This window comes from Jeotgalicoccus sp. S0W5, assembly GCF_011634875.1.
GTDB lineage: Bacteria > Bacillota > Bacilli > Staphylococcales > Salinicoccaceae > Jeotgalicoccus > Jeotgalicoccus marinus.
In genome coordinates this window covers 1-57,671 of sequence record NZ_SIRQ01000002.1, presented here as the reverse complement: position 1 = coordinate 57,671, position 57,671 = coordinate 1, and the positions used below count along the sequence as shown (strand labels likewise).

The 57,671-nt window shown below is 37.4% G+C and carries 60 protein-coding genes and 1 riboswitch (1 of these 61 running past the window's edge); of the genes, 39 read left to right on the top strand and 21 right to left on the bottom strand.

Annotated elements, in window-relative coordinates; translation table 11 throughout:
* Positions 1–251: the 3' end of a DUF368 domain-containing protein gene (locus EYB29_RS01085; protein WP_235678841.1), read on the top strand. It extends 601 nt beyond the left edge of the window; only the last 251 of its 852 coding nucleotides appear in the window; the start codon falls outside the window, past its left edge; it ends in the stop codon at positions 249–251.
* 135 nt (positions 252–386) lie between these two features.
* Positions 387–1,271, top strand: coding sequence for a cation diffusion facilitator family transporter (locus EYB29_RS01080; protein WP_035855289.1), 885 nt, complete (start codon positions 387–389; stop codon positions 1,269–1,271).
* A gap of 15 nt (positions 1,272–1,286) precedes the next feature.
* Here the strand turns inward: EYB29_RS01080 and EYB29_RS01075 are convergent, their stop codons facing one another.
* The gene (locus EYB29_RS01075) at positions 1,287–1,559 is read right to left on the bottom strand and encodes a GNAT family N-acetyltransferase (RefSeq protein ID WP_035855288.1); all 273 of its coding nucleotides are present in this window, start codon (positions 1,557–1,559) and stop codon (positions 1,287–1,289) included.
* A gap of 59 nt (positions 1,560–1,618) precedes the next feature.
* Entirely contained in the window at positions 1,619–2,533 is a 915-nt protein-coding gene (locus tag EYB29_RS01070) for a LysR family transcriptional regulator (protein ID WP_026865891.1), read from the bottom strand.
* Positions 2,534–2,652: 119 nt separating this feature from the next.
* Here EYB29_RS01070 and EYB29_RS01065 point away from each other — a divergent pair, with 119 nt between their 5' ends.
* The 3 genes from EYB29_RS01065 to EYB29_RS01055 all read left to right on the top strand — a co-directional run bounded on the left by EYB29_RS01065 (position 2,653) and on the right by EYB29_RS01055 (position 6,432).
* Positions 2,653–3,744, top strand: coding sequence for a 5-methyltetrahydropteroyltriglutamate--homocysteine S-methyltransferase (locus tag EYB29_RS01065; RefSeq protein WP_166626312.1), 1,092 nt, complete (start codon positions 2,653–2,655; stop codon positions 3,742–3,744).
* Between the two features lie 15 nt (positions 3,745–3,759).
* Positions 3,760–5,115, top strand: coding sequence for an MFS transporter (locus EYB29_RS01060; RefSeq protein ID WP_166626311.1), 1,356 nt, complete (start codon positions 3,760–3,762; stop codon positions 5,113–5,115).
* A gap of 174 nt (positions 5,116–5,289) precedes the next feature.
* Positions 5,290–6,432, top strand: a complete 1,143-nt coding sequence (locus tag EYB29_RS01055; RefSeq protein ID WP_166626310.1) for a globin domain-containing protein — start codon at positions 5,290–5,292, stop codon at positions 6,430–6,432.
* 64 nt (positions 6,433–6,496) lie between these two features.
* Here EYB29_RS01055 and EYB29_RS01050 read toward each other — a convergent pair whose 3' ends face one another.
* Positions 6,497–6,958 (bottom strand): hypothetical protein, encoded by a 462-nt coding sequence (locus EYB29_RS01050; protein ID WP_166626309.1) that lies wholly within the window; start codon positions 6,956–6,958, stop codon positions 6,497–6,499.
* 10 nt (positions 6,959–6,968) lie between these two features.
* Positions 6,969–8,309 (bottom strand): PepSY-associated TM helix domain-containing protein, encoded by a 1,341-nt coding sequence (locus EYB29_RS01045; RefSeq protein ID WP_240921804.1) that lies wholly within the window; start codon positions 8,307–8,309, stop codon positions 6,969–6,971.
* A 128-nt stretch (positions 8,310–8,437) separates the two neighbouring features.
* On the opposite strand from EYB29_RS01045, the gene EYB29_RS01040 reads away from it, so the two are divergent.
* The 5 genes from EYB29_RS01040 to EYB29_RS01020 all read left to right on the top strand — a co-directional run bounded on the left by EYB29_RS01040 (position 8,438) and on the right by EYB29_RS01020 (position 13,800).
* Positions 8,438–9,115, top strand: a complete 678-nt coding sequence (locus tag EYB29_RS01040; RefSeq protein WP_166626308.1) for a response regulator transcription factor — start codon at positions 8,438–8,440, stop codon at positions 9,113–9,115.
* Entirely contained in the window at positions 9,112–10,437 is a 1,326-nt protein-coding gene (locus EYB29_RS01035; protein ID WP_371807490.1) for a HAMP domain-containing sensor histidine kinase, read from the top strand. Before EYB29_RS01040 ends, EYB29_RS01035 begins: the two co-directional genes overlap by 4 nt.
* A gap of 134 nt (positions 10,438–10,571) precedes the next feature.
* Entirely contained in the window at positions 10,572–11,597 is a 1,026-nt protein-coding gene (locus EYB29_RS01030) for an ABC transporter permease (RefSeq protein WP_166626307.1), read from the top strand.
* Between the two features lies 1 nt (position 11,598).
* Entirely contained in the window at positions 11,599–12,279 is a 681-nt protein-coding gene (locus tag EYB29_RS01025) for an ABC transporter ATP-binding protein (protein ID WP_166626306.1), read from the top strand.
* A gap of 114 nt (positions 12,280–12,393) precedes the next feature.
* On the top strand, positions 12,394–13,800 hold the full coding sequence (locus EYB29_RS01020; protein WP_166626305.1) for a YfcC family protein: 1,407 nt from the start codon (positions 12,394–12,396) through the stop codon (positions 13,798–13,800).
* A 51-nt stretch (positions 13,801–13,851) separates the two neighbouring features.
* On the opposite strand, the gene EYB29_RS01015 is transcribed toward EYB29_RS01020, so the two are convergent.
* Together EYB29_RS01015 and EYB29_RS01010 are read right to left on the bottom strand one after the other, a co-directional pair.
* Complete coding sequence (locus tag EYB29_RS01015; protein WP_026865880.1) at positions 13,852–14,508, bottom strand: SDR family oxidoreductase; 657 nt, start codon at positions 14,506–14,508, stop codon at positions 13,852–13,854.
* Positions 14,509–14,544: 36 nt separating this feature from the next.
* Positions 14,545–15,906, bottom strand: coding sequence for an aldehyde dehydrogenase (locus EYB29_RS01010; protein ID WP_166626304.1), 1,362 nt, complete (start codon positions 15,904–15,906; stop codon positions 14,545–14,547).
* A 132-nt stretch (positions 15,907–16,038) separates the two neighbouring features.
* Here EYB29_RS01010 and EYB29_RS01005 point away from each other — a divergent pair, with 132 nt between their 5' ends.
* Both EYB29_RS01005 and EYB29_RS01000 read left to right on the top strand, forming a co-directional pair.
* On the top strand, positions 16,039–16,983 hold the full coding sequence (locus EYB29_RS01005; protein ID WP_166626303.1) for an ABC transporter ATP-binding protein: 945 nt from the start codon (positions 16,039–16,041) through the stop codon (positions 16,981–16,983).
* Positions 16,980–18,497, top strand: a complete 1,518-nt coding sequence (locus EYB29_RS01000) for an ABC transporter permease/substrate-binding protein (protein WP_166626302.1) — start codon at positions 16,980–16,982, stop codon at positions 18,495–18,497. Before EYB29_RS01005 ends, EYB29_RS01000 begins: the two co-directional genes overlap by 4 nt.
* A 31-nt stretch (positions 18,498–18,528) precedes the next feature.
* Here the strand turns inward: EYB29_RS01000 and EYB29_RS00995 are convergent, their stop codons facing one another.
* On the bottom strand, positions 18,529–19,377 hold the full coding sequence (locus EYB29_RS00995) for an aldo/keto reductase (RefSeq protein WP_371807489.1): 849 nt from the start codon (positions 19,375–19,377) through the stop codon (positions 18,529–18,531).
* A gap of 63 nt (positions 19,378–19,440) precedes the next feature.
* Entirely contained in the window at positions 19,441–21,402 is a 1,962-nt protein-coding gene (locus EYB29_RS00990) for a fructose-1,6-bisphosphatase (protein ID WP_305793596.1), read from the bottom strand.
* 141 nt (positions 21,403–21,543) lie between these two features.
* Here EYB29_RS00990 and EYB29_RS00985 point away from each other — a divergent pair, with 141 nt between their 5' ends.
* Positions 21,544–22,206, top strand: a complete 663-nt coding sequence (locus EYB29_RS00985) for a PepSY domain-containing protein (protein ID WP_166626301.1) — start codon at positions 21,544–21,546, stop codon at positions 22,204–22,206.
* Between the two features lie 41 nt (positions 22,207–22,247).
* Here the strand turns inward: EYB29_RS00985 and EYB29_RS00980 are convergent, their stop codons facing one another.
* Positions 22,248–22,535, bottom strand: coding sequence for a YerC/YecD family TrpR-related protein (locus EYB29_RS00980; protein ID WP_026865873.1), 288 nt, complete (start codon positions 22,533–22,535; stop codon positions 22,248–22,250).
* 141 nt (positions 22,536–22,676) lie between these two features.
* Between EYB29_RS00980 and EYB29_RS00975 the strand changes: the two genes are divergently transcribed.
* The 8 genes from EYB29_RS00975 to hisIE are packed head-to-tail and all read left to right on the top strand — an operon-like array spanning position 22,677 to position 28,986.
* Entirely contained in the window at positions 22,677–23,489 is an 813-nt protein-coding gene (locus EYB29_RS00975; protein WP_166626300.1) for an ATP phosphoribosyltransferase regulatory subunit, read from the top strand.
* Positions 23,486–24,091, top strand: coding sequence for an ATP phosphoribosyltransferase (hisG, locus tag EYB29_RS00970; protein ID WP_166626299.1), 606 nt, complete (start codon positions 23,486–23,488; stop codon positions 24,089–24,091). The genes EYB29_RS00975 and hisG overlap by 4 nt, the downstream gene beginning before the upstream one ends.
* Positions 24,088–25,317 (top strand): histidinol dehydrogenase, encoded by a 1,230-nt coding sequence (gene hisD, locus EYB29_RS00965; RefSeq protein WP_166626298.1) that lies wholly within the window; start codon positions 24,088–24,090, stop codon positions 25,315–25,317. The genes hisG and hisD overlap by 4 nt, the downstream gene beginning before the upstream one ends.
* Before the next feature lie 4 nt (positions 25,318–25,321).
* Positions 25,322–26,311, top strand: a complete 990-nt coding sequence (locus tag EYB29_RS00960) for a pyridoxal phosphate-dependent aminotransferase (protein ID WP_051220428.1) — start codon at positions 25,322–25,324, stop codon at positions 26,309–26,311.
* Positions 26,304–26,888 (top strand): imidazoleglycerol-phosphate dehydratase HisB, encoded by a 585-nt coding sequence (gene hisB, locus EYB29_RS00955; protein ID WP_166626297.1) that lies wholly within the window; start codon positions 26,304–26,306, stop codon positions 26,886–26,888. The genes EYB29_RS00960 and hisB overlap by 8 nt, the downstream gene beginning before the upstream one ends.
* 15 nt (positions 26,889–26,903) lie before the next feature.
* Positions 26,904–27,605, top strand: coding sequence for a HisA/HisF-related TIM barrel protein (locus EYB29_RS00950; protein WP_026865868.1), 702 nt, complete (start codon positions 26,904–26,906; stop codon positions 27,603–27,605).
* Positions 27,602–28,363, top strand: a complete 762-nt coding sequence (hisF, locus tag EYB29_RS00945; protein WP_166626296.1) for an imidazole glycerol phosphate synthase subunit HisF — start codon at positions 27,602–27,604, stop codon at positions 28,361–28,363. The genes EYB29_RS00950 and hisF overlap by 4 nt, the downstream gene beginning before the upstream one ends.
* Positions 28,363–28,986, top strand: coding sequence for a bifunctional phosphoribosyl-AMP cyclohydrolase/phosphoribosyl-ATP diphosphatase HisIE (gene hisIE / locus EYB29_RS00940; RefSeq protein WP_026865866.1), 624 nt, complete (start codon positions 28,363–28,365; stop codon positions 28,984–28,986). The genes hisF and hisIE overlap by 1 nt, the downstream gene beginning before the upstream one ends.
* A 109-nt stretch (positions 28,987–29,095) precedes the next feature.
* On the opposite strand, the gene EYB29_RS00935 is transcribed toward hisIE, so the two are convergent.
* From EYB29_RS00935 to EYB29_RS00920, 4 genes are all read right to left on the bottom strand, one after another.
* Positions 29,096–29,788, bottom strand: coding sequence for a DUF3169 family protein (locus EYB29_RS00935; RefSeq protein ID WP_026865865.1), 693 nt, complete (start codon positions 29,786–29,788; stop codon positions 29,096–29,098).
* A complete protein-coding gene (locus EYB29_RS00930; protein WP_026865864.1) occupies positions 29,788–29,991 on the bottom strand; it encodes a helix-turn-helix transcriptional regulator in 204 nt (67 codons plus the stop codon). Before EYB29_RS00930 ends, EYB29_RS00935 begins: the two co-directional genes overlap by 1 nt.
* A gap of 154 nt (positions 29,992–30,145) precedes the next feature.
* Positions 30,146–30,610: an SRPBCC family protein gene (locus EYB29_RS00925; RefSeq protein ID WP_026865863.1), complete on the bottom strand. Its 465-nt coding sequence runs from the start codon at positions 30,608–30,610 to the stop codon at positions 30,146–30,148.
* Positions 30,611–30,670: 60 nt separating this feature from the next.
* On the bottom strand, positions 30,671–31,207 hold the full coding sequence (locus tag EYB29_RS00920; protein ID WP_026865862.1) for a helix-hairpin-helix domain-containing protein: 537 nt from the start codon (positions 31,205–31,207) through the stop codon (positions 30,671–30,673).
* A 110-nt stretch (positions 31,208–31,317) separates the two neighbouring features.
* Between EYB29_RS00920 and EYB29_RS00915 the strand changes: the two genes are divergently transcribed.
* Together EYB29_RS00915 and EYB29_RS00910 are read left to right on the top strand one after the other, a co-directional pair.
* Positions 31,318–32,742 (top strand): APC family permease, encoded by a 1,425-nt coding sequence (locus EYB29_RS00915; RefSeq protein WP_166626295.1) that lies wholly within the window; start codon positions 31,318–31,320, stop codon positions 32,740–32,742.
* A 52-nt stretch (positions 32,743–32,794) separates the two neighbouring features.
* On the top strand, positions 32,795–33,139 hold the full coding sequence (locus EYB29_RS00910; protein ID WP_026865860.1) for a DUF488 domain-containing protein: 345 nt from the start codon (positions 32,795–32,797) through the stop codon (positions 33,137–33,139).
* Between the two features lie 24 nt (positions 33,140–33,163).
* Here the strand turns inward: EYB29_RS00910 and EYB29_RS00905 are convergent, their stop codons facing one another.
* Positions 33,164–33,712, bottom strand: a complete 549-nt coding sequence (locus EYB29_RS00905) for a DUF4256 domain-containing protein (RefSeq protein WP_026865859.1) — start codon at positions 33,710–33,712, stop codon at positions 33,164–33,166.
* Between the two features lie 88 nt (positions 33,713–33,800).
* Between EYB29_RS00905 and EYB29_RS00900 the strand changes: the two genes are divergently transcribed.
* The 3 genes from EYB29_RS00900 to EYB29_RS00890 all read left to right on the top strand — a co-directional run bounded on the left by EYB29_RS00900 (position 33,801) and on the right by EYB29_RS00890 (position 35,397).
* Entirely contained in the window at positions 33,801–34,571 is a 771-nt protein-coding gene (locus EYB29_RS00900; RefSeq protein WP_166626294.1) for a class I SAM-dependent methyltransferase, read from the top strand.
* Between the two features lie 37 nt (positions 34,572–34,608).
* Positions 34,609–34,703: riboswitch (guanidine-I (ykkC/yxkD leader) on the top strand.
* A 59-nt stretch (positions 34,704–34,762) separates the two neighbouring features.
* Complete coding sequence (locus tag EYB29_RS00895) at positions 34,763–35,086, top strand: DMT family transporter (RefSeq protein ID WP_247348499.1); 324 nt, start codon at positions 34,763–34,765, stop codon at positions 35,084–35,086.
* Positions 35,083–35,397: a DMT family transporter gene (locus tag EYB29_RS00890; protein ID WP_026865856.1), complete on the top strand. Its 315-nt coding sequence runs from the start codon at positions 35,083–35,085 to the stop codon at positions 35,395–35,397. The genes EYB29_RS00895 and EYB29_RS00890 overlap by 4 nt, the downstream gene beginning before the upstream one ends.
* A 46-nt stretch (positions 35,398–35,443) precedes the next feature.
* On the opposite strand, the gene EYB29_RS00885 is transcribed toward EYB29_RS00890, so the two are convergent.
* On the bottom strand, positions 35,444–36,433 hold the full coding sequence (locus EYB29_RS00885) for an NAD(P)/FAD-dependent oxidoreductase (RefSeq protein WP_166626293.1): 990 nt from the start codon (positions 36,431–36,433) through the stop codon (positions 35,444–35,446).
* A gap of 136 nt (positions 36,434–36,569) precedes the next feature.
* Positions 36,570–37,733, bottom strand: a complete 1,164-nt coding sequence (locus tag EYB29_RS00880; RefSeq protein WP_166626292.1) for an MFS transporter — start codon at positions 37,731–37,733, stop codon at positions 36,570–36,572.
* Positions 37,734–37,843: 110 nt separating this feature from the next.
* On the opposite strand from EYB29_RS00880, the gene EYB29_RS00875 reads away from it, so the two are divergent.
* Together EYB29_RS00875 and EYB29_RS00870 are read left to right on the top strand one after the other, a co-directional pair.
* Positions 37,844–38,770 (top strand): cation diffusion facilitator family transporter, encoded by a 927-nt coding sequence (locus EYB29_RS00875; protein ID WP_166626291.1) that lies wholly within the window; start codon positions 37,844–37,846, stop codon positions 38,768–38,770.
* 32 nt (positions 38,771–38,802) lie between these two features.
* A complete protein-coding gene (locus EYB29_RS00870) occupies positions 38,803–39,909 on the top strand; it encodes a D-TA family PLP-dependent enzyme (protein WP_166626290.1) in 1,107 nt (368 codons plus the stop codon).
* 49 nt (positions 39,910–39,958) lie between these two features.
* Here the strand turns inward: EYB29_RS00870 and EYB29_RS00865 are convergent, their stop codons facing one another.
* The 3 genes from EYB29_RS00865 to EYB29_RS00855 form a co-directional block, all read right to left on the bottom strand.
* Positions 39,959–41,590: a BCCT family transporter gene (locus EYB29_RS00865; protein ID WP_166626289.1), complete on the bottom strand. Its 1,632-nt coding sequence runs from the start codon at positions 41,588–41,590 to the stop codon at positions 39,959–39,961.
* 197 nt (positions 41,591–41,787) lie between these two features.
* Positions 41,788–43,056, bottom strand: a complete 1,269-nt coding sequence (locus EYB29_RS00860) for an amidohydrolase (protein WP_371807488.1) — start codon at positions 43,054–43,056, stop codon at positions 41,788–41,790.
* 19 nt (positions 43,057–43,075) lie between these two features.
* On the bottom strand, positions 43,076–44,602 hold the full coding sequence (locus EYB29_RS00855; RefSeq protein WP_026865850.1) for an AbgT family transporter: 1,527 nt from the start codon (positions 44,600–44,602) through the stop codon (positions 43,076–43,078).
* Between the two features lie 186 nt (positions 44,603–44,788).
* Between EYB29_RS00855 and EYB29_RS00850 the strand changes: the two genes are divergently transcribed.
* From EYB29_RS00850 to EYB29_RS00810, 9 genes are all read left to right on the top strand, one after another.
* Positions 44,789–45,667, top strand: coding sequence for a DegV family protein (locus EYB29_RS00850; protein ID WP_166626288.1), 879 nt, complete (start codon positions 44,789–44,791; stop codon positions 45,665–45,667).
* Positions 45,668–45,715: 48 nt separating this feature from the next.
* On the top strand, positions 45,716–46,489 hold the full coding sequence (locus tag EYB29_RS00845; RefSeq protein ID WP_166626287.1) for a DNA alkylation repair protein: 774 nt from the start codon (positions 45,716–45,718) through the stop codon (positions 46,487–46,489).
* A 124-nt stretch (positions 46,490–46,613) separates the two neighbouring features.
* A complete protein-coding gene (locus EYB29_RS00840) occupies positions 46,614–47,459 on the top strand; it encodes a PepSY domain-containing protein (protein WP_166626286.1) in 846 nt (281 codons plus the stop codon).
* Between the two features lie 80 nt (positions 47,460–47,539).
* Positions 47,540–48,214, top strand: a complete 675-nt coding sequence (locus EYB29_RS00835) for a response regulator transcription factor (RefSeq protein WP_166626285.1) — start codon at positions 47,540–47,542, stop codon at positions 48,212–48,214.
* A gap of 4 nt (positions 48,215–48,218) precedes the next feature.
* A complete protein-coding gene (locus EYB29_RS00830) occupies positions 48,219–49,592 on the top strand; it encodes a sensor histidine kinase (protein WP_026865846.1) in 1,374 nt (457 codons plus the stop codon).
* A complete protein-coding gene (locus EYB29_RS00825; RefSeq protein ID WP_166626284.1) occupies positions 49,576–50,346 on the top strand; it encodes a prolipoprotein diacylglyceryl transferase in 771 nt (256 codons plus the stop codon). Before EYB29_RS00830 ends, EYB29_RS00825 begins: the two co-directional genes overlap by 17 nt.
* Before the next feature lie 69 nt (positions 50,347–50,415).
* Positions 50,416–50,850, top strand: coding sequence for a MarR family winged helix-turn-helix transcriptional regulator (locus EYB29_RS00820; RefSeq protein ID WP_026865844.1), 435 nt, complete (start codon positions 50,416–50,418; stop codon positions 50,848–50,850).
* 132 nt (positions 50,851–50,982) lie between these two features.
* On the top strand, positions 50,983–51,501 hold the full coding sequence (locus tag EYB29_RS00815; RefSeq protein ID WP_166626283.1) for a GNAT family N-acetyltransferase: 519 nt from the start codon (positions 50,983–50,985) through the stop codon (positions 51,499–51,501).
* 13 nt (positions 51,502–51,514) lie between these two features.
* Entirely contained in the window at positions 51,515–52,717 is a 1,203-nt protein-coding gene (locus EYB29_RS00810; protein ID WP_035855250.1) for an MFS transporter, read from the top strand.
* 44 nt (positions 52,718–52,761) lie between these two features.
* On the opposite strand, the gene EYB29_RS00805 is transcribed toward EYB29_RS00810, so the two are convergent.
* On the bottom strand, positions 52,762–54,189 hold the full coding sequence (locus EYB29_RS00805) for an aldehyde dehydrogenase family protein (RefSeq protein ID WP_166626282.1): 1,428 nt from the start codon (positions 54,187–54,189) through the stop codon (positions 52,762–52,764).
* 81 nt (positions 54,190–54,270) lie between these two features.
* Entirely contained in the window at positions 54,271–54,618 is a 348-nt protein-coding gene (locus tag EYB29_RS00800) for a hypothetical protein (RefSeq protein ID WP_026865841.1), read from the bottom strand.
* Between the two features lie 185 nt (positions 54,619–54,803).
* Between EYB29_RS00800 and EYB29_RS00795 the strand changes: the two genes are divergently transcribed.
* Positions 54,804–55,820, top strand: a complete 1,017-nt coding sequence (locus EYB29_RS00795; RefSeq protein ID WP_235678961.1) for a PTS sugar transporter subunit IIC — start codon at positions 54,804–54,806, stop codon at positions 55,818–55,820.
* A gap of 238 nt (positions 55,821–56,058) precedes the next feature.
* A complete protein-coding gene (locus tag EYB29_RS00790; protein WP_166626281.1) occupies positions 56,059–57,561 on the top strand; it encodes an SLC13 family permease in 1,503 nt (500 codons plus the stop codon).
* Positions 57,562–57,671 lie beyond the last annotated feature (110 nt).

Below are 57,671 nucleotides of genomic sequence, written 5' to 3'. Positions count from 1 at the left end.
ATGTTCTTCCTGTCTTATTGTCTACAGGGGTTGGTATTATTGTAGGAATACTACTAGGTAGCCGGCTCATCGCATATTTACTTAGACGTTTTACTTATCTAACGTATGCTGGAATCGTGGGGCTGTTATTTGGCTCGCTTTTTGCAATTTACCCTGGGCTACCGACAAATATAATGATGTGGATAGTGTCTATAGTAGTATTTATATTAGGTTGCTATATCAGCTACGTGTTTGGTAAATACAATGAATAAAAAAGAAATAGTCTAAGCTTTAGTTTAGGGCGTTCTAAAAATAAATTTCAACTAATATAAAGTCCACCATAGCCATTGAACTTTTGATTGAATCAGTGCATAATGAGTTTCTATTAAAGATTAGGAGCGATTATATTGGGGGATTTAAATAATCTTAAAGTGGCTCAAAATGGTGCATATTTAAGCATCGGCGTTTATATCATTCTTGCTTTAGTGAAATTTTATTTCGGTACAATTTATGATTCTGCAGCAGTTCGTGCCGATGGTTTAAATAACTTAACAGATATATTAGCTTCTATTGCAGTACTGGTTGGCTTAAAGGTTTCGATAAAACCCCCAGATGATAACCATCCTTATGGTCACTTGAAATCAGAGAATATTGCGGCTTTAGTTGTTTCATTTATTATTATGTTTGTGGGCTTACAGGTATTAATCGAAAACATACCAGCAATCTTTCAACCGGCATCAGAGCCACCACATCCAGTAGTAATCATTGTAAGTATCATATCTGGTTTGATTATGATGGTTGTGTTCTTTATTAATAATCGCTTGGCTAAAAAAGCAAAAAGTGTTTCATTGAGGTCAGCAGCCATGGATAATCTGTCTGATGGCATGATCAGTATCGGTACTGCTATAGGACTTGTCTTAACCCAAGTGGGTCTACCTATCGCTGACGTCATTATTGCATCCATACTCGGACTAATGATTATGTATACAGGTTATACTATCTTTAGAGATTCTATTTTTGCTTTGAGTGATGGCTATAAAGAAACGGATTTAATGGAACATAAAGAAGATATTTTAGAAGTTACTGGGGTTAGAGAAGTGAAGTCTATCAAAGGCCGTTACCATGGTAGCAGTATCTTTTTAGATGTCACAATTATTGTAGACCCTGATATTACAGTGACTGAAGCACATCATATTTGTGACAAGGTTGAAAATCACATGCATGCTAAGGGCATCATGTCTTTATACGTGCATCCAGAACCAAATCTTGAGACAGAAAACTCAGCACCTTAATCGGTGCTGAGTTTTTTACTTGCTAATGACATCTTCATATTTGTCTGGATGTTGATTAAAGCGTTTTGCGACGAACGGACATTTACCAATGAGTTTCAGATTGTTGTCTCTGGCATAATCTGCAGCGTGGTCCAATAACACATCTCCTAAGCCTTGGCCACGGAGTGACTCATCGACGACTACGCTGTCTATCGTATACACATTACCATCTACGGTATAGGATAAGTAACCGTCAGGATTTGAAGCATCACCAAAATAGAACTGATTGTTCTCGTGTTTAATTTCCATTTTTATTCCCCCAACTTTAATTGTTACTTCTATATACCCTTAAATTTATTAACTATCCATTAATGTATATCATAGTTGTCGATAGCAGCATGAAGTTCTTCTAAGTAATGCTTTGCAATACGACTTAAAACTGCTTTGTTGTTGGTTACTGTACCAATAGTGATTTCATCATCAACATCAAGTGGCACTGGGATAATATCTGTACCGTTTAACTCTTCACTGAGTATGCCGCTCGAGATAGTATAACCATTTAGACCAATCATACAATTAAAAATTGTCGCTCTATCACTGACTAGAATATTTTTAGGGCTATCAAGTGTACTGAGTATTTCCTCGGAAAAGTAAAAGGAGTTATGGTCACCTTGATCAAATGATAGACGGGGATAAGCTTGTAAGTCCTCTAAGGTAACCTTATCCTTTGCTGCTAACGGGTTATTTCTACTTATAAAAACGTGAGGTTTTGTAGTGAATAAGACCTCAAAAGTTAAGTGATTTTCTTTTAAGAGTTGAGTAAGAATTTTTTCGTTAAATTTATTCATATACATGACACCAATCTCACTCTTTAAGTCTTTGACGTCATCGATGATTTCGTAAGTTCTCGTTTCTCTTAGAGAGAACTGGTACTTATCTCCCCCGTGATGCTCTATTGTTTTTACCATTGCATCAACAGAAAAAGAATAATGCTGAGTCGACACACTGAGTAGTTGTTCTTGGTGAGGCGTATTTAAATATTTGTTTTCTAAAAGATCGACCTGTTCAACCACTTGTCTGGCATAGCTGAGGAACTCAGCACCATCTGAGCTCAGTGTAATTCCTGTTGAAGTGCGTTTTAAAATTGTGAGACCCATTTCCTTCTCCAGCTCTTTTATAGATTTAGATAAGGTCGGCTGCGAAATGTACAGTTGCTTGGCGGCTTCGTTCAATGAACCTGCTTTTACGACAGCGATTAGATATTTAAGTTGTTGGATAGTCATAGTATCTCCTTTGAATATAGATAAAAGTTATAACGGGTCATGAAATTAATGAGTTAGTCTATATCATACAACCATGATAGTATTTAAACAATCATAAATAGAGATGGAGATGCATAAGAATGGCACAGTTTACATATAAGGCTGATCATGTGGGGAGTTTACTTCGACCACTTGAATTAAAAGAAGCAAGAAGTCAATTTGCAAATGGAGAAATTACTTTAGAAGAATTAAGAGTAGTAGAAGATAAAGCAATTGCTGAGGTAGTACAAAAACAAAAGGATGTCGGCTTAAAAGCCGTTACAGATGGTGAATTTCGCCGTGCCTGGTGGCACTTTGATTTTCTAGAAGGTTTAGGTGGAGTAGAAGGGTCAGATACTGGTGATGGTATTGCCTTTCAGGGTGTCCAAACTAAATCACGTTCTATAAAAGTGGTAGAGAAATTATTCTACCAGCCACATAGGGAGATTGAATTCTTTAAATACCTTCAAGAACAAGCTGGAGATGCGACTGCAAAATATGCGATCCCAAGTCCAAGCATGTTGCACTTTAGAGGTGACGTTGACAAAGATGTTTACCCGGATGAGGAAGAATACTTTAAGGACATCGCTAAAGTCTATGGTGAAGTGATTAAAGATTTTTACGATGCGGGTTGCCGTTACTTACAATTGGATGACACGTCATGGGGTTACTTTAGTTCAAAAGAACAAGTCCAGAAGCTAATTGATAGTGGTAAGGACCCTGAATACTTACAAGATAAATATATTGAAGTATTAAATACAGCACTTAAAGATCGTCCAGAAGATCTATATGTCACGATGCATATCTGTCGAGGGAACTTCCGTTCAACGTGGATTTCATCTGGTGGTTATGAACCAGTTGCAGAAAGACTCTTTGGGGATTTAAATATCGATGCTTTCTTCTTAGAGTACGATAGTGACCGTGCCGGTAGTTTTGAACCGCTTAGACATGTGAAGAGAAAAGATCTTACGATTGTACTTGGATTAGTTACGTCTAAGACAGGCGAGTTAGAAAATCCAGATGAGGTGAAGGCACGTATTAAAGAAGCGAGTGAATATCTACCACTAGAGCAATTAGCCTTAAGTCCTCAATGTGGCTTTGCTTCAACTGAAGAAGGTAATGTGCTTGCAGAAGATGAGCAATGGAAGAAATTACAGTCTGTTGTTGATATTACTAAAGAGGTTTGGAACTAAGAAAGGACGATGTGAATGGCGAAAGTCTACCCAGAACAGGTAATTGGGAAAAGTAAATTTAACAGATTTCATTTAATGGTTTTCTTGTGGTGTTTTACTGCGATTGCCTTAGATGGTTTTGATATTGCAATTTATGGCATTGGTTTACCACAGATGATGAATGATTTTGACATTACGACGGCAACAGCTGGTGCCGTCGGCAGCTACGCCATGATCGGTATGATGGCAGGAACTTTTATCCTTGGTATGATGACGGATTTAGTTGGTAAGAAACGAATTTTAGCAGCTTGTCTGATTATCATAGGCGTCTTTAACTTCTTAGCTGGTTTTGCACCAAACGAGACCTACTTTGTCGTCTTTAGATTTATTGCTTCAATTGGTATGGGTGGCTTAATGCCTGCAGTGATTTCATTAATGACTGAGTATTCACCGGCTAAAAATAGAGCGATGATTGTTGCCTTGATGTATTGCGGCTATTCAACTGGGACAATCGGTGCCTCTTTGTTAGGTATCTATGTTTTAGAATTTATAAGTTGGAGAGTCTTGTTCTGGGTGAGTTTACTGACAGTCGTTGTGACGCCAATCTTATTAAAACAATTCCCTGAATCTCTGTCTTATCATGTGCGCCGAGGCAATAAGGCTCACATTGCTGACATATTAAATAGAGCAACGGCGAGTAACACTTATACAAGTAATGATGACTATTACATTGAAAATCATTCAGTAGAATCAAAAGGTATTCCTGTTAAGAAGCTTTTCAATAATGGTAGAGCACTTTCTACAATCCTATTCTGGGTCGCTGTCATCAGCTGTTTAATGATGATTGCTGGCTTAGGTACTTGGTTACCTAATATTATGCAGGAGTCGGGTTACGGTGTGTCTTCAGCGATGATCTTTACGATTACACTTGCTACTGGCCAGATGATGGGCTCATTACTAGGTGGTGCTTTAGTCGATAAAATTGGACATAAGAATGTACTGTTGACCTTACTTGGAACCGGCGCAATCGCCTTTGTGCTACTAAGTATTACGGAACAGACTTTGATCTTGTTTGTACTGATTGCAGCAGTCGGTGCTTGTACAGCTGGTTCACAGAACCTAATCAACCCTTATATCACAATGTTTTACCCTGCAGATATTAGAGGATCTGGACTTAGTATTGCTGTTGGTATGGGGAGAATTGGTTCTATTACAGGTCCATTATTAATTGGCATGGTACTGATGACAACCCTACCACCTCAACTAACATTCTTAGGATTCGCAGTTCCAAGTGTCATTGCTTTTATTGCGCTCTTGTGTGTGCAAGAACAGCATGCGACTGAGGTTCAAAAGGGGCAATTATTTAGTAAAAAAGAAGTGACAATCACTTAATTATCTAAGACGTGAATAATACGCCTATTCACGTCTTTTTTCAATGTAAACAAATAATTGTCAATAAATTTCCATATTTATGTGAATAAATTAACAATAGTTGTTGAGGAGCGTTGAAATTATTGAAAAAGTAAAACATAATGGTAGTAAGTTAATCATACAAGGAGTGTCATTATGTTAAATCAAGAAGAAATTCAAACGATTCATAGCACAGTGCCATTATTACAAGATAAGGGTGTAGAAATTACAACTAAATTCTATAAAAGAATGTTCGAAAACCACCCTGAACTTAGAGATATGTTTAATCAACCTAACCAGAAACAAGGTTTGCAGTCGACTGCACTAGCAGCATCTGTAGTTGCTGCAGCACAACATATTGAAGATTTAACACCGATTGTACCTGTTGTTATGCCAATCGCCCATAAGCATTGTGGACTTCAAGTTTTCCCGGAACACTACCCAATCGTTGGCGAAAACTTATTGGCAGCAATATCCGAAGTCACTGGCTTAGATATGGATGATCCAGTAATTCAAACATGGGGCAAAGCCTACGGTGAGATTGCAGATGCCTTTATCGGTATAGAAAAAGAAATATACGCTAATATGGCTTGGGAAGGCTTTAAACCATTTGAAGTATTAGCTGTTCGAGATGAAACTGACATTATTAAATCATTTACAGTAAAATCTGAAGCAATCAATGATATTCCATATCAAGCAGGACAGTACATCACTGTTGATGTAAAAGTCCCAGAACTACCTTATAGAGCGAAACGTCATTATTCAATTGTAGATGTACAAGATGGTAGACTGACATTTGCAGTAAGAAAAGAAGAACTTGATGGTATTCGCGGGGAAGTATCGACTTTCTTACATGAACAAATTAAAGCAGGCGATACAATTAATATCTCTGCACCAGTTGGTGTATTTGGAGTTGAAAACGAAGATGCGCCGCAGTTGTTTATTGGTTCAGGTATCGGCGTAACACCGTTATTCCCTATGTTCCGTCAAGCAGCAGAAAAGACGAATGATGTTCAATTCTTACAAGTATCAGACAATAGTGACAACATTGCATTCGAAGTTGAATTAGCAAATATTGCTACTAAAAATAACGTAGAACTTTACAATCATCTACGCGATAAAGATGGTTACCTGTTTAAAGAAAACCTTGAGCAATATTTAAAAGAGAATCAAGAAGTGTATGTATGTGGTGGTGTAACTTTCATTCAATCTATTGTTAAGGAATTAGAAAAAGCAGGTGTAGATTCAGAACATATTCACTATGAGCTATTTGTTCCTAGATTGAGTACACCAGTCTAAATTACAAATAAAAAGGTGAGCGTATCTTTGATATGCTCACCTTTTTTTTGTGTCATTTAATATTTTAGTGGTGACTGTGTCCACCGGCACTATCATCATTTTGGTAGTCCTGTAAAAATACTTCTTCAAACATATCGAGCTCACCAACCGTAAAAAATTTAATTGGTGATGCATCTAAGTGATCCGTTTTGACATTTAGGGTAAGAAGGTAAAGACCATCCGTTGGAATTTCAACATCAGCTGTATAATGATCGTCTACTTTTTTGACTTCATATTCTTCATTCCATACTTCTGCCTCTTTAGCTAGTCGACTGAAGAGGGTGATATCAGCATCTTCAACTGGTTGACCGTTCTCTAAGATGTGAATATTTACGCGTCCTTCTGTCTCTGATTCGGTAATTTCTGACGTATCGATAACGATATCGGAATTATCTAGATTGTTGTACTTATCGTGTGTACTCTGATCGACTATGGAACAACCACTTAAGAATAGGACAGAGAATATTAAAAAAATATATTTAGCCATAAGCCTCTCCTTAATAGTTCAACCAAGAACGAATTTTTTCATTTCGTCTAAGAATCAGACGATCGACAATAAAGATAACAATTAACGATAGACCAACTAAGGGGAAGATAATACCGAGTGCGATTAAGGTGAAGAAGATTCCCTTGTATTCAACGACACTTGCAGATTTAGGTGCCCCACTTTTATTTTTAGGTTTTCTCTTCCACCACATGTAAACGCCAGTAATAACCATGGCTATTAGACCCAAACAGATGACGAGACCAAGCACTTGGTTTACAATGCCAAATTCATGACCTTTGTGTACCGTAATCATCGTTGCCATTATCTTTCCTAACGGTCCGTAGTTATCGTAACGATAGTCAGCAATGACATCACCTGTGTATTGGTCGATATGAATTGTTGCTTCATCTCTTGCTTGGTCAGGAAAGACCGATAAGGTAAAGACCCCTTCTTCTGAAGCGGGGTAGAATATATCGTAGCTAGGATCTACACCTGTACTATCAGCTGTTTCAATGATTTGATCTAAAGAGAGTTGTCTAAAGCCAGATTCCTGGTCTGAATTTTGCACAGGCATCTTTTCAGCTGCCCAGGATACTTCAGCAATATCTTCTGTAACAGTATCAGATTCAGGCGCTGGACCTGTCCAAATGGATGGTGGATAGCCTGAGCCTGAAGCTGTGACGATTTGTTGGACACCATTCCCCCAAAAACCGGTCCACAAGAGTCCGGAGAATAAGAAAAATAGCAGTCCAATAGAAAGCCATGCAGCAGGAACTGCATGAAAATCACGTAAACGAATATGCCCCTGCTTATTAAAACGAATTGTGAATACGCCCTTGATTTTTTCCTTAGTTCTAGGGAACCATAAGAATAAACCAGAGATAATCATAATAATCGTCCAACAAGCAACGAGTTCTACGATTCTATCTCCAATTGTCCCTGCGCTCAGCTCACCATGTAAGGCCTCTAAGATATCCATTGGGCGATTCGCATCCTCAATCATTCCGAGGACCTGTCTATTATATGGATTGACGAAGACAGTGACCGCGGTACCATCAGTTTGAGTGACACCGACCTCTACTGATCGGTTTTCATCTTCACCAGGTCGGTAACGCGTGACGTCCCCACCCCCTGCATAACCTTCAGCAGTAAAGGCAAGATCAGATGGAGGTAATCGTTCTCCATCTTCATCAGCTTCTACATAATAATAATCTTGGTATATGTAGTTCTCAATATTATCTTTAAACAAATATAGCGCACCAGTTGCTGCAAGGAATATTAAAAATGGTGCTATAATGATGCCGGCAAATAAATGCCATCTCCAAATAAGAGGATATGATTTCTTATTCAAGGCTTTCCCTCCTGTCATCTCACTCATATATTATGGATGGAAAATCAAATTTTGTATATGTACCGAGAAGGAAAGATATGACAACTTAATGGTACAATAATATAAAAGTAGACGATTGGGGGTTCAGTATGAATAAAATCTTGGTCGTTGATGATGATCCTAACATTGTCAAATTTGTCACTTTAAACCTAGAGGAGGCTGGCTTTCTAACTGTCGGGGCGAGTGATGGTAGAAACGCTTTAGAAAAGTTAAAGAAAGAAGCCTGTGACCTTGCTGTAGTAGATATTATGATGCCGTATATGGATGGTTTAGCTTTAACGGAAATTCTAAAAAGAGACTTTGATATACCGATTATCATGCTGACTGCTAAGGGACATATCGATGACAAGGCAGAAGCATTTAAAATAGGGACAGATGACTATTTAGTTAAACCTTTCGAACCTCGGGAACTATTGTTTAGAATTGAAGCTTTATTAAGAAGATATAGTGATGAGATTTCTAATACTACCTTAAAATTGGGAAAAGTTTTGATTAATTCGAACAATTATTCAGTGGAAATTGAAGGTAAGGTGTACATGCTACCTCTAAAAGAATTTGAGTTATTGCAATTATTAGCTCAGTATCCAGGGCAGGTCTTTACTAGAGATGCTCTAATTGAACGTATATGGGGACTAGACTATGAGGGAGATGACCGTACAGTTGATGTACATATAAAGCGTCTGAGATCGCGTTTTAAATCAGCAGTTGATGAATTTGAAATTAAGACAATGCGTGGCAGAGGATATTTTCTGGAGCGAAAAATATGAAATCATTATACGTAAAATTTTTAATTACAACACTTGCTATAATGCTGTTCAGTTTCTTTTTCGCCTTTTTCATTTCAAATTTTATCTACCAGATAAACTTAAAAGAAGAGAATGACACCAAGCATACGAACATTGCACTAGAAGTTGCTCAGTTTATCGAAAACAATCCTGACATTAAAGTAGAAGAATACTTGGATACTGTTGCAAAAACTGGACACCAAATTTACTTAGTGGATGCGAATGGCCGAGATCAGTTCTTTGGTACACAGTTTGGAGACATCAACCTTCAGGATGAGGCAATCAAAGAAGTACATTCTGGAGAAATATATCATGGTATGGCGAATTTTGATGCTGAATTATTCGTTACGGGATTCTTTGCAGATGAGCTTAAGAATACAGTAGGCGTACCAGTAACAATTGATGGTCAATCTTATGCGCTGTTCATGCGTACGGATATTGAATTATTATTCAATGAAATGCACGTCTTGTTCGGTGTCTTATTCTTAATTACTATTATATTAAGTATTATTTTAGTGCTGATTAGTGCCCATTATCTCATTAAGCCTGTAACTAAATTGAGCAAGGCAACCAAACGACTTGCCTCAGGTGATTACTCTCTAGATAACCTTGATATATCAAGGAAAGATGAGATTGGAGATTTGGCTACGAACTTTAGAAACATGACCTTACAACTAGGCTATAATGATAAAATTCAAAGAGATTTCATCTCAAATATTTCTCATGATATCCAGTCGCCACTCTCGAATATAAAGGGCTATAATCAGTTATTGAAGAAACCATTGTCGACTGATGTACGTGAAGATTATGCAGAAACAATAGATTTTGAAATTGATCGTTTATCTACGATGACTAAACAACTTTTAGTCTTGTCTTCCATCGACCATGAAGATTACCTGATGAGAAGGGAAAATTATAATCTCAAGCAACAGCTTGAAAGAGCGATTAAAGTTTACGAATGGCAGATTAATGAACGAGAGCTAATGATATCTCATAAGTTAATCGATATAGATATAAGAGCTGACAAGTCATTGCTGAATACAGTGTGGGATAACCTCTTATCTAATGCTGTAAAATACAATGAGGATGCAGGCAGTATTGATATTGAAATGGCTGACTATGGTTCACATGTAATCGTGTCGATAAGTGATACCGGTAAAGGTATAGATAATGTTCATATCGATAAAATATTCGACCGTTTTTATAGAGCGGATAATGCTAGAACAAATAAGGTCGGTGGCTCAGGATTGGGATTATCTATCGTCAAAAAATTATCGAAATGCATGATGGCTCTATCAATGTAAGAAGTAAAAAAGAAGGTACAACCTTTACTGTCCGTTTACCTATAACAGAAAAATAAGAAAAACCTCCTTGTTCATATTGAGTTCACATAACTTAAGTAAAGTGTGAATTAACAAGAACACAGGAGGTCTTTTTCATGAAGATGGCATGGAAAGAAATGAAAAAGTTTAAATTACGTTATTTGATACTAGGGTTTATCGTATTTTTGATTAGCATATTAACAATGAGCATCTCCGGATTGGCAAATGGCTTATCCGATGATAATGCATCTCTAATTAAACATATGCCAGATGGTACGTTTTACATGAGTGAAGATGCTGAGGATAATTATAGCTTTTCAGCAATTGAGAATGAACAGGAAGAAGCACTAGCAGCAACAGATGAAAATTACACACTCTTTTCCATTCAAATGGGAGAAATCAATAATGCAGATGACAAGAAATTTAGCACGGCTTTTGTAACATCAGATGGTGGGGATTATTTTCCTAATGTGGATGAAGGTGAGATTATTTTAGATCGCTCACTAGAAGATGAAGGCTTTAGTGTCGGAGACAAAGTAACCAATGGTCTAATTGAAGATGATTTAACTATCACAGGTTTTGTAGATGGACAGAAATTTAGTCACACAGAAGCTGGATTTATTAATAAAGCGGACTTCCAAGAAATGTATAGAACCGATGCATTTCAAGTCGGTTTTACCGAAGGTGAAGCGGATGTAGAAGGTCTGACTAATTATAGTAACAGTGACTTCTTAAACACAATCCCAAGTTACAGCGCAGAACAGATGTCACTCAACATGATTATCGTATTTCTATATGTGATCAGTGCCTTATTATTTGCGATATTTTTCTATATGATTAATGTCCAAAAAATGAGTACCTTTGGCATATTAAAAGCGATTGGAGTTAAGCAATCTTCACTATTTGTAATGATGTGGGCTCAAATGCTATTCATTACTGTAATCAGCTTAATTCCAGCTATTGCGATTAGCTTAATCATAAACGCTGTTGCACCAGAAGGTATGCCGTTCTTCTTACCGACTGAGACGATTATCTTTGCAGTTGTGGCCTTTATCGTAATTGGTTTTGTCGGTGCTACGATTTCAGGACTTCAGATTAGAAAAGCAGAACCAATGCAGGCAATTAATCAAGGAGGTATGTAAGATGGTATTATTTGAACTCACAAATATCGATAAGGCAGTTAAAAATGGAAATAGGGAAGAAAAAATATTAAACGATGTGGACTTAACTTTAAATGAAGGTGAATTAACGGCCCTTACAGGTCCTTCAGGTTCGGGGAAAAGTACACTTTTAACCATTGCAGCTTGTTTACAAAACAAAACGAACGGTAGTATTTCATTTAAAGGTAAAAAAATATCTGAAAAGAATGATGGGTCAATACGAAAACTTCGAGCAGAAAAATTTGGTTTTGTCTTTCAACATGCGCATCTCGTACCATTCCTAACTGTTGGGGAACAATTGGCGCTCATGCTTGATACGGCAAATGTCAAACTTTCTAAAGAAGACAAAAATAATAAAATTAATAAGATACTTCAAGCTGTGGATATGTACAAGCATAAGAATAGTTATCCTGAAAATTTATCAGGTGGTGAGAGACAACGAGCAGCAATTGCGAGAGCAATCATTCATGATCCAGAGTTATTGTTTGCAGATGAACCGACAGCAAGCCTAGACTCTAAACGTTCTGAAGAAGTTATGGCACTGATTAAAAGATTATCACAAGATTTAGGTATCACAGTGTTAATGGTGACACATGACATGGATATGTTGGAATATGCAGATCGTAGAATTGAGATGAAAGATGGTCAAATAACTAAAGGTTAATAGGGTAAGAGATATTTATGAAAACATAAATATCTCTTTTTTCTTATATTATTACTTTAGTCGCTGTTGATATTATAAGGTAAACTGTAATAAACAGTTTGAAGGGAGAAATTTATGACGGATAACAATAAGGAAAGAAAATTTAAGATGCCTCATATTTACGTGATTTTATTCCTATTTGGTCTAGTTGCAGCTGCATCTACATATCTTATACCAGCTGGTGAATTTGACCGAGTCGAAATAGAGGAAGGGAGAACAGCAGTAGATCCTGAATCATTCCAATTCACAGAGTCTGAACCGACAGACCTCGTTCAGTTTATGACAGCTATACCACGAGGCCTAATCGATGCAGGTGAAGTTGTCTTCTTCACATTAATCATCGGTGGAATGTTCATGGTGCTTAGAGAAAGTGGGATTATTGAAATAGCGGTTGATAAGCTCGCGCGTAGGTTTTCAAATAAGAGTATTCTTGTGATTCCTGTTTTAATGACAGTATTTGCGACAATAGCGACACTTATTGGAACTGCAGAATTATCGTTAGTCTACATACCCGTTATTATTCCTTTAATTATTGCCTTAGGTTATGACTCCATGACTGCAGCAGCAATTGCCTTATGTGGAACGGTTGTTGGTTATTCGGTGGGGGTATTGAATCCAGTCAATACCGGTTTAGCACAAACCATTTCAGAATTACCAACCTTCTCTGGACTAAGCTTTAGGTTAATACTGTTTGTGATCGTACTGACTATAACAATTCTATTTGTTATGAGATATGCTAAAAAGGTTCAAAAAAACCCTACGGCAAGTATCGTCTATGAAGAAGATAGTGAGAAACGTGCATCATATAAATCAATTGCGGATCAGGAACCACTAAAGGCAAATAATAGACAAATTGCTGGAGCGTTCACTGTACTCATATTCTTTATTATTTTAGTATGGGGCGTAATTACTCAAGGTTGGTTTATGATAGAAATGGCCGGTTTATTCATACTGATGGGCGTGACAGTCGGGATGGTTTCAGGCATGTCATTAACACATATTAGTGAGTCCTTCACTAAAGGCTTTAGAGACGTATTAATGGGTGCTGTGATTATTGGTTTAGCACGCTCTATCGCAGTAATATTAGAAGATGGTCGAGTGATGGATACGATTGTAAATGGACTTGGAACAGTTGTAGGAGACTTACCGCCAGTTCTTGCAGCTGCAGGTATGTACTTCGTTCAGTTACTGATTAATTTCATCATTCCATCAGGATCTGGTCAAGCATTGGTAACAATGCCAATTATGGCTCCATTATCGGATATGCTCGGTGTGACAAGACAAACAGCTGTACTCGCTTTCCAACTAGGTGATGGCTTTGCACATATTTTATATCCAACAAGTGGATACTTCATGGCTGCACTTGTTATCGCAGGCGTTGAATGGCATAAATGGATAAAATTCTTCCTGCCGTTATTCTTAATTCTTATGGGGATATCATTAAGTGCATTGATCGTTGCCCAAGCAATTGGCTGGTCCTAAAGTTAAAAAAGCGGGGAGAAAATTCTAAGATTTTCTCCCCGTTTTTTCTTATTAAAATTTAGCCACTGCTGTTGAAATATCTTGGTCACCAGTAACAATTTGAAGTTCTTTACCACGATTGTCAGCATTGTCTACAAGCTCAAATATTACGCTTGCGATATCTTCTCGTGGAACCTCTTTGATCTCGTCAAAGTAGAGTCCTAGCTCGACCTTACCTGTACCTGGGTTATCAGTCAGAATACCTGGGTGAACGATTGAATGTGTTAATCCTGAACGTTTTAAGTGTTCGTCTGCATGGTGTTTAGCAATTGTATAAGGTTTAATTTTCTGAGCATCTGGTGTATCGAATGCTTCTCTTCTTGAATCGAAAGTTGATACCATAACGAAGTGATCAACATTTGAATTTTTGCTTGCTTCTATTGTTTTAACTGCACCATCTAAGTCGACAGAGATTGTCTTATCTGCTCCAGTGCTACCCCCTGATCCTACAGAGAATACGACTTGTTCAAAGCCTGAAACCTTATCTGTTAATTCTTCAATGGTATCTTGGTCTACATCAATAAGTAAGGATTCCACACCACTATCTTTTAAGGCATCTCTTTGTTCTTCTTTTCTAACCCCTGCAGTGAATGTCTTGCCCTTACCTTGTAACTGCTTAACTAGGTGTTTACCTACACCGCCGTTGGCGCCGATAACTAATATACTCATAAAGTCATACACTCCTTATAGGTTGATATGTCTATTTTATCCTAATAAACGTTTGAATAGCTTGGATTTTGCTTGATCAAATGGTGCATATCGTACAGGGAAATCCACTGCTGTGGTATTTTTGACAACACTCTTAAAGTGTGAAAACGTATCAAATGACGCTTTGCCGTGATAGGCACCCATACCACTCGCACCGACGCCACCAAATGGTAAAGAATGACTGGCTAAATGCATCAGTGTATCATTTACACAACCGCCACCAAAAGATAATTTCTGTAACAGCAGGTTTGCTGTGTTGTTATCTTCAGTAAAGATATATGTTGCCAGTGGATTAGGCAGTGCTTGTTGTTGAACGATTAAATCGTCGATATTATCGTAGGTTAGGATCGGTAAAATAGGGCCGAAAATTTCTTCTGCCATTACATCATCATTTAAATGGCTATCAGGCAAGATAGCGGGTGCAATTTTTCTCTCTTTTACATTGACCCTACCCCCAATAAGTTTAGGGTCATCTAATAAGGCTGTTAATCTTTCAAAGTGCTTATTATTAATGATTTTTGGATAATCATCACGACTTTCTGCATCTTCATAGCGCTCATTTATTTCATCGATTAGACGCTCAATAAAGGCATCCTTAATGGACTCATGGATGATAAGATGATCTGGTGCAACACAAGTTTGTCCTGCATTAATGAATTTACCCCAGGCAATACGTCTAGCAGCGACATCAATGTTAGCAGTTTCGTCGATAATGGCGGGGCTCTTACCACCTAATTCAAGTGTAACTGGCGTCAATGTTTGACTCGCTATACTCATAATTTCCTTACCTATTCTTGTACTTCCAGTAAAGAAGATGTAATCATAATCTTGCTTGTTGACCTCATCATGGGGTGTGTCATACGGTAAGCAATGAACAAATTCCTCTACAAAGGTGTAATTTATGATTTTTTCTAAGATTGCAGACGTCTTAGGGCTAGTTTCAGACGGTTTTACTACAGCGCAGTTGCCTGCTGCAATGGCGCCGATTAATGGACCGATTGTTAGATTTACAGGGTAATTCCATGGTGACAATATCAAGGTCACACCATAAGGTTCAGCATAAATATGACTAGATGCTGGTAAGCTCATGACACTAGATTTTACTTTCTTTGGGCTCGCCCATTTCTTTACATGTTTAATTGCATAATTTATTTCCTGGTAAATAATGCCGAGTTCTGTCATATAAGCTTCAGTAGATGATTTGCCAAGATCTTCATACAGTGCGTCTAGGATTATTTTCTCGTTGGCTTTTAAAGCTGTTCTCAATTTTCTAAGTTGACGAACACGAAAGTCAACAGGGCGTGTGTAATCATTTAAGAAATATTTTCTTTGTTCCAAAACAAGTGCTTCAACTGACATAGTATAAACCTACTTTCAAAATATATTTATATTGTGAATAATCTTTTAAGATATTGATATTTAGGGTATGGACATTTACAACCAGTTTAACTTATCTATAACATATATGAAATTATAAAGGAGCTTTGTGTCATGATTGATTTTAAAAATGTGTCAAAGCGTTATGGTGATAAAATCGCTGTGAATAACGTCAGTTTTGATATAAATGAAGGAGAATTTTTTGTTTTAATTGGCCCATCAGGAAGTGGTAAGACGACAACACTTAAAATGATTAATCGGCTAATTCCTCTGAGTGAAGGATACATATATTTTAAAGACAACCCAATTAGCGATTACGAAGTTTATGAAATGCGTAGAGACATGGGATATGTACTACAACAAATTGCGCTTTTTCCGCATATGACAATCGCAGAAAATATTGCACAAGTCCCACAGATGGAAAAATGGTCTGACGAAAAAATTAAAAATAGAATCGATGAATTATTAGAGATGGTCGGCTTAGACCCTGAGGTTTATAGAGATAGGAAGCCGACTGAACTGTCGGGTGGTCAACAACAAAGAATCGGTGTGCTTCGAGCACTGGCTGCTGATCCTCCAGTGATTTTAATGGATGAGCCTTTCAGTGCACTAGACCCTATAACTAGAGAAAAATTTCAGAACGATCTAATTGAACTACAAGAGAAAATCAAAAAGACCATTATCTTTGTTACGCATGATATATCTGAAGCATTCAAGCTTGCAGACCGTTTATGTTTGTTCAATGAAGGGGCAGTTGAACAGATTGGTACGCCAAATGAGTTTATTCAGACGCCAAAAAGTGACTTTGTTAGAACCTTTATAGGTGGTCAAAGTGAACCTTTTGATGATATTAAAGCAGGTGATTTAGTATTGAATAAAGCAGTGCTTAAGAATGAACATCAGGGCGTCTATATTTCACAAGATAAATCACTTCATGACGTTTTTACAGCACTCACTGAACAGGATGAAGTTATAGTTGAAGTTGAGGACGGTCCTAAACTATTAACGCGTTCTGATGTGTTTCAACATCTCGCCCGGAAAAGTGGTGAAGTTAAATGAATACATTTCTAGAGACTTTATCGTCGAGACGTGGTGAGCTTTTACAAACACTAATCGAACACATACAGATTTCATTTATTGCCCTCTTAATTGCGGTACTTATTGGGGTACCACTTGGCATACTTTTAACCAAGACGGACCGCATTGCTGAGATCGTTATAAATATCGCTGCAGTAATGCAGACTATACCGTCATTAGCACTATTAGGCTTGATGATACCCTTATTTGGTATCGGTGAAGTACCGGCAATTATCGCACTTGTAATATACGCCTTACTGCCCGTATTAAGAAATACTTATACAGGTATTAATGAAGTAGATGAGTCTTTAGTGGAAGCGGCTGAAGGTATCGGTATGAAACCGGTAAGACGACTATTAAAAGTGGAAATACCGATTGCTATGCCAATTATTATGGCAGGTATTAGAACAGCAATGGTGTTAATTATTGGTACGGCAACCTTAGCTGCTTTAATTGGTGCAGGTGGTTTAGGTGATTTAATACTACTCGGTATTAATCGTAATAACACAGATCTTATTCTAATCGGTGCGATACCTGCAGCACTGTTAGCGATTATTTTTGATATCGGTTTAAGAATCATACAAAACTTATCCTATAAACGTGCCATGATTACAGTGGGTACAATATTTGTCATTATTTTAGCAGTTACCTTAGCACCACTATTAACGAATAGAGATGGCGAGATTACTATTGCAGGTAAATTAGGCTCAGAGCCTGCGATTATAACGAATATGTATAAGATATTAATTGAAGAAGAAACCGATTATACAGTGAATGTTGAAGATGGTTTAGGGCAAACTTCATTCTTGTTCAATGCCTTAAGATCTGACGATATAGATGGTTACCTAGAGTTTACAGGTACAGTCTTAGGAGAGCTTGTAAAAGAAGCTCCAGAATCGAATGATGTAGAAGTGGTATACAACCAGGCGAACACTGCATTAGATTCGGAATTTGATATGACCATGCTCGAACCTATGATGTTTAACAACACTTACACTCTAGCAGTAAAAAGAGATTTTGCTGAAGAAAATAATTTAACCACAATCGAAGATTTAAAAAGTATAGAAGATGAAATAAGACCTGGCTTTACTATGGAGTTTAATGACCGAGTTGAAGACGGTTACCCGGCAATTCAAGAAGCTTATGACCTAAACTTTAATGATGTCATTACTATGGAGCCACAATTGAGATACCAAGCAATTGAAAATGGTGAGATTAACTTAATGGATGCTTATGCAACTGATGCAGAATTACGTCAGTACGATATGGTTATATTGGAAGATAACAAACAAGTATTTCCACCATATCAAGGTGCGCCACTCTTTAAGCAAGAATTTTTAGATGAACATCCTGAAATTATTGATCCATTAAATCAATTGTCTGGCATGATTACAGATGAGGAAATGCAAGATATGAACTATCGCGTAACAGTAGATGACGAAGCACCATATGACGTGGCAGAAGAATTCTTACAAGAAAATAATCTGATAGATTAAAAAAGCTGACTCCCTAGGGAGCCAGCTTTTTTTAGAATTCTTCATATTCATTTGGGTCTTGGTTGTTGATACGTCCATCAAGGCGGTCTAAACGATCGATCGCATGCATCTCGTCTTCAGAGAGTTCAAAATCAAAGATGTTTAAGTTACTTATCTGACGTTCTGGTTTGGATGAACGTGGTACTGGTAAGACACCATGTTGGTAATGCCAACGTAAAATAATTTGCCCGACGTCTTTTTCTTTTGCTAGTTTTTGCAAAAGCGGATCATTAATTACTGATTGTGCACGTGATAAAGGACTCCATGCTTCCGTTATAATGTCGTTATCCTTATTATATTTACGGACCTTCTCTTGAATAAAGTAGGGGTGAAGTTCTATTTGATTGATAACAGGTTTCACACCCGTTTCATTGACTAGACGGTCAATATGCTCTGGTTCAAAGTTAGACACACCGATTGATCTAACGTATCCATTTTTTTGAGCTTGAATTAATGCCTTCCAAGCTTCCACATACTTGTCTTGTTTAGGATTTGGCCAGTGCAATAAGAATAAGTCAATATAATTCAAACCTGTTCTAAACAAGGATTCTTCAATAGATTCTAATGCAGTGTCATAATCATATAAACCACCACGAAGCTTAGATGTCACGTATATTTCTTCTCTAGAAACATCAGTATTTCTGATAGCTTCTCCAACAGCCCCTTCGTTTCTATAACGGATTGCAGTGTCTAATAACCGGTAACCATTATTTATGGCAGTTTCTATATCTTTAGCACCTTGCTTCCCGTTAAGGTATACCGTGCCAAATCCAATGGCTGGAATTTTGTAACCATCATGTAAATTATATTCTGGGATGCTGTTCATATTATCACCTTCCATTATTACGCTCTATTACATCATCTAACAAAAACTCCAGCTTGTCTTAAATTTTGTTTCTATCTTCTAGTTAAGATATCTCTGTTTCATTAATTCTTTCAGCATATTAATTTCGTAATTCAAGCGTTTACCAGTCTTCGTATCCCGAACTTTTTTACGCTCTACTTCTTCATCGACAATCCTTCTAACAGCAAGTACATCGGATTCATTATTTAGTACATTATCTTTAGAGTTAAACTCTTGGTGGGCAACAAGTTGCATACCATATGAATTATATAACAAGGTGTAGCCGGCAATGCCTGTTGTGGATTGATACGCTTTAGAGAAACCACCGTCGATAACTATAAACTTACCATCCGCTTTAATCGGGTTCTCACCTTCTTTTTCTTTCACAGGCGTATGTCCGTTGATGATATGACCTTCATCAGGATCTAAATCGAACTCTTCTAAGAAGATACGTGCAGACTCGGCTTTTTCTCTAAGGTAATAGTATGGGTTCTTCTCTTCTTTTTGAGCGGGTTTATCATTTACAAAATATCTCTCAAATGTAGTCATGGCACGTTTTCCAAATAGAGAAGATTTTTTACCATTCCATAAGTACCATACAAGGTCAGTGGCTAGATCATCAGTGTCATCTAAGTGCGTAAATGAGTAGCGTAAGTAGTACTCAAACTGATCTAGAAGTTCGCGACCATAGTATGTTTTACCGTCGATTTCCATACCTTCCATATTGCTATCTTCGTCTACAGGAATACAGCCGTGAATTAATAGATTGCCGTTATAACGTAGGTATAAGTTTCCTTTCTTCATCATGAAACTCATATGACGTTTTAGTTTCTCGGATTGTTGCACACTGATGAGTAAAGTATTCATCACATCTTCTTCATCTTCAGTTAAAGCTGTAGGATTATTCGGATCAATCGTAGAGAAACAAGTATTTTCTAAAGGATATACATTACCATTAACCGTGTATTCAAGTGTGTCGTAATTGATGTTTTCCAGTACTAGACGGTCATCCATTTCAAAATTAGGACGGCGCTTGATAATGGGTGCCTCTAGTTTAAATTGGATCATCGCAATGGCTTGTTGAACCTTGGTCATCTGTAACTGTTCAGCTTCATCCAATGTTTTACCAGTTGTTTTCTTCGGTCTAAATGCCTTGTTATCTCCATAGTACTTATCAGCTAAAGTAAATAAAGGGCGTAAATTTATACCGTAAGCATCTTCAATAATATCTAAGTTATTGTATCTAGCGCAGATACGAATAATGTTGGCAAGACACACTTTGGAGCCGGCATAGGAACCAATCCATAAAACATCGTGGTTCCCCCATTGAATATCAACAGAGTGATAATCGATAAGCGTATCCATAATCTTGTCAGGTTCTGGCCCTCTATCATAAATGTCGCCAACAACATGAAGGTGATCGACAACTAATCTTTGAACACTAAAAGCGAGTCCAGTGATTAATTTATCCGCTTGACCTAAACCGATTACTTCACTAAGAATACTATTATAGTATTGTTTCTTATTATCATTTTCATCTTTCTTATATAAAAGTTCCTCAATGATATAAGCGAACTGTGGTGGTAAGGCCTTTCTAAGTTTTGAACGTGTATATTTTGAAGAAGAGTAAGCAACCAACTCAATTAATTGCTCAACCTTAGTTTTATACCAATGATTTAATTCATCCTTATTGGTAAATTCATTCTTTACTAATTGAAGTTTTTCTTCAGGATAGTAGACGACAGCTGCAAGTTCATTTAACTCGTTCGTTGTCAGTTGGTCTTTAAATAAATCGTCAATTTTAACTTTGACATTACCCGAACCATTTCTTAATACGTGTTGGAAAGCTTGAAACTCACCATGTAAATCACTGACAAAGTGCTCAGTACCCTTTGGCAATTCCATTATAGATTCAAGATTTATAATCTCAGTTGCCACTTTTTCTTCAGAATTAAACTTCTCGGCTAAAAGTTGAAAATAGTGCGCCTTGTAATCCTGGTTGTCGTTATCGATATTTGTCAATCTAAACACCCCTAAGCCTTTTCAAATATTAATACCTCTATTATATCGATAAGCATGTAAATGATAAATGATTTCCCGTACATGTTTGTAGTGAATCATTATTGGTTAAAAGATTAATAGATAGAATAAGGAGGAACGAGGGTGAAAACGAAGATTTTTGGACTAGCATTAGCAACAACATTAGCTTTAGCTGCTTGTAATAGTGATGGAGGTTCTGAAGAAGATACAGACGATGCAGGCACACCTGCAGAACCTGTAGAAGATACTCAAGGTGATAATCAAACAGATGATGATTCAAACGATGATAACTCCGGCTCAGAAGAGTCTTCCAGTGATTCATCAGGGAATAGCAGTGAAGCAATCGCCATTGACGATGTAAATTTAAGTCCTGAAGATGCTATTGAAATTGCACAGGGTGAATTCGATGGTGATTTGCACGAAGTTCAGCTCGATCAAGATAGAGGGGACTGGGTGTATAAAATAGACCTAAGAAGTGCAGATGAAGAAGCTGAAGTAACGATTAATCAAGAGACAGAGGAAGTCGTCGACGTTAGAACTGATTCAGAAGGTGATGACGATGAAGAAGAAATTCTAGATTACTCTAGCGTTAGTTCAATTGACGAAGCTTTTGAAGTCGCAAGTTCTGATGCAGGCGGCGGAGATATTTCAGAATGGACACTTTCAATGGATGATGGTAAGGCTGAATATGACATTGACTTACTGTATGAAAATGAAATTTACGAATATACAATTGATGCAGAATCACTTGAAATTCTAGATTCAGAACGTGATGATGAAGATTAATTATAAGTAAATAAGAAGAACTAATGGAGTAACGCATAGCGTTACTCCATTTTACTTAAAACGGTGATATATCCACCACTACCATAATCTATACAGCGTTTCACACGCGATACTGTCGCGCTAGATGCTCCCGTTTTTTCTTGAATTTTTGAATATGTCATTCCTTCATTAATGAGCTTTGCCACTTGAAAACGTTGTTTAAGCGAGACAAGTTCATTAGACGTGCAAATATCATCAAAGAATTTATAACAGTCTTCTTTTGACTCAAGAGATAAGATACCGTCGAACAAATCATCAAGCTCCTGACCTTTTAACTTATCTATTTGCATGTAATCAACTCCCGTATTTTCATATATCCCACTTTAACATACTAAAGATCTAAAGAAAATCGTTGTACTTATTTCTGTTCTTTGTTAGTATGTAATTTATCAGATTTCTTTATCACGCTAAAGTAGTAAAGGAGAATATGCATGTCAGCAAATCAGTTAATACTAAAACGAACTGCACTGGGTACAACGTACTTAGACTTATTGGACCGCTCAGGTTTTACCTTAGTCGATATGAATATGATTGAACCTTTTTATATAGACGATAAAAATCATCATCCGACGAGTATCGTGTTTGAACGAGATAGCATAATGTACGCGATACGCAGTGATTGGACGAGAACTTTACTTAATTTCAATAACAATTACTATTCAAATGAAACCAAGTTTGGTTATTTTGGCCCGGTTGTAAGGGAACATGAATCTTTCTACCAGGCCGGTGTCGAAATATATAAGGCTGGAAATCAAGACATTATCAATGCTTTACTGATGCATATTCAGTTTGTAGAAAATAGTACAGAAGATACGATTAAGACTTTTGTAATCAACAACGATCAGCTTTTGGATTTGTTTATCGACAAATACAAACTCAGTGAAAATATCCGCACACTCGTCTACAGTAAAAATATTTCAGAGTTGAGGCGGGTGCTGGGTACTGACCATGACTTATATAAGATCATCAGTGCTAAGGTGAGTGAACAGTATGAAATGATTCAACAGCTTTTCGGAGACACTGAGATAATGCAGTTAATTGAGAGGGTAAAAGATGTTATTAAATCACAAAATAAAGAAACGAAATTTATTTTAGATCTTTCATTTCGTTCGCCTCAAAAATATTACAATGGCTTGTACTTCCAAGCTTTTCTCAATGCGAACTCACCTGTACTCAGTGGTGGCCAATACAACAGCAGTGCCTTTGGCATAGGCTTAAATCTTTCTGATGGAGGCTTGTTATGATTACGGTAGCATTATCAAAAGGTCGATTATTTGATGATTTCATAAAATATTTAGAAGAAAAAAATTTAGATATATACAGCGGAGTATTAAAAGAAAAATCTCGGACTTTATATACTACATCCGGAAATGTGCGATTCATTTTTGCTAAAGGGCCAGATGTTCCTGTGTACGTTGAACGTGGTGTCGCAGATATTGGCATCGTTGGATCAGATATTTTAGAAGAGGATTCATTTTCTTATTTAAACGTATCTGAGCTACCATTCGGGCAGTGCCACTTTGCCTTAGCTGGACCACCGAATATAGAACGTTTTGTGACGATTGCCTCTAAGTATATTAATATTGCAAGAAAATTCTTTAATGATGAACAACAGGCGATATCTCTCATTCATTTAAATGGATCTGTCGAACTGGCTCCAATACTGGGTCTAGCAGATGGGATAGTGGATATTGTACAGACAGGTAGTACTTTAAGAGATAACGGTTTAATTGAATATCAAAAGATATTAGATGTTCAAGCAAGATTGATTGCGAATAAGCAAACCTTTTATACAAAAGAGGATGACATCTACGAATTCTTAAGCGAAATTGGAGTGATTGAATGAATGCCGAGCAGTTTATAGAACGTTTTTCTACGTCGACACAAGATGATAGTGACAGCTTGAAGTCGGTTCTAGACATTATCAACGATGTAAAAATATATAACGATGAGGCACTAAAGAAATATACGAAAGCTTTTGACGGTGTGGAAATAGAAGATTTTAAAGTGCCAGAAGAGAGCTTAAAGAATAGTTTTGATGCTTTAACTGAAGAAGAAAAGAATGCCCTGATATCTATCAAAGACCGAATTAGTGAATATCAGGAGTCAATTAAATATAAGGATGTCGAAGGCGATGAATTCTCTTATGTCTACAAACCGATAGAAAGTATCGGTATTTACATTCCAGGTGGTAGCGCACTTTACCCGTCCAGTGTACTCATGACAGCAGTACCTGCCATGGTTGCAGGGGTAAGTAATATCGCCGTTGTAACGCCAACTTTCTCTGATAACAACATTACTTTTGGAGCCTTATATGTCGCTGGTGTAAAAGACGTATACCGTATCGGCGGTGCTCAGGCGATTGCTGCTTTAGCTTATGGTACAAAATCTATTCCAAAAGTGGATAAGATTGTCGGGCCAGGGAATAAGTATGTAGCACTTGCAAAAAAATTATTGTTTGGTGATGTCGGGATTGATATGGTTGCTGGACCTAGTGAGATTCTACTCTATGTGGATGAGAGTGCAGACTATACTGCAATTGCTTATGATATTTTTGCTCAAGCAGAACATGACGTTAATGCACGTACCTTCCTCATCGCTGAAAGTGAGTCAGTGATCGAAGGTGTAGAAGCTGAAGTGAATCGCTTGGTAGACGAACAAGAAAGAGCAGATGTAATTAAAGGCTCTCTTAAAAATAATCACTGGCAAATTGTCGATACTAGAGAAAATTTAAAACAAGTTATCGACTATATTGCACCGGAACACGTATCGATCCAGCATCAAGATGCTAAGTCCATTGCAAGTGAAATTTCTTACGCAGGTGCGGTGTTTATCGGGCAATATTCACCAGAAGCAATCGGTGATTATGCCGCAGGCCCATCCCATGTGCTTCCAACGAACAGAACAGGTCGCTTTAGTCATGGTCTCAATGTCAATGACTGTCTGACTAGTCATGCCATTATTAATTTAAAGAAAGAGACTTATGATGAGATTAGTCAACCTGCTAAGTTGTTGGCTGACAAAGAAGGGCTATTCGCACACGGAGAATCTTTGAATATTAGAATGGAGTGAGCGCATGATCAGTATGGATAGAAACACATCCCCAAAATCACCGCTAACAAAAGACATGATTAATAAGGCGGTTGAACAAGCAAATATTGAAACATATTCAGAGGAAGAACTTGAAAAATTTAAGACACTTTATGCTAAAAGAAATAGATTTAATAGGAATCAAATCGAAGTTGCAAATGGCTCAGATGAATGGATTCAAAAAATTGTAATGACACTTGGTCAGAGTGGTGTGATGTCCTTTAAGCCGGACTTCTTTATGTACCAAGTCTATACAAATCAAGTGGGTATTCGATTTTACTCAGTCGCTTCAAGAGGAGATTTTTCTTTTGATTTTGATGCGGCAGTTAGGGCAATACAAGATAAAAAACCATCCGTCTTCTTTATATCAAATCCTCATAATCCAACAGGCGTCCTATTACCATCTTATGCGATGAAACAGTTAGCCGATGCGATGAAGGCTGTTGGAGGTTACCTTGTTATAGATGAGGCGTACGGAGAGTTTGCTTTGGATCGAGAATTGCCAACAGGCGACCACGTCATCATCTTAAGAACGCTTAGTAAAGTGTACGGTCTTGCCGGCCTAAGAATCGGTATCGCCATTGCAAAAGGAGAAGCTTTCGATAAAATCACCAAGATTAATCATCCTTATCCCTTGAATAGTCTTTCTCTAGTCTTAGCCAATGCACTCTTAAATGACGAAGAGAAACTAGATGAATGGTTTAACTATCAAAAAGAACTTCATCAAAAATTGGTCGATAGCTTTGAAATCGTGCGTCGACACGTCAGAATTAAACCATCACATACGAATTTTGTCTTTGTATATGGTGATAAGGCAAAAGACTTATACAATTATTTACTTGAAAATGGCTTTAAAGGTCGAGTATATGAAGAGGACCAACAACTATCCAATGTGGCGAGGTTCTCAATTGTCGACGAGACAGCTGTAGACGAACTTAGAGCCCTGATCACTAAGTGGGGTGAAGCGAATGACTGAATATAAAAAAGTGAGAGATACAAAAGAAACAAAGCTTGAAATTGTTATGGATCCAAAAAGGGATTTCAAGGAATCTAATATCAATACAGGCGTAGGTTTCTTTGACCACATGTTGACCCTGTTTAGCTTTCACTCAGAAATATACCTGAACGTAAAAGCAGAAGGTGACCTCCATATTGATGCCCACCACACTGTAGAAGATATTGGTATTGTCTTAGGACAATTGATTAGAGAAATATACGTAGATCAACAGAGTTACCTTAGATATGGATCTATGTACTTACCAATGGATGAATCACTGGCACGCGTTGTGCTCGACTTATCAGGACGACCATTCTTGAGTTTCAGAGCGGAATTTTCAAGAGAAAAAACCGGAGACTTTGATACTGAGCTCGTTGAGGAATTGTTCAATGCAGTAGCGATGAATAGTCGTATGACACTGCACATTGATTTACTTAAGCGAGGTAACTCACACCATGAAATAGAAGCAATATTTAAAGCATTTGCACGCAGTTTAAAAATTGCATTGTCACCAACGAATTCGGGAATTCCATCATCTAAAGGCGTCATCGAATAAGAAAGGACTGTCACTATGAATATTGTACCTGCAATCGACCTGATTGATGGCAATAATGTCAGGCTATCACAAGGTGATTACGATAAAAAAACAGCTATGAAAAGAACGCCAGAAGAGGCACTTCGTTTCTACCAAAGCTTTGATTCGGTTTCTCGGATTCATATTGTCGACTTGATGGGTGCCCTCCATCAAGAATCTAAGGAATCGAATCTAGTGAGCCATCTGAGATCTTTATCCTCCAAACCTTTGGAAATTGGCGGTGGACTTCGTTCATTAGAAATGATTGAAAAATACCACGAAATGGGGGTAGACTACTTTATTTTAGGGACTAGAGCCATTGTGGATATTCCGTGGTTGAAGGATATTACATTAAAATTTCCCAGGAAAATCTTTGTCGGTGTTGATGCGAGAGAGAATGATATCTATATCAACGGTTGGACTGAAAACTCAGGAATTACGATTGATGAATATCTAAAGCAAATTGAAAACCTTGAACTTGCGGGTGTCATATATACCGATATTAATAAGGACGGTATGGGGCTTGGACCTAATTTTCTGAACACTGAAAGAATTAATCATCTAACTAAGCACAAAGTTGTTGCAAGTGGCGGTGTGAGAGATAAGCGTGATTTAGATCGTCTAGAATCACTAGGTATTACCGAAGCGATTGTAGGTAAAGCGAGTCACAAAGATGAATTTTGGGAGGACATTACATGACAAAGAAAAAGATTATTCCATGCTTAGATGTAAAAGACGGTAGAGTAGTGAAAGGTGTTAACTTCGTAGATTTAGAAGATATCGGTAATCCAAAGGATTTAGCAGATAAGTATAATCAAAGTGGTGCCGATGAATTAGTATTTCTAGATATTTCAAAAACTGAAGAAGGTCATGATTTATTACTTGATCTGATTAGGGAGACAGCTAAGGACCTAACAATCCCACTCACAATAGGTGGCGGCATCCAATCTGTTGAAGATATCGAACAATTATTTGAAGCTGGTGCAGATAAAGTGAGCATAAACTCAGCAGCTGTAGCCAATCCAGCTTTCGTTACAGAAGCTTCTAAGAAATTTGGTAGTGACAAGATCGTTGTGGCGATTGATACAGAATACGATGATACAGAAGATAAGTATTACGTCCTCACACACGGTGGTAAGAAACGTGCAGATATCGATGCTTTAGACTGGGTGAAACAATGTGAATCACTCGGTGCAGGTGAACTGTTAATCACGAGTATGGATCACGATGGTGTGAAACAAGGATTTGACTATGACTTCTTGAGTAAATCAGCAGAAGCAGTGAGCATTCCAGTTACTGCCAGTGGTGGTGCTGGAAGCATCCAAGATTTTATCGATGTGTTTAATAAGACAAATGTAAGTGCAGGACTTGCAGCTTCCATCTTCCACAAAGGAGAAGTTGAAATTTATGAATTAAAATCATCCTTACAAAAAGAAGGCATAGAGGTGGAGATTTAATGCAGGCAGATTTCTCTAAAAATGATCGACTGCTTTCTGTAATTCTACAGGATAGTGAGACAAAACAAGTGTTAATGAATGGCTTTATGAATGAAACGGCATTAGAAAAGACTAAAGCAGAGGGTGTTGTGTGGTTTTATTCTAGGTCAAAACAGCGCCTGTGGAAAAAAGGAGAAACGAGCGGTAATACCCAAGCAGTCGTATCTATGAAGCTCGACTGTGATAGTGATGCCTTACTTATTGAAGTTAATCCTAAGGGACCTACATGCCATACAGGAACAAACAGTTGCTTTGGGGACGATTACTTCAACCTTCAAACACTAGAAAAAACTGTTCAGAAAAAAATGGCACAACCAGAAGAAGGTTCGTATACCAAGTATTTAATGGAAGAGGGACTAGATAAAATCCTCAAAAAATGTGGTGAAGAAATGACGGAAGTCGTCATCGCTGCTAAAAACCAAGACAAAAAAGAGCTCATTGATGAATCTAGCGATCTATTGTATCACTTCTTAGTTCTCCTAAATCAAAATAGTGTGACTTTAAAAGATATTGAAGAGAATTTAGAACAGCGACACGGTAAAAAACAAGAATACAGCGTACGTGATGATATAGAGACGTGGTAAGAGGTTGTGGTGAGCGTCTGGAAGTTCAAAGGTGAGATGGCGTTGACCACAGAGCATCATGTACTCATAAATAAACCTGTTAGCTACTTAAATAGCTAACAGGCCTTTTTTATTTATCTCTAATCTCAATAGAGTATTTAACTTGATTGATAACTAAGATAATACCGACTAAAATGATTGAGAAAATTTGTGATTCTCCAGTTATAATTGTATAGAACATCATCGCTACTAAGGCAAAAAATAGTAGAAGCGTCGTTAAGTTTGTTGAACGATACATTGCTTTAGCCATGATATAAATTTCACCATCATCAGATGCATTAAACAATTTGTCTGCGTAATCCTTGTCACCTGGTTCAGGCAAGTCTCTATCAGGGAATAAAGATTGAATCAGATTAGGTGTCACGAAGCTGACGCCAACTGAGACTAAAAATAAAATGCCTGTCGCAATCAACAACCATGTATCTCTTGCATGCATCAGTTGAATTGATAATCCAATGAAGGAGAGAATAATTGCTGAAGATGATGATACTGTCAAAATATTATATGAGTTGTATTTATAACGGTCCCACTCATCATCAGTAAAGTCTGTATTATTTCCTTTAAGTCGTGAAATCAATTGATAATTTTTGATGAGTGTATAAATCATTAAACCTAGAGCAGTAATGACAATCACGATACTCAGATAGTAATAAATATTATCCATATAAATATTATTAATATTTCCATATAAAGCTTCAATTAACAAGTAACCGCCTGCAAAACCGATGAGTGCGCCAACAATCAATTTTAGTACCATTTTCATTATAATTCCTCCTCTTCAAAAATGAAGATACTTTCTATTGGTTCGTTAAAGATATTTGCTAACCGCTTAGCTATAAGTAGAGAAGGAATATACTCTTCTCTTTCGATTAGGCTAATTGTTTGTCGTGAAATTTTTGCGAGTTTGGCAAGTTCTGTTTGGTTTAACCTATCTCTAGCACGCAATTCTCTTAGTCTTGTTTTCATATTTTGACCTCACTGATCAATATTTCAAATCGATTTGATATACATAATGTAACATTAACACGTCATATTGACAAGTTTATTTGTCAATATGTAATTATTAATTGTCAATAAAGGCAGTAAAAAAGGGATAACACCGTAGTATTATCCCTTAAAATTATTTATCTAAATTTGCTTCTATATCTTTTTTAGTATGTTCAAATTCATCCATATCCATCTCTAAAGCTTTACCACCTTCAGCAATTGATTTAATGCTCTTAAAGTGGTGTTGCCAGCCTCCAAAGTCTTGAGAGAGATACTCAGTATCTAACGGCAATCTCTGGTTAAGCATAATCTTGCTCGAGTCTTCATTTTCCTCTAATAGAAATTCTATTTCTCCACCATACCATTCGAAATGAAGCACTTTAGGATTCTCGTATTTGAAGATTTCACAATCCTCTTCATCCTGTGTTCCGTGGCCGAAAGTAATTACATCACCACCACGAACTGAGAGTTCTGGAAACCATTGTTGAACACCTAAAGTTGTTCCGAGTAGTGGAAAAATATCGTCAGGGCGAGCAGCAACATCGGTTATCAATTTTTGGTATGCGCTGTCGTGATCTGTGTGATATGACACCTGCATTGATTTTCACCTCAATTATTCTCTAAAGTATTATTTAGTAATACCCGAATTTTTATGTGACTAACAGTCAGCTTGAAAATAAATTGAAACTTTTTTAATTCTTGCTTCTTTTTTACTATTTTCAAATTCGAATATATAGGCGTAGGACAATTTTTCTCCTGATTTTAAAGTGGTAATACTTGAAGCGGCCCCTTCCTTACCGTGAGTGATTAAATGGTCAATCTCTAAACTGCTGATCGATTCTACGTCAGTAAAAAACTCAAAATCACAATCATCTGTGTGTAAATGACGAATCGAAGTTGGCTGGTTAGCATGAACACCAATCACAAAATCCCGTAGTATTTCTCTTTTAGGTGCATTGTTACAAGATAAAGACCCCATAACCGCAAAAGGTGTCCTAAATGGTAAGGGTTCTAGCACTTTGAAATTTAAATTTTCTTCAGCTAAAGCCGTCTTTAAAATTTTAATGGCTTTCGGTCCGACACCGTGAATTTTCTGGAGGTTATCCTCGTCGATTTTTGAAACATGTTTTAATTCAGTGACTCCGATGTTGGCGAGGGCATTTGTAGCGGGCTTTCCGATCTTTGGTAAAGTCATGTCAAATCCTCCCTAAAATTGTCATAAATTTATTAAAGATGTAGCGACTTCAAGCATATTATGACATACTTGACCACAAGTAAAAACTTAAAACAAGAGGGGTCAAAGAAATGTCTGAGAAACGGACTGAATTAGAAAGTACGATGTCAAAACGATTTATTTGGGCGATAGCCTATGGTTCTTCTATTGGTTGGGGGGCCTTTATACTACCAGGCGATTGGTTGATTTCATCAGGAACACTTGGGGCAACGTTAGGTATTACAATCGGTGGTATATTGATGCTCATCATTGCAGTAGGTTACGGCGCACTCACGGCAAAATTCCCGGTATCAGGTGGTGAATTTGCATTTACCTATGCTGGATTTGGTAAATTTGCAGCTTTTATTGCTTCATGGTTCTTGGTACTCGGTTACATATGTGTCGTCGCACTGAATGCCAGTGCCTTTAGTTTACTTTTTAAATTTGTCTTACCAGACTTCTTAGAAGTCGGTTACCTTTATACGATAGCGGGCTGGGACGTTTATATTATGGAAGTGATTTTATCCACCGTGATATTGATCATCTTTGCTTGGATTAGTATGAAGGGTTCAGGACTTTCAGGAAACCTTCAATTTATATTCTGTTTGTTTATGGCTTTAGTTGTAGCTGGATTATTTGTATTGTCTTTCTTCGTCGGAGAATTCTCATTTGAGAATGCACAGCCACTTTTCCATGAAACAGACGGTGTTTGGAAGTCCATCATTCTAATTGTTGCAATAGCGCCGTGGATGTATGTTGGTTTTGATAACATTCCACAGGCAGCAGAAGAGTTTAAATTTAGTGCAGATAAAACCTTTAAACTTATTGTGTTTGGAATCATCGCATCTATCATTACTTATGTCGCAATGATCTTAGTAACATCATGGATTTACCCGGATCAGAATTCTATGGACGGTGCAGTTTGGGTAACTGGTTCAGTCATCCAAAACTCCATGGGTATAATTGGGTTGATGTTTTTAACATTTGCCATAACTTTTGGTGTCTTTACTGGTCTCAACGGTTTCTATATGTCATCATCACGTTTAATTTTTGCACTGGGACGTGCACAATTTGTACCGGCAATATTTGCTAAGGTGCACAAGAAAAACAAGACGCCACACTACGCAGTGTTATTCGTTCTAATCGTTTGTCTTGTTGCTCCATGGCTAGGAAGAACTGCTTTAAACTGGATTGTAGATATGTCTTCTGTTGGTGTCTCTATTGCTTTCTTAGCTACGAGTGCAGTCGCAGTAAAATACTTCTCCAAACCAGAAAGTAAAAACATTGTATATGTCATATTCGGTGTTCTAGGTGTCATCATCTCATTAGTGTTCTTAGTGTTATTATTATACCCAGGATCACCAGCGGCACTTTCGGCACCGTCATATTATGCCTTATTAATGTGGGTAATCTTAGGTACTATATTCTTTGCATTTAAATACAAGACCTTGAAATCATTGTCTAAAGAAGAATTGGACTTTTTAATTCTAAATAAAGGTAATGATGACGAAAAATAATATAGGAATGGGTATATAGTGAGTAGCATATTTTTTAGGAGTTGGTAGTCATATGTTAAAACTAAAGAGAGTGTATGATGATATTTCCACCCAAGACGGTAAAAGAATTCTTGTAGACCGAGTTTGGCCAAGAGGCATTAAGAAGGAAGATTTAGAACTCGATGAATGGTATAAAGAATTGGCACCTTCTACTGAACTTAGAAAATGGTTTAATCACGATGTAGATAAATGGAAAGAATTTAAAGAGAAATATGAAGAAGAGTTGAAGGATAAGGGAGATCTTATCGCTGAGATTCGGAATGACTCAGATGGTCATAATGTGACACTTTTATATGCAGCAAAAGATGAACATTACAATCAAGCTGTAGTCTTAAAAGAAATAATTGATGACAAATGAAAAAAGAGGGAGTCTCCCTCTTTTTTATATTTTAAGTTTTCCTCTAAACCCTCTAGCGCCATAATACGAATCTGCGCCATTGTGGTATACGAAGATACTATCGTAACGTCGGTCAGAGAAGAGTGCACCACCTAGGAAACGGATTTTTTCAGGTGTAACAATCCAACTAGATGATTTAAGGTCAAATTCTCCAACTTCTTGTAGGGTTCTGTAATCATCTTCACTTAGAATCTCTATACCAATCTCATTAGCGAGATCGACAGCCGAGTTATCAGGTTTATACTTTTTACGCGCTTCTAAAGCTTGGCGGTCATAGCAAACGCTACGTCTACCTTTAGGGCTCTCTTTAGAACAATCTACAAAATGGAGCTCACCGTCTAAAACAATGACATCGGGTTCACCTTCAGTGACTTCCATGTTGTAAAGTGTTACAAGTTTTTTGTCGTCAAGACGAGATTCAATATCTTCAAATGATAAAGACTCATGTCTTTCTTGGTGAGTATCAAAACGAGATTTTAGTTTGGCAATTAACGTTTCTTTTTCTTCAGCATTTAGCTCTTGTTTTAATGTCATTGGATAGCCTCTTTTCGTTATTAGTACTATAAAAATATATTACCATGATAAAATACATACATAAACAATTTTGATAGGGGTCTTGGCGATGATTGTGACAACTGCAGGTCGTTATTCACAGGAAACTTTGTCTTTAGCAATAGACATCGCTACGCGTTACAAACTGGTATTTGTAAATAGAGAGAAACGCTCTATATCAGCTATAGAGGAACGATATAACGACGATATATTGGTTGTAAGTTCAGACAGTATCAGTATTAAGCTGTCAGGCGTAGAAAAACCGATTGTCTATCACCCAAACTTTGCTATGGTTAGGGCGAAACGCATCATTAAAGGTGAAGTTGATGCCTTAGTTGAAACATCGAGGCTAGACCAAGGAATGACATTTCTTGATTGTACAGCAGGCCTCGGGGCTGACAGCATTATTGCAGGAATGGCAGTTGGTCAGACAGGAAAAGTGTATGCCATTGAGAAAGACTTTTCACTCTATGTCATGTTAAAAGAAGGAATGAATCAATATAAAAGTCACTTAGATGAAATTATAAGCAGTATGAGGCAAATAGAAGTCATCCATAGTGATCATGTAAAATATTTAGAAAACCTTGAGGATTCCAGTATAGATATCGTATATTTCGACCCGATGTTTTCAACAGAAATAGAGGAGTCACAAGGAATACAGGCTATTGCTACTGTAGCAAATCAAGGTCTAACGACTAAAGCTGTAGAAGAGGCACAGAGAGTGGCAAAAAAAAAAGTGATTCTTAAAGATCACTACAGAAGTCCTAGGTTTGAAGCATTAGGCTTTAAACAAGTTAAAAGAAAATCGAGTAAGTTTCATTATGGAATCATAGAAGTTTGACAAAAAATTCACGATGTATTATTATAAAATGAATTCTATAAAAGTTTTCTAGGGTTCCGTTATGAAAATAAGTCTGGACCGAGAGAAAACGCCGGATTATCCGGTACACGGAGGGACAAAAGCCTGGGAGAGTAACGAATGTTATTCTCCCAGGCTTTTTTCGTTCTAAAACAAAGAAAAGGAGCATTGGTATGTGGTTATTAGTTGTATTAGCAGCCCTTTTTGAGATTGGCTGGGCAAGTGGATTAAAGTATGCAGTAACGTGGTATGAATGGGCTTTAACTGGTTTAGGTGTCGTCGGGAGCTTTTTACTTTTAGTGTATGTTTCTACTAAACTACCAGCAAGTACAGTCTATGCAGTATTTGCAGGACTTGGTGCTGTTGGGACAGTTGTTGTAGACATTGTTATATTTGGTGAGGATTTTAGCCTGACAGTCATCTTTTTTGTTGCCTTATTAATCTTTGGTGTAATTGGCCTTAAAACGGTAACGGATCATGAGGAGGGTGCGAAATGAGTTGGATTATTTTAATATTTGCTGGACTCTTTGAAGTTGCCGGTGTTACTGGTATGACATGGATTGGTCAAGGTAAGAAGATACGCGGTTGGTTGACACTATGTATCGGTTTTCCAATTAGCTTGGGATTATTAAGTCTCGCAATGGAAACAATTGCGCTTGGTGTCGCTTATGCAGTATGGACTGGTATTGGCACAATTGGTAGTGCTTTAGTAGGTATAATTTTTTATAAAGAATCGGCGAGCTATAAGCGTGTAATGTATCTTTCAATCATTGTCATTGCTGTCGTTGGTCTAAGAATATTTGGATGATGTTTCACATGAAAAAGCACGGTCAAATGACCGTGCTTTTGTGTAATTAATTTTGTTTGAAGACACTTGTAGAGTGTTTTGGTTGGATACGAGACTTAGCATCGTATGAAGATTTAGCGTATGAAATTGCGACTGGTGCCTCACCGAATCCAGTGGCAATTAGTTTAACTTTACCTTCAAAGGTAGTGACATCTCCTGCTGCGAAGATACCTTCGATGTTTGTCTGCATGTGAGCATCTACTTCGATTGAGTTTTTATCCAGCTTTAGACCCCAATCTTTAAGTGGTCCTAGTGAAGAAATGTTACCAAAGTTAACGATAAGTTGGTCTGCTTGAATTACTTCTTCGCTACCATCTTTAGCCGTTAAAACTAATTCTTCAATCTGACCTGCATCACCCTTAATTTCTGTTACATTAAGAGATGTTTTAACTGTTACACTGGAGTCTTTAACTTGTTGGACTGTCGTTTCATGTGCTGTAAAACGTTCACGTCTGTGCACAAGTGTGACTGATTTAGCAAGTTTTTCTAACATGAGTGCCCAGTCAAGTGCTGAGTCACCGCCGCCAAGAACGACGACATCTTTATCTTTGAATTTTTCTAAATCACGAACAGCATATTGTAGGGAAGCGCCTTCGAATTCTACTTCATTTTCTAGACCAAGTTTTCTAGGTTGGAAAGCGCCGACACCAGCTGTAATCAAGATTGTACGTGTTAAATATTCACCTTTGTCCGTTGTTAGGACAAAGTGATCATCTTCTTTTCTATATGATTGAACAGTTTCACCTAAATGAAAATCAGGTTCAGCGTATTTCGCCTGTTCCACTAAATTATTCACAAGATCTTTGGCGAGGATTTTTGGAAATCCGCCGACATCATAAATATATTTATCCGGATAAAGTTCAGTTAACTGTCCACCTAATTCAGGTAAGCTATCGATTAAGCGTACAGACATCTGTCTCATTCCAGCATAGAATGTAGAGAATAGACCTGTTGGTCCACCGCCAATAATTGTTATATCTGTAATTTCATCTTTCATTTATATAACCCTCCAAAATATGTGAGAAATCTCATAACAACTTTCATCTTCTTAATTATTACATAATGCGAATCAAAATTAAAAGTGTTATAACGCGAGATTGAGCGATTGACGCGTAATTCAGACTTTAGTACCACTATATTCTTCGAGGGTCTCGCCAAAATATTACTGTTATAAGAAAACCGATTACTAAAACAACTGCACTGAAGTAATACGGTAAATATAAATTAATATCAAATAGAATACCACCGATAATTGGACCAACAACATTTGCAAGTGAAGTGAAAAATGAGTTCATTCCTCCAGCAAAGCCTTGGTTATCTCCTGCTATATGTGATAGGAAGGTTGTAGCTGCAGGTCTGATTAAATCGAAACCTACAAAGATAATAAAAGCAATGGCCATTATTGCCCAGTAGGATTCCATAAAGGTAATAATAAATACCAAGAAGGCTGAATAAATGATTGATGCCCTGATAATATTGATTTCTCCAAACTTACGAACAAGTGGTTCAAAAAAGATAATTTGAGCGATTGCACCAATCAAAGCACCACCAGTTATTGCGACTGCAATATCAAACGGTGTAAAGCCGAGTTTTCTATCGAAATATAGACTAAAGAATGATTCAAATGCAGACATACCGAATGTAGAAACAAAGATAACTAAGAAAGCAATAAAGAATACTGGAGTTAAGATTGTTCTAAAGTTGCTCGCCTTAACTTCGGTTTTCTCTGCTGCGACCTCAGTTTTTCTTCTTGGTTCGGTCAATAGAAAAATTGCTGTAACTGCACTGATGATACCAAGTACGGCAGCGACGAAAAATGGTAGACGTGTACTGACTTCCGCTAAGATACCACCAACACCTGGTCCAATTATAAAACCGAAATTTAAAGCAGCGGTCATATAGCCAAGTGCTCTTGCACGGTTTTGATCTGTTGTTAAATCAACAATAAATGCAGTGACAGCTGGCATTATAAATGCCCCTGCTAAGCCACCTAAAATTCTTGAAATGAAAAGGACTTCTATTGTCGTTCCAAGTCCAAATAATAGTTCGGAAAAGGCGAAAATGACCATTCCGATAACGATGATAATTTTCCGTCCAAACTTATCGGCTGCACGACCAGTAAAAGGCGAAAAAATCAGTTGGGTCATTGCAAATGCGGCTGTTAAGTAACCGACGCCAGCACCAGAAATATTAAGTTCATTCATTATTGAAGGTAGAACTGGAATTACTAAACTGATACCTAAAAAGACAAGAAAAATACTATTGTAAAGTAGATATAATTGATATTTTTGTTTCATAATTTATACACCTATATACCTTTTAAAATGTGGTAAAGTATTGATATGCCTATAATACACCCAGAAATAGTAAATAGATAGCAAAAAATCCCAAGAAGCGGAGTGATATTATGAGTGATCATCATCATAATCACGGACATCATGATCATACTCATGGTGCGAATAAAAAAGCACTGACGATCAGTTTAATTCTCATCGGAGTGTTTATGATTGTTGAAGTTATCGGAGGTATTGTTACGAACAGTCTGGCACTTTTAAGTGATGCTGGTCATATGTTAAGTGACGCTTTTTCTTTATTAATCGCACTATTAGCCTTTAAATTTGGTGAGAAAAAAGCGGACAAAGCGCGTACATTCGGTTACAAGAGATTTGAGATTCTTGCAGCGGTTTTCAATGGAGCCACCTTGATTATTATTGCCATCGCAATTTTTATCGGAGCAATTAATCGCTTTATAAATCCACCAGAAGTAGCGTCAACGGGCATGCTAGTCATTGCAATAATGGGTCTTATAGTAAATCTAATTGTTGCAAAGATTTTAATGTCTGGAGATACACATGATAACCTCAATATGCGAGGCGCATTCTTACATGTGCTCGGTGACTTATTTGGCTCTGTCGCAGCAATTGTTGCCGCCTTATCCATTATGTTTTTGGATTGGGGATTCATGGATCCTTTAGCTAGCGTAATTGTTGCTGCTATTATTACTGTCAGCGGATGGAGAGTACTTCGTCAATCTCTACATGTCCTTATGGAAGGTGTGCCACATGACGTTAATTTGAATCATCTATTAGAAGAGGTAAGAACCGTAGATGGTGTTGAAGACATTCACCACGTTCATATTTGGAGTATTACGAGCGGTTTTAATGCAATGAGTGGACATATTGTAGTTAATGGCAGCTTAAATGTGCATGAAACTCAAGCAATCATTAATGATATAGAAGAAAAGATGAAAGACTCAAATATCAGTCATGTTACTTTACAAGTAGAATGTAAACATCATCATCATAATGGCCAAATTCTATGTAATGATGAATAAGATGGTATATATTTAGTGTAAGGGGGGATTTAATGAATTATCAAGAAATCGATACACCTGCACTCTTAATAGATGAAGCAGTTCTAGAGAAAAATCTAGCTTATATGAGTGATTATGCAAAGAAGCAAAATGTGAGTTTACGACCGCATACAAAAACACATAAGATGCCTAAACTTGCACAGAAGCAATTACAAAATGGTGCGAGTGGTATTACGGTTGCTAAAATTGGTGAAGCGGAAATCATGGCGGTCTATGGTATTAATGATATTTTTATTGCAAATCAAGTTGCGGGTAAACAGAAACTTGAAAGAATAAAAAAACTTGCAGAAACTGTTGATATTTCATTTGGGGTAGATAGTATTGCTCACATTAAAGAGATTGAAGCAGTATTTGAGGGTGCTCAGAAAAAAGCTCAGATTCTAATCGAAATCGAAGTTGGAGAAGAGCGTTCTGGTATTATTGAGGTCAATGATTATAAAGCTTTACTTCATGAAATAAAAGCGTCAAATAACATTGAGTTAAAAGGGATATTCTCACACGATGGCCATACTTACAAAGCAGTAGATCAGGCGGATTGTCTTGATGTATTTAATACAGCAACAACAAGAACCTTATACTTTAACGATATTGCAAGCGAGATGGGCTTTGAACTCGAAACAGTGAGCATTGGCTCAACACCACCATTCATGTTCGGTTTTGATATTCCTGAGGGTGTCACTGAGATTAGACCAGGCACCTATATTTTAATGGATTGTTCACAATCTAACGCGATAGGCACTTACGAACATTCTGCCGCTAGTGTACTGACAACTATAATCTCTAAACCGACTAAAGAACGAGTGATCACAGATGTTGGTGCAAAAGGTCTAACTGCTCAGTCTAGAAGTAAAGGGCTAACGACAACTACAGGATTTGGTAAGGTCAAAGAATACGACGATGTACATGTACACGGTGTGTTTGATGAACATGCGATTATATATAACGAACACTTTAACCAAGCAATCAATATTGGTGATAAAGTTCGCATCATACCGAACCATATCTGCCCAGTATCGAATCTCTATCATAAAGCATATCTATTAAGAGACGGTGAAGTTGTCGACACATTAGACATCGCAGCTCAAGGTAAATTGCAATAGCACAAAAAAGGCTTGATTCCATTTTGGAATCAAGCCTTTTTTCTTTATATTACACACCTCTAGGCTTATCTTTTTCAGCATAAGCATCGAGTTCTTCTAGATATTCTTCATGAGAAGATTCTTTGTAGGTTTCAAGTCTTTCTTTACTAGGTGTGATAGAAAGTCCGAGATACTTACGTTCGTTGTTTGCGTCCTTGTAGAATGCGAGCATCATACCAATTAATACAAAACTAAATGGTAGTGCAGATATAATTGCGGCAGATTGTAAGGCATTCAGTCCAGTTTCTCCACCTGCAGCTAATAGTGTAAATGCAATAGCAGAAAGCGAGATACCCCAAATCACTTTAGTCATACTAGTTGGATTTAAACTACCATGTGACGTTTGCATACCTAATACAAAGGTTGCCGAGTCTGCTGATGTGATGAAGAAAATTGATACAAGTAAGATAGCGACAATTGACAATACCCATCCTAATGGCAAGGTGTCAAACACTGCGAAAAGTTGAACCTCTGTTGCCATTTCAAATATTGCTGGATTATTGTTTACACCTGCCATGATACCTGTGACACCGAATACACTGAACCAAATTATACCGATTACAGTTGGAACAAGTAGTACTGCAATGATGAATTCTCTAATCGTACGGCCTTTAGAAACACGTGCAATAAAGATACCAACAAATGGACTCCAGCTCATCCACCAACCCCAATAATAGATTGTCCATGAACTTAACCATTCAGCTTTCTGTGGATTTAGAGGCGCAACATCAAAAGTATTTCTTACAATTGAGCTTAAGTAACCACCAGTACTTGTTGTCATGATGTTTAAAATCATCATAGTTGGCCCGACAATTAAAATAATTGCAAAAAGGATACCTGCTAAGATCATATTTGTATTACTTAGATATTGAATTCCTTTACTCAGACCACTCCAAGCACTGAATAGGAAGAGCACAGTCACTGAAGCAATAATAATTGCCTGACTTGTTAAGTTGACAGGTAAACCGAATAGATAATTTAAGCCACCATTAATTTGAATGGCACCGATACCTAGAGATACGGCCACCCCGATTACAGTAGCGAAAACAGCAAGGACATCGATTACTACGCCTAACCAGCCATCTACTCTATCACCAAATAGAGGTCGGAGCGTTTTAGAAAGTAATCCAACTTCACCTTTTCTGAAACTCGCGTAGGCTAAGCATAAGCCGACGATTCCATATATTGACCAAGCGTGAATACCATAGTGTAGGAAAGTAGATTGCATTGATTCTGCAAGTGCTGCAGTAGTTTCTCCGTCTGCAGTTGGTGGAGAAAGGTAATGGGCGATTGGTTCTCCGGCACCATAGAATACAAGTCCGATACCCATACCAGCACTAAAGAGCATTGCAATCCAAGAGATTGTTCTAAATTCAGGTTCATCATCAGGTTTACCTAACTTTAGTTTTCCGATTGGACTGAAGATAAGAAAAATACAAAACATAACGATTAAAGCCACTAATATCATGTAATACCAGCCAAAATAACTTGTTACCCAGCCGGAAATGGAACCAGATATATCACCGAAACGATCCGGGAAAATTGCACCGATGACAACTAGGACACCGACGATTAAAGCGGCATATAGAAATACATGAGACATTCCTTTGTTCTTTTCCGAAGATGGCGTTTGATTAGCCATTACATCACTCCTTGGTTTTTGATTAACAATGATAAATAATAACAATCTACACTAACAATTTCAACCTCACTAGACGAAAAGTGTGAATCATGAACGTAGATAAAAATTTAATTATTATAATATAGATAGCCCTGTTTAGGAAAAATAAACGTGAAAAAGGGCAAAACCATGAGATTTTGCCCTATATCTGGTGTGTATTATTGAGTAGATAAACGTTTTGCAGTATCAAAAAGTGTGTTCACAGCAGGTAACATACTGTCTTCATCTATGTCGAAGTTTTCATTGTGATGGCCTGCTTTTAATTCTGTGCCGAAAATAGAGTATGTTGCTTGCCCGCCTTTTTCTTGAACACGGTTGATTAGAAACGTTGCATCCTCACTACCACTCGGTTTATCTTCTTCAATTGTTGTTTCTAAACCATTTGATTGAGCTGCCTGGGTCACGATTTCAGCAAGTGTAGTGTCTCCTTTAGCACTTCTGCCTTCTCCGACAGTTTCAAGTATATATTCAACCTGAAACATCTCAGCTGCTCCTTTGATAATGGACTCTGCGTAGCTTCTCATATAGTCGTTAATTTCAGAAGTAGTCCCCCTAATTTCCATTTTTAAAGAGGCAAAATCAGCAATGGCATTACGTGAGCTACCTGCGTGTAATTCACCAACATTCACGCGTGTTGCGCCTTCAGAATGGCGAGGAATTGCATTTAAGTTAATGACAGCATTTGCTGCAGCTAACATCGCATTTTTACCTTGTTCTGGATTGCCACCTGCATGAGCTGACACACCTTTAAATGTTACATTGATTTTAGTTGTGGCTAGAAAACCATTGTTTGACCCTAAGAAATGATTCATTGGAACACCTGTGCCTATATGTGAGGCGATGAGGTAGTCAACATCGTCAACGATTCCTTTTTCAGCCATTGACCTTGCACCTCTCGTGCCTTCTTCGGCAGGTTGAAAAATGATTTTTATAATACCAGACAATTCGTCCTTTCTTTCTTGGACAAGTGTAGCAAGACCAAGTCCAATGGATGTGTGGACATCATGGCCGCATGCATGCATATCATTATTAATCGAACGAAAGCCTTCTTTAACAGGTACATGGCTGTCATGTTCTGCCTCGTAGATTGGTAAAGCATCCATGTCGACTCTAAAAGCAGTCGTTGGACCTGCTTTGTTCGTATCAATAGTTGCAACAATTCCAGTATATCCATCTTTTAGGTCATCTAAATATACTTCTACGGCCCCGTGTGCTTTCGCCCATAGGTAATGCGCTTTTGTTTCTTCATCACTTGGTTTACCCATAACATAATTAGGATCCATAACAGACGTACCAATTTCAAAATCAATGCCTAGCTCATTTAGCGTTTGAGCGACAATTGAAGCGGTACGCATTTCTAAAAAACCGAGTTCTGGGTGTTGATGAAAATCACGACGCCATTGAATGAGTTTGTCTTTTAATACCAAAGTTATTCATCTCCTAAGATTATTGTGCGCGGTCTTCTAGAAATACTGATACGCCAGGTCCGAGTGGTAATCCTGTGAAGTAGAAGATAGCTAGTAAAACAATCCATGCTAATAAGAATACTAATGAGTATGGTAGCATCAGTGACATGTACGTCCCAATACTCGCATTCTTATCATAGCGCTGCATGAAGGCTAAAATGATAACCATGTATGGGAATAGTGGTGTAACGATGTTTACAGATGAATCTGCAATACGATAAGCTGCTTGAGTAAAGGCCGGATCGTAACCAAGTTGCATAAACATCGGTACAAATATTGGTGCCTCGATTGCCCATTTTGCAGAACCTGATGTAATCAAGAAGTTTAATAAGGCTGTGAAGATAACGTACCCAATGATTAATGGGAGACCGGTAAATTCAACACTTTCTAAGAATTCAGCTCCATTTACAGCAAGCCATGTTCCTAAATTTGACCAGTTAAAGTAAGCAATGAACTGTGCAATTGCGAATACAAGTACGATATAACCAGCCATGTCCTTGATTGATTCGGTCATGTAATGTGTTGCATCTTTAGTTGAACGAATTTTCCCAGTTGTAATACCAAAGGCAAGCCCAATTAAAATAAAGAATATAAGTATGATTGGAACAATACCGTCTATGAATGGAGATGGAATAATACCACCATCTTCATTTGTTAAAGGACTGTTAGGCAGGAAGATGACAGCAATAATTATGCCCCAGTATACTAGACCTGTTATTAATGCAGCGATCAGGCCTTTTTTGGCATTAGGTAATTCTTCTTCATTTTCTTCCTCAACACTTTCACCTGTGTATTGACCTAACCGTGGTTCAACAAATCTAGAAGTTAAAAGACCACCAATGATTGTTAGCATAAATACTGAGATAATGTTGAAGTACCAGTTGTCTACAGGTGTAACAACGATTGAATCATCAATCAAACGTGCAGCCTCTGTTGAAATACCTGATAAAAGAACGTCGGTACCAGCGATGAAAAGGTTGGCCGTAAAACCAGCCCCAGCTCCGGCAAAACCAGCTGCTAAACCTGCTAGTGGATGACGACCAAGTTTATAGAAAACAAGTGCACCAAGGGGTGGGATAATAACAGCAGCAGCATCAGATGCTAAGTTACCCATGATACCCACAAATACTACTGTATAAGTTACTAGGAATGGTGGTGACTTGAGTATGGTTTTACGGATTGCGTAATCTAGTAAACCAACTTTCTCTGCAAGACCAATACCAAGCATCATAGAAAGTACCAGTCCAAGTGGTGCGAACCCTGTAAAGTTCTCGAGCATGGATGTGAGTATAAACTGAAGACCTGCCCCTGAAATTAAACTATTTATCGGTAGTTCTTCACCGTTACCTGGATGTATAACAGACGCATCGAATAAACTGAAAATCCAAGAAATAACAATGATTAAAAATGCTAATCCTAAAAATAATGCGAATGGGTCCGGAAGCTTGTTTCCGAGACGCTCTAATGTGTCTAGTAATTTCTGAAAAAACCCTTTTTTCTCTGTCATAAAAACCCTCCCATTTGTTATGTAGGTATTTGTGTATGCTAATTCATATACTTGAGTTTACATAATTATTAGAAAGTTGTCCATGCAATATAAACGATTTTGTAGTGGACTGTTTTTAATATACTTATAATACTGAATCTAATATAATAAGCTATAGTAAAATGTACGGATTCTAGGAGGAAAAAAATGAAAATTGCCTATATTGTAGACAGTACTGCAAGCCTGTCAGAAGAGTTAAGTAACCATCCAGATGTATTTCAGGTTCATCTATCGGTTACTTTTAGCGATGGCTCAGTTTTTAAGGATACTACGGATGAAAGTGCCTTGAAATCATTCTATCAACGACTTGCTAATGAAAAGGAATTGCCAAAATCATCTCAACCACAAGTTGGTGAGTACTATGAAGTCTGTGATGAGATAGTAAAAAAAGGCTATGATACTGTAATTGCAATTCATATCGGTAGTGGTATTAGTGGCACATATCAAAGTGCACAAATGGTTTTAGAAGAATACAAGGAAGAAGGCAAATTCGATTACCATCTTATCGATTCGAATGGGACATCATTCATTATTGAACATCTCTTAGCTGAAACAATCGCTTTAATTGAACGGGGTGTAAGCGTTGAAGAAACGGCTAAAGAAATAAGTGATTTAGTTGAAGATACAAAAATATATCTAGCCGTTGATGACTTAAACTATCTTGTTAAAGGTGGGCGTCTCAGCGCAGGGAGTGCCTTTATTGGTAGCTTATTTAAAATTAAGCCGATTGTTCACTTTGCTAAAGATGGCAGCGTAAAACCATATGATAAGGTAAGAACGAACAGTAAAGTTATTAAATTGTGGGAATCACTAATAGATGAAGCGATGGATAAGTTCAATGGAAAAATCAAGATTGCTATTGCGCATGGTAATATTTCTGAAGAAGCTCACCAACTAAAAAAACGATTTGAAAATATGTATCCGGGTATAAGTTGTAGAGTAGGATTTCTAACTCCAGCTTTAGGAGTGCATGGTGGAATCGGAAGTAAGGGTCTCGGCATATTCCGTTATATTGACCATAAATAAAAAAAGGAGTCTCTTTTGAGGCTCCTTTTTATTATAAGGAGAGAGATTATGTATAAGCGACCAGTAATGAAAGATTATTTTAATGAAGACTTAGCTAGACTGTATGCCGAACATATTAGTGAAGTCTACCCTGCTTTTGATAGAGCGAACTTTATTGATGATGTAGTTAAGGAAACAGGAAATAAGAGAATGTCTGAAAGGATTGAAGCGTTTAGCAGGCAACTAAAAAATTATTTACCAAATGATTATATAGCAGCAACAGATATTATTATGTCGATACTTGGTGTAGAGAACGATGAATTCTATTTCCCGTTTGAACAAATGTACTATTACAGAGCCTTATCAAAGTTTGTAGAAATGTATGGTCAAGATCATTTTGAACAATCTATTAAAACTATAGAAGAAATTACCAAAAGAGATACTGCTGAATTTGCCATACGCCCTTTTATAAGAGATGACTACGAGCGAGTTGAAACGGTATTCAGACGTTGGGCTAATGATGAAAACGCACATCTTCGACGCTTAGTTACTGAGGGTACTCGGCCACGCTTACCTTGGGCCAAAAAACTAGACTTTATAAAAGGTGACGTCACTGAGAATTTAAAACTATTGGAACCATTTTTAAGTGACTCATCACGCTACGTTGAAAAATCAGTTGGTAATCATCTTAATGATCTATCTAAATACGATGAGACAGCTGTCACTAATTTTATAAGTGAACATTTCGAGAAGACTAACCCTTTTATTATAAAGCGTGCTTTAAGGACGCTAAAGAAAGCAGGAGATGATAGAGCACTTGCGCTTTTAGAGCAATTAAAATAGTTCAAACACTTTTTAATCATCCTTTAAGAATTGATTAACTAACCCTTAGTTTAGTCTGTCTATACTAAAGTCAGAAAGTTAAACAACCGATATGAAATCGGAAAAAAATGGAGGATGACTGAAGATGAAATTGACAAAAAGTATCTTTGTAGGTGGCGCATTAGTTTCAGCCTTAGTGTTAGGAGCAACAAATGTTAATGCGGATGATATGGAATGGGATGACGACGATAACCAAGAGCAACTAAGTGGAGAAGCTCAAAAGGCAGCAGATAAAGCGGTAGCAGAATACGGTGGTAAGGTGACAGAAGTCGAATACGACGAAGATGACGGCCAATATTACTACGAAATTGAAATTGAAAATAACGGTGAAGACTTTGATGTTAAAGTTAAGGCAGATGACCTAAGTATTATAGAGGACGATCTTGATGTAGACGACCACGATGACGACAGAGACGAAGCAGATGAAAGAGATGACGATGACCGTGACGATAGAAATGAAGTCCAAGCGGCAGAAAAGACTTCTAAATCAAACAACGAAAATACGAATCAAGTTGCATTAAAAGATGCATTTGAAGGCGACAAAGTTGCCAATGCTGTGAAGAAAGCCCAAGAAGAATTTGATGGCATCTTAGAGAGTGTGAATTACCAAGAAGATGAAGGTGAACACTATTACGAAGTGACACTTGTAAACCAAAATGATGAATATGAAGTTAAATACAATGTCAATGATCTTAAGGTTATAGATGAAGAAAGAGACGATGATAGCGATGACTTCAAACGAGTTGAGAAAGCTCAGGATGTAAAGATTCTATCACTACAAGATGCTAAGGCGCTTGCTAAAAGTGAAGTAGATGGCACAATTACAGAATGGGATTACGATGTTGATGACTTCGAATACGATTTTGAAATCGGTGACTATGAAGTTAAAATCAATGCTAAAACTGGTGAAGTAACTGAAGTAGAAGACTAAGAAATACGCCCATATGGGCGTATTTTTACTCATAGTCAACATGATATAATGACCGTAAGAATGAACTGTGAGGGGATATCATGGAGCAAATATTGATTGTAGAAGATGATGAGAAGATTGCTAGAGTGATTCAACTAGAGCTGGACTACGAAGGCTATAAAACTGAAATAGCATATACGGGGAAAGAAGCTTTAGAGAAATATGAAGATGGCGCGTTTGACCTAGTGCTCCTTGATGTAATGATTCCAAAGTTAAATGGTTTAGAAGTATTGAGACGGATACGGCTAAAAGATGAAAAAATTAAAGTCATCATGCTCACTGCAAGGGATGCAGTAATGGATAAGGTCAGCGGACTGGATTCAGGTGCCAATGACTATATGACTAAACCATTTGAAGTTGAAGAACTTCTCGCGAGAATTAGAGTACACTTAAAATCGACGACTGTAACAGAGACTAAATCAGAAGTTATAAAGCACCGACATATTGAAATTAACCCTATGTCTAGAGAAGTGTTCAGTAGTGGTGAAGCGGTCTATATGACTCAAAAAGAGTTCGATGTTCTGTTGTATCTTATGAATAATAAGAATCAAGCCTTGTCTCGTGAACAGATTATCGAGGCAGTATGGGGATATGATTACTTTGGAGATACGAACACTGTAGATGTTTATGTCAGATACATTAGAAAAAAACTAGATGAATCCAAGCCCTCCCTAATTTCTGCAGTTAGAGGAATCGGCTACATGATAAAGGACTAAACTTATGAAATTAGGAACTAAAATCCAACTTTACACCACACTGATGATTGCCATCGTCGTGATTTTAATTAATTTGCTTATTTATTTTTCTTATAAGCACTATTCTTTAGAAGCTGAGATGGGACAGTTAGAGAACAGAGGGAATAATATTATTTCTGAGGTTCAAAATGCGAGGGAAAGCAACATTAGTGGGGAAACAGTCCTACAATATTTCTCACTGTCTGACGGTTATATCGCCTTACAAGATGAAGCGGGTGATTATATCGTTAGAATAGCGACGGATCAGAGCTATGTAGAGCTATCTGAGGACTATAGTACGAAGCAATACACTGACGTTACAAGTCTAGGTGAGCAGCATTTTGTTATGAGTTCCCAGCCTATTATTTGGGATAATGGGGAGGTGTACTCACTCCAAATATTTGAAAATGTTGAGTTCTTATATAGTACTTATAATATTCTGAAGTGGATTCTAGTCATATCAACAGTCGTGATTATACTTCTAGTCTTTATCTTAAACCGAGTAATAACTAACTTAATCATAGGGCCCATTAAACAAATGATTAGACGTATGAATGACAAAGAAGGTGTTCGGCAATTTAAGACAATCTCAACAAACGAGTCTGATACTGAGGAATTAAAAATGCTGACAGATTCTTATAACGATATGATGTTAACTTTAAAGGCGCACGACGAAAACCAACAAGCCTTTATTATGAATGCATCCCATGAGCTAAAAACGCCGCTCACAGTCATATCATCTTATGCTAAGATGTTAGAACGTTTTGGTCAGACAAGAAGTGATTTATTAGATGAAGGTATTACAGCAATTTCGGACGAAACGCTAAGAATGAAATATTTAACTGAACAATTCCTAAGTTTCACTCAAGTATCAAAAGAAGATGCATCAGAGAATAAAGAGTATATACCCGTCGTCCATCTTGTTAATGACGTATCAAAACGATTAGAAAAAGCATTTAATCGACATATCGAAGTGAGTACAGATGGTACAAATCCTCATATCTATATTAATACGCAGTCCTTTGAGCAATTGATTAAAATATTTTTAGATAATGCTTATAAGTATAGTCAAGAATCGATTGAAGTGAACATAAGTAAGGATGCTGAAAAAGTATTTATAGAAATTCGTGATAGAGGTATTGGTATACCTCAGGCAGAACTCAATCAAATATTTGAAAGATTTTATAGAGTAGACAAAGCAAGAGCAAGAAAGACAGGGGGCTCTGGGCTTGGTCTAGCTATAGCCAAAACACTAGCAGATAAAAACGGTATTGAGATTAAAGTGGACAGTGAATTGAACAAAGGTACAACCTTTACGTTAATTATAGATATGGAGGTGGATCATGACGAAGCGGAATAAATTAGTGTTTGCCATTTGCGCTGTTATCATCGGTATCATCGCTGGAATGGTATTTGTATTTTTCAACCAAGAAGACCTGATAAACGAAGATGAGGCCAAGGCAATCGTTACAGAACGTTACGGTGGTTCGGTAGAAGCTGTAGAAGAAGGTGCAGACGATGACATTTACATCGTCAATGTTGAAGGAGATACAGGTACTCATAAGATCACAATTAACCGCCATGATTCATCGGTAGAAGCTATTGAAACTATTGCGAAACCGTCAGAGGATACTGCGGCTGACGATTCAAATACTTCACAAGAACAGAATGAGGGGACTGAAAATGATGAACCTTCTGAACCAGAAAAAACAGAAGATGAGTCAGATACAGCTCCATCTAAAAAAGAGGAACCCGCTGAATCGAATGAACCTGAAATTTTAACAGTTGAGCAAGCAGAAAATGCTGCTGCAAATGAAGTTGGTGGCAACAATGTGTATTCTACTTGGAGTGGTGAAGGGCAAAATCGAGAGTATTATATTCTTCAGATTGTCGACGGTGATGATGAAGGCGCTTTGGTCTCTCTCAATGGTGTGACAGGACAAGTCAACAAGGTCGTCTACCTAGATGTTAGCGATGATGACTACGGAAATATTGAACAATTAATCTATGAAGCAAACACCTATGCTGATATGGTTGATGGTCGCTATATCGAATTCGATGATGAATATTTTGACGAAGAAGAGGATGATGACTACGAAGATGATGAAGACTAAAGTTGACATAATCACCTTGGTGAGGTACAATTTTATCGATTTCGTAGTAGTTGAGAGGTAATTAATTATATGGACAGAGTTGAAGAAAGTCTGAAGGCTTTTGTAGGAATTAAAAGAACGAATGACCTATTAGAAAAAAGCGTTAAAAAAGATGTGAGAAAACACGGTTTGAACATCAGTGAATTTGCTGTCATGGAATTGTTATACAACAAAGGACCACAGCCAATTAACAGAATCCAAGAACGCATTTTAATAGCAAACTCAAGTACGACTTACGTTTTAGATAAGTTACAAGAAAAAGGATATATCGTACGATTACGTGACGAGCACGACAAGCGGAGTATGAAAGTTGAACTCACAGAGCAGGGTCAAGCTTTAATCGGTGACATATTCCCGAGTCATGCGAACCTCTTGTCGAGTCTCTTTGACGAATTGAGTGATGAAGAACTTTCTCAATTCAGAAATATGTTAAAGAAAATTAGTGCCGTAGCAGTCGATAAATAACATTTACCCCTTAAGCTGAACTCAGGGTTCCAGTTTATGGGGTATTTTTAATAGGTTAAATTATTAGTTTGTATTTAATTGTCAAACTGTTCTATAGTATTAAGTAAATACAATTCGAAAGTGTGTGTAAATATGTTAGAAAAACTAGAAGACAAAGCGTTTGATCTTGTTTATCAGCTCATGGCAGAGTCATTTCCAGAGTCAGAGAGACGAACGTATCAAGGTCAAAAAGATTTACTGAAACTTAATAACTATAACATACTCGTGCTAAAGGAAAATGACGATATTCTTGCATTTTATGCAGTATGGGAAAATGAGAAATATCGCTTTATAGAGCATTTAGCAGTTAACCCTAACTATCGTTCAAGAGGTCTTGGATCTAAAACCTTACAAGCTTTCCATGACCTAGATAACAAACCAGTCATTCTTGAAGTAGAAGCCCCTGATGATGAAACGAAGAAAAGACGTGTGCAATTTTACGAGAAAAATGGTTACTATCTAACTGATTTTAAGTATATGCAGCCTAAAATCAATAAGGACTTAGACACCGTAGAACTCGTACAGATGACGTATCCAAGAGAATTAAGTACAGCCGAATTAACTGAAGCTAAAGCGTGGTTAGATCGAACAGTATACAAAGAAGCACATTAAAGAGGGATGAAAAATGAAATTTATAGAGCGGGGTACTTCAAAATATAAGCAGACCGTATTAGCTTTTTTTGCAGCAGGTTTTAATACTTTTGCGATTTTGTATGTCGTGCAACCAATCTTACCAGACCTAACGACTTTTTATAATGTTACACCGACCGCAGCAAGTCTTAGCCTTTCAGTGACAACATTTACATTGGCAATCAGCATGCTGTTTTTTGGGTCTTTATCTGAAACAGTTGGGCGAAAGAATATTATGATAACTTCGATGTTAGTCGCGTCTTTACTCTGTATTTTAACGGCATTTAGCCCAACATTCTCAAGCCTATTTGTGATGCGCGCTATACAGGGAGTAGCCCTAGCGGGTTTACCTTCCATTGCCATGGCTTATCTTGGAGAGGAAATACATCCAACTAGCTTACCTGGGGCAATGGGTCTATACATAAGTGGGAATGCCCTTGGAGCGGTATTTGGACGGGTCTTTGCAGGACTTGCAGCGGGTTTGTGGAGCTGGCAAGTCGGTGTAATCGGAGTTGGGGTAGTGAGCTTAATTGCAACCGTCATTTTCTGGTACTCGTTATCACCCTCTCAACATTTTACTAAAAGAGAATTTAATCTATTAAGTTTATTAAAAACACTAGCTGCACATATAAAAAATCCTTTATTGGTTATTCTATTTGTTATGGGTTTCCTATTACTTGGAACCAATGTGTCTGTTTATAACTACGTATCATTCGTGCTCATTGAAGATTATCAAGTGAGTCAAACTATAGTCAGTTGGATTTATTTAATTTTCTTAGTTGGAGTATTAAGCTCAATGATTTCTGGTCGTTTAGTTTACCAATTTGGGAAGACAACGATGTTATATACAGCATTCATCATTTCGATTTCAGGCTTACTAATTTTGTTAATCCCATCACTTATTGCGGTTATCATTGGACTCGTCATGTTTACCTTTGGCTTCTTTATTGCACACTCATTAACCAGTGGCTGGGTCGGTAGTATCGCCCACAATAATAAGGCTCAGGCCTCATCACTTTACTTGTTTTTCTACTACACAGGATCTAGTGTTGGTGGTACCTTAGCCGGCCTATTTTGGGGAATGGCTGGTTGGTACGGTGTATCACTAATGAATATTTCATTTTTAGTGCTCGGACTAATGCTCTATATGACTTTCTTATACTTATTAAAAAGAAGAATTTGGCATTTTAAAATATAAAAAGTCGTCCGTTTAAAAAACGGACGACTTTCTGTATCTAAATTCTATTCGAAATAGCCTTTAATTGATTTTACTTCAAGGAATTCTTCTAGGCCATAGTCGCCCCATTCACGACCGATACCGGATTGTTTATAACCACCGAATGGTAAATCATTTGTACCTTTACCTTCATTGATAATCACTGTACCTGCTTCGATAGAACGTGCGACTTGTTTAAGTTTTTCTGAATCTTTACCAACGACATAACCTGCTAGTCCATAGACGGTGTCATTGGCAATTTTAATTGCATCTTCTAAAGTATCATATGTGATGATACTCATGACTGGTCCAAAAATTTCTTCTTGAGCAATCGTCATACTGTTGTCTACATTCGTGAAGATTGTCGGTTTAACAAAGTAACCTGTTTCTAGACCTTCGGGTTTGCCTGTACCGCCTAATTGTAAGGTTGCACCTTCAGCTTCACCTTTTTCAATATAACTTTGAACTCTATCAAATTGTGATTTGCTAATTAAGGGTCCAACTTCGACACCACTATCTTTTGGATTACCAACTTTGACTTGTGACATTTTTTCAGTTACTTTCTCGATAAAGGCATCTTTCATACTTTCAGGGACGATTGTACGTGTTGCTGCTGTACAAACTTGGCCTGTGTTTCTAACCACTCTTCCAGTTGCAATGCGAGCAGCTTCATCTATATCTGCGTCATCTAAAACGATCAGTGGTGATTTACCACCTAGTTCAAGTGCAACTTTCTTGAAGTCTTGTGCTGATTTTTCCATGATGCTTCGGCCTGCGCGAGCAGAACCAGTAAATGACATCATACGTACATCTGGGTGTTCACTTAATGGGATTCCGACACCTTCACCGTCACCATTTACTAAGTTGAAGACACCTTTAGGTACACCAGCTGCTTCAAAAATTTCTGCTAGTAGTACTGCAGTAACAGGTGTTTCTTCACTTGGTTTTAAGACAACTGGTGACCCTGCTGCAAAGGCAGCTGATAATTTCAATGCTGTCTGGTTCGTTGGGAAGTTCCATGGTGTTATTAAACCTGCAACACCAATACTTTCCTTAACGATTAAAGCATCGCCACGCTGCTCCTCAAATTCAAAAGTATCTAAGGTTTTAGCAGCAGTTCTAAAGTGTCCTAAACCAGCGTTATAGTGTGTTTGCTCAGTCATATCTATTGGCGAACCAAGTTCGTTAGAAATTGTTTCGATTAAATCATCTTTACGTTTCTCATACTCTTCAGCAATGCGTTCTAACATCGCTTGACGCTCTTTTACTGGGGTATTACGAAATTCTAAATATACGTCTTTAGCTGCAGCAACCGCTTTGTCTACATCCGCTTTGTTACCAGCAGCAACAGTTGCAAATGCTTCTTCTGTTGCGGGGTTAATAACTTCTATAGTTGCTTTACTGTCACTATCAACCCATTCGCCATTTATATACTGCTTGTTATAGTTTAACAATTAAAAAACCTCCAAAATATGTTGTCTTTATATTTATCCTTTAACTGCAATTTTCAAACATAATAAATTAGCTGCTATGCATTACTTACGGAAAGAGTCTAAGAAGCTTAATGTGCTAAGGCCGAGTAGTTTTAAGGCTCTTTTACTTCCTTCAAATCCGTGACCTGCTTTGAAATGTTTTATAACTGCAACACCGAGTACCGCGTTAACTAAAAGTGTACCAATTCTTGTGAAGGTCTTACCAAAGAAAGATAAGAACAAGAAGATAGAACCAACTGCCTCTAAATAGCCTGCTAATTTCATTTGATCAGCATTCACGTTAAACTCAGATTCAAAATCTTCACCTAGGTTTCCGTCCGCTTTGATCTTGTCTAAGCCACCTTCAATAAGTTGTGATCCAAGATAAGCATTTGCTAAGTATTTAATCATAATAATGCCTCCATATTTTGTAATTTAATGTATTATAACATTTTTAGTTTAACATAAAGATAAGTTATTCTTTAATATAAAGTAATTGACTTAAATTTTTTGCTATGATAACTTAATCTCATTGTAATTTTGAAAGGCTTTTCATAATTATACACTGATAGATATACAATGTGGGGGTTTTGGAAATTGACGAGCTGTTAAGTATTGGATTACTTTTAGTTATTTTACTAGTTTTTACGTTATTTACGCATTTCGCGCCATATGGTTCTAAAGTTATGGGTGCATTTGCAGGTGCAGCTATTGCGACATATTTAGTTGAGGCACTGAATACATTCGTGATAGGTGACATATTTGGAATACCGTTTTTCCAAGATGCGGGTGCAGTTGCAGGTAGTCTCGATGGCACAATTGTCGTTATGTTAGTTGCCTTAGCAATGAAAGTTGCACCGGTCAATGCAGCAATATTAGCTGCTGGTTTTGGTGATATGGGTCTAATTCCTGGTTTGTTTTCTGCTTATCTAGTGTCATTCTTTGTACTTTGGTTGCAGAAAGTTGTACCGAAGGGCTTAGACTTTATTATCGTTATCCTTGTTGGTCTACCAGCAATTAGATTACTTGGATTAGCAATCACACCACTAGTAGACAACTCATTACTAGAAATTGGTGCAATCATTCAAACTGCAACTGAAACAAACCCATTAGTAATGGGCTTAATGCTCGGTGGTATTGTTACAATAGTTGGAATTTCACCACTTAGTTCTATGGCATTAACAGCCTTACTTGGATTAACAGGGATACCAATGGCTGTTGCAGCATTATCAGCATTTGCATCATCTCCAGCTAGTGCTTGGCTCTTCTATAAGTTGAAAATAGGAGATTTAAAGTCCATTATTTCTGTGGCAATAGAACCGCTGTCTAAGGCAGACTTAGTGACTGCAAACCCTTTACCGATGTATGTGACAAACTTTGTAGGTGGGGCTTTATCGGGTGTCGTTATTGCGACGTCAGGTATGGTCAATGATGCCCCAGGAACTGCAGCACCCGTGCCTGGTTTACTTGTAATGTTTGGTTATAATCCTGCAGGACAAGTGCTTATGTACGCTGCAATCTGTGCAGTAATTTCATTTACTGTTGCTGTAATCGGTAGTTATGTATTTAGAAATGTAAAAATTTACAATAGCGAAGCTTTGGAAGAAGATTAATAATATGAAGCAGCCATGCACAAATCGTGCATGGCTGATTTTATCTCAGTAGGTATATATAATTTCTATTATATAAAAATAAAAGTATGTGAGCAAAAATGAAAACGAATACAATTTTTCTCCTTTTAAATTTTTGATGAAATTATGACAAATTGGTATTGTGAAGCGATTAAAGTAACAAAAAATGGTATATTTGCAGTGATAAAGATAATAAATTTTAAAAGGAGAAAGAACTGTTATGGCGAATCAGAAAGAACAAAAAGCGTATAAGCCGCTTTGGATTATTGTAGCCTTTTTAGTTTTAATTATTATTAATTTCTTGCCAGCACCTGAAGCTCTTAGTGTAGTTGGTTTAAGGTCATTATCTGTACTAGCATTTGCAGTCATCATGTGGGTAACAGAAGCAGTGAAATATCCAGTATCCGCAGTAATGATAGTTGGCCTACTCATTATTTTACTTGGGCTGTCTCCAGTACCAGGAAATGAAATTGGGGAAGCACTAGGTGTACCTGATGGAACAGATCAATTTGGTACAAGTAATGCACTTAGCCTTGCCTTTTCTGGTTTTTCTAGTTCAGCACTTGCCTTAGTTGCAACAGCACTATTCTTAGCGAGTGCCATGCAGATTACTAACTTACATAAACGTTTAGCACTGTACGTTTTACGTATTGTTGGTAACAAAACGAATGCAATTGTCTTGGGTACAATTTTAGTATCTATCTTACTTGCATTCTTCGTACCGTCAGCAACAGCAAGAGCGGGTGCAGTTATCCCAATTCTGATTGGTATGATTGCTGCATTCGGTATGCCAAAAGATAGTCGTCTTGCAACACTCCTTATCGTTACAGCTGTACAAGCCGTTTCTATTTGGAACATTGGTATTAAAACCGCAGCAGCACAAAACTTAGTCGCAATAGGCTTTATTAATGAAGCTATGGGAGAAGATGTATCATGGATTCAATGGTTCATCTATGCAGCACCGTTCTCTATCATTATGAGTATTTTATTATACTTCGTAATGACACGTTTCTTTAAAGCGGAAACGGATGAGATATCTGGAGGACGAGAGATGATCAACAGTGAAATTGAAAAACTTGGTCCAATAAAACCAGTTGAGTGGCGTTTGATAACGATCGCAAGTTTACTTCTAGTATTCTGGGCGACAGAAGGCATTCTTCACCCATTTGATTCTTCATCCATTACATTGATTGCACTTGCAATAATGTTAACACCTAAGATTGGTGTCTTTACTTGGAAGGAAGTAGAAGGGACGATCAACTGGGGTACAATTATCGTATTCGCAATTGGTATCTCATTAGGTACAGTATTACTAAGAACTGGTGCTGCACAGTGGTTATCTGATGTTACATTTGGAGCTATGGGCTTAGATTCCTTACCATTTGTTGCTATTATTGCGCTAGTATCAATATTTAACATTGTAATTCACTTAGGGTTTGCGAGTGCAACATCACTTGCATCAGCCTTGATTCCAGTGTTTATTGCATTAACGACAACATTGAATTTTGGAGATTCATCACTAGGATTTGTCCTAATTCAACAATTTGTAATCTGTTTCGGTTTCCTCTTACCAGTAAGTGCTCCGCAGAATATGCTTGCTTATGGTACAGGAACATTTACAGTACAAGACCTACTTAAATCAGGTATCTTCCTGACAGTCGGAGGTTACATTTTAATCATCATCATGTCAGCAACATACTGGCAGTGGATTGGCTTACTATAAAGCATAAAAAACTGGTGGATTGCCGAAAGGCAGTTCACCAGTTTTTTTAGTTAGTGACTTCAGTCGGTTGAGCACGTAGACGTGCGAAACAAATAAACCACACGCTATGC

What these genes read in the sequence shown, in the direction of transcription:
- EYB29_RS01075 (WP_035855288.1), bottom strand. Translation starts at nt 1,559, where the DNA reads ATGGAAATTAAACACGAGAACAATCAGTTCTATTTTGGTGATGCTTCA.
- EYB29_RS01070 (WP_026865891.1), bottom strand. Translation starts at nt 2,533, where the DNA reads ATGACTATCCAACAACTTAAATATCTAATCGCTGTCGTAAAAGCAGGT.
- EYB29_RS01065 (WP_166626312.1), top strand. Translation starts at nt 2,653, where the DNA reads ATGGCACAGTTTACATATAAGGCTGATCATGTGGGGAGTTTACTTCGA.
- EYB29_RS01060 (WP_166626311.1), top strand. Translation starts at nt 3,760, where the DNA reads ATGGCGAAAGTCTACCCAGAACAGGTAATTGGGAAAAGTAAATTTAAC.
- EYB29_RS01055 (WP_166626310.1), top strand. Translation starts at nt 5,290, where the DNA reads ATGTTAAATCAAGAAGAAATTCAAACGATTCATAGCACAGTGCCATTA.
- EYB29_RS01050 (WP_166626309.1), bottom strand. Translation starts at nt 6,958, where the DNA reads ATGGCTAAATATATTTTTTTAATATTCTCTGTCCTATTCTTAAGTGGT.
- EYB29_RS01040 (WP_166626308.1), top strand. Translation starts at nt 8,438, where the DNA reads ATGAATAAAATCTTGGTCGTTGATGATGATCCTAACATTGTCAAATTT.
- EYB29_RS01035 (WP_371807490.1), top strand. Translation starts at nt 9,112, where the DNA reads ATGAAATCATTATACGTAAAATTTTTAATTACAACACTTGCTATAATG.
- EYB29_RS01030 (WP_166626307.1), top strand. Translation starts at nt 10,572, where the DNA reads ATGAAGATGGCATGGAAAGAAATGAAAAAGTTTAAATTACGTTATTTG.
- EYB29_RS01025 (WP_166626306.1), top strand. Translation starts at nt 11,599, where the DNA reads ATGGTATTATTTGAACTCACAAATATCGATAAGGCAGTTAAAAATGGA.
- EYB29_RS01020 (WP_166626305.1), top strand. Translation starts at nt 12,394, where the DNA reads ATGACGGATAACAATAAGGAAAGAAAATTTAAGATGCCTCATATTTAC.
- EYB29_RS01015 (WP_026865880.1), bottom strand. Translation starts at nt 14,508, where the DNA reads ATGAGTATATTAGTTATCGGCGCCAACGGCGGTGTAGGTAAACACCTA.
- EYB29_RS01010 (WP_166626304.1), bottom strand. Translation starts at nt 15,906, where the DNA reads ATGTCAGTTGAAGCACTTGTTTTGGAACAAAGAAAATATTTCTTAAAT.
- EYB29_RS01005 (WP_166626303.1), top strand. Translation starts at nt 16,039, where the DNA reads ATGATTGATTTTAAAAATGTGTCAAAGCGTTATGGTGATAAAATCGCT.
- EYB29_RS01000 (WP_166626302.1), top strand. Translation starts at nt 16,980, where the DNA reads ATGAATACATTTCTAGAGACTTTATCGTCGAGACGTGGTGAGCTTTTA.
- EYB29_RS00995 (WP_371807489.1), bottom strand. Translation starts at nt 19,377, where the DNA reads ATGGAAGGTGATAATATGAACAGCATCCCAGAATATAATTTACATGAT.
- EYB29_RS00980 (WP_026865873.1), bottom strand. Translation starts at nt 22,535, where the DNA reads ATGCAAATAGATAAGTTAAAAGGTCAGGAGCTTGATGATTTGTTCGAC.
- EYB29_RS00975 (WP_166626300.1), top strand. Translation starts at nt 22,677, where the DNA reads ATGTCAGCAAATCAGTTAATACTAAAACGAACTGCACTGGGTACAACG.
- hisG (WP_166626299.1), top strand. Translation starts at nt 23,486, where the DNA reads ATGATTACGGTAGCATTATCAAAAGGTCGATTATTTGATGATTTCATA.
- hisD (WP_166626298.1), top strand. Translation starts at nt 24,088, where the DNA reads ATGAATGCCGAGCAGTTTATAGAACGTTTTTCTACGTCGACACAAGAT.
- EYB29_RS00960 (WP_051220428.1), top strand. Translation starts at nt 25,322, where the DNA reads ATGATCAGTATGGATAGAAACACATCCCCAAAATCACCGCTAACAAAA.
- hisB (WP_166626297.1), top strand. Translation starts at nt 26,304, where the DNA reads ATGACTGAATATAAAAAAGTGAGAGATACAAAAGAAACAAAGCTTGAA.
- EYB29_RS00950 (WP_026865868.1), top strand. Translation starts at nt 26,904, where the DNA reads ATGAATATTGTACCTGCAATCGACCTGATTGATGGCAATAATGTCAGG.
- hisF (WP_166626296.1), top strand. Translation starts at nt 27,602, where the DNA reads ATGACAAAGAAAAAGATTATTCCATGCTTAGATGTAAAAGACGGTAGA.
- hisIE (WP_026865866.1), top strand. Translation starts at nt 28,363, where the DNA reads ATGCAGGCAGATTTCTCTAAAAATGATCGACTGCTTTCTGTAATTCTA.
- EYB29_RS00935 (WP_026865865.1), bottom strand. Translation starts at nt 29,788, where the DNA reads ATGAAAATGGTACTAAAATTGATTGTTGGCGCACTCATCGGTTTTGCA.
- EYB29_RS00930 (WP_026865864.1), bottom strand. Translation starts at nt 29,991, where the DNA reads ATGAAAACAAGACTAAGAGAATTGCGTGCTAGAGATAGGTTAAACCAA.
- EYB29_RS00925 (WP_026865863.1), bottom strand. Translation starts at nt 30,610, where the DNA reads ATGCAGGTGTCATATCACACAGATCACGACAGCGCATACCAAAAATTG.
- EYB29_RS00920 (WP_026865862.1), bottom strand. Translation starts at nt 31,207, where the DNA reads ATGACTTTACCAAAGATCGGAAAGCCCGCTACAAATGCCCTCGCCAAC.
- EYB29_RS00915 (WP_166626295.1), top strand. Translation starts at nt 31,318, where the DNA reads ATGTCTGAGAAACGGACTGAATTAGAAAGTACGATGTCAAAACGATTT.
- EYB29_RS00910 (WP_026865860.1), top strand. Translation starts at nt 32,795, where the DNA reads ATGTTAAAACTAAAGAGAGTGTATGATGATATTTCCACCCAAGACGGT.
- EYB29_RS00905 (WP_026865859.1), bottom strand. Translation starts at nt 33,712, where the DNA reads ATGACATTAAAACAAGAGCTAAATGCTGAAGAAAAAGAAACGTTAATT.
- EYB29_RS00900 (WP_166626294.1), top strand. Translation starts at nt 33,801, where the DNA reads ATGATTGTGACAACTGCAGGTCGTTATTCACAGGAAACTTTGTCTTTA.
- EYB29_RS00895 (WP_247348499.1), top strand. Translation starts at nt 34,763, where the DNA reads ATGTGGTTATTAGTTGTATTAGCAGCCCTTTTTGAGATTGGCTGGGCA.
- EYB29_RS00890 (WP_026865856.1), top strand. Translation starts at nt 35,083, where the DNA reads ATGAGTTGGATTATTTTAATATTTGCTGGACTCTTTGAAGTTGCCGGT.
- EYB29_RS00885 (WP_166626293.1), bottom strand. Translation starts at nt 36,433, where the DNA reads ATGAAAGATGAAATTACAGATATAACAATTATTGGCGGTGGACCAACA.
- EYB29_RS00880 (WP_166626292.1), bottom strand. Translation starts at nt 37,733, where the DNA reads ATGAAACAAAAATATCAATTATATCTACTTTACAATAGTATTTTTCTT.
- EYB29_RS00875 (WP_166626291.1), top strand. Translation starts at nt 37,844, where the DNA reads ATGAGTGATCATCATCATAATCACGGACATCATGATCATACTCATGGT.
- EYB29_RS00870 (WP_166626290.1), top strand. Translation starts at nt 38,803, where the DNA reads ATGAATTATCAAGAAATCGATACACCTGCACTCTTAATAGATGAAGCA.
- EYB29_RS00865 (WP_166626289.1), bottom strand. Translation starts at nt 41,590, where the DNA reads ATGGCTAATCAAACGCCATCTTCGGAAAAGAACAAAGGAATGTCTCAT.
- EYB29_RS00855 (WP_026865850.1), bottom strand. Translation starts at nt 44,602, where the DNA reads ATGACAGAGAAAAAAGGGTTTTTTCAGAAATTACTAGACACATTAGAG.
- EYB29_RS00850 (WP_166626288.1), top strand. Translation starts at nt 44,789, where the DNA reads ATGAAAATTGCCTATATTGTAGACAGTACTGCAAGCCTGTCAGAAGAG.
- EYB29_RS00845 (WP_166626287.1), top strand. Translation starts at nt 45,716, where the DNA reads ATGTATAAGCGACCAGTAATGAAAGATTATTTTAATGAAGACTTAGCT.
- EYB29_RS00840 (WP_166626286.1), top strand. Translation starts at nt 46,614, where the DNA reads ATGAAATTGACAAAAAGTATCTTTGTAGGTGGCGCATTAGTTTCAGCC.
- EYB29_RS00835 (WP_166626285.1), top strand. Translation starts at nt 47,540, where the DNA reads ATGGAGCAAATATTGATTGTAGAAGATGATGAGAAGATTGCTAGAGTG.
- EYB29_RS00830 (WP_026865846.1), top strand. Translation starts at nt 48,219, where the DNA reads ATGAAATTAGGAACTAAAATCCAACTTTACACCACACTGATGATTGCC.
- EYB29_RS00825 (WP_166626284.1), top strand. Translation starts at nt 49,576, where the DNA reads ATGACGAAGCGGAATAAATTAGTGTTTGCCATTTGCGCTGTTATCATC.
- EYB29_RS00820 (WP_026865844.1), top strand. Translation starts at nt 50,416, where the DNA reads ATGGACAGAGTTGAAGAAAGTCTGAAGGCTTTTGTAGGAATTAAAAGA.
- EYB29_RS00815 (WP_166626283.1), top strand. Translation starts at nt 50,983, where the DNA reads ATGTTAGAAAAACTAGAAGACAAAGCGTTTGATCTTGTTTATCAGCTC.
- EYB29_RS00810 (WP_035855250.1), top strand. Translation starts at nt 51,515, where the DNA reads ATGAAATTTATAGAGCGGGGTACTTCAAAATATAAGCAGACCGTATTA.
- EYB29_RS00800 (WP_026865841.1), bottom strand. Translation starts at nt 54,618, where the DNA reads ATGATTAAATACTTAGCAAATGCTTATCTTGGATCACAACTTATTGAA.
- EYB29_RS00790 (WP_166626281.1), top strand. Translation starts at nt 56,059, where the DNA reads ATGGCGAATCAGAAAGAACAAAAAGCGTATAAGCCGCTTTGGATTATT.